General features: G+C 44.7%; 45 protein-coding genes, 1 tRNA gene and 2 pseudogenes (1 of these 48 running past the window's edge). 25 read left to right on the top strand and 23 right to left on the bottom strand.

Features of this window, described 5'->3' with window-relative positions; all coding sequences use genetic code 11:
* Window positions 1-147 precede the first annotated feature (147 nt).
* From QZ918_RS09920 to QZ918_RS09910, 3 genes are all read left to right on the top strand, one after another.
* Window positions 148-384: a hypothetical protein gene (locus tag QZ918_RS09920; protein ID WP_366664977.1), complete on the top strand. Its 237-nt coding sequence runs from the start codon at window positions 148-150 to the stop codon at window positions 382-384.
* Between the two features lie 13 nt (window positions 385-397).
* The gene (locus QZ918_RS09915; RefSeq protein WP_293334092.1) at window positions 398-745 is read left to right on the top strand and encodes a DUF952 domain-containing protein; all 348 of its coding nucleotides are present in this window, start codon (window positions 398-400) and stop codon (window positions 743-745) included.
* Between the two features lie 331 nt (window positions 746-1,076).
* A complete protein-coding gene (locus QZ918_RS09910; protein WP_293334089.1) occupies window positions 1,077-1,649 on the top strand; it encodes a hypothetical protein in 573 nt (190 codons plus the stop codon).
* A 79-nt stretch (window positions 1,650-1,728) separates the two neighbouring features.
* Here QZ918_RS09910 and QZ918_RS09905 read toward each other — a convergent pair whose 3' ends face one another.
* Entirely contained in the window at window positions 1,729-4,389 is a 2,661-nt protein-coding gene (locus QZ918_RS09905; protein ID WP_293334086.1) for a tetratricopeptide repeat protein, read from the bottom strand.
* Window positions 4,390-4,391: 2 nt separating this feature from the next.
* Window positions 4,392-4,814 carry a hypothetical protein gene (locus tag QZ918_RS09900; protein ID WP_293334083.1) on the bottom strand — a complete coding sequence of 141 codons (423 nt, stop codon included), beginning with the start codon at window positions 4,812-4,814 and terminating at the stop codon, window positions 4,392-4,394.
* Window positions 4,815-4,946: 132 nt separating this feature from the next.
* On the opposite strand from QZ918_RS09900, the gene QZ918_RS09895 reads away from it, so the two are divergent.
* The 5 genes from QZ918_RS09895 to QZ918_RS09875 all read left to right on the top strand — a co-directional run bounded on the left by QZ918_RS09895 (window position 4,947) and on the right by QZ918_RS09875 (window position 15,577).
* Window positions 4,947-7,280 carry a glycoside hydrolase family 31 protein gene (locus QZ918_RS09895; RefSeq protein WP_293334080.1) on the top strand — a complete coding sequence of 778 codons (2,334 nt, stop codon included), beginning with the start codon at window positions 4,947-4,949 and terminating at the stop codon, window positions 7,278-7,280.
* Between the two features lie 677 nt (window positions 7,281-7,957).
* Window positions 7,958-9,130 (top strand): Fic family protein, encoded by a 1,173-nt coding sequence (locus QZ918_RS09890; protein WP_293334077.1) that lies wholly within the window; start codon window positions 7,958-7,960, stop codon window positions 9,128-9,130.
* 54 nt (window positions 9,131-9,184) lie between these two features.
* On the top strand, window positions 9,185-9,328 hold the full coding sequence (locus QZ918_RS09885; protein ID WP_293146313.1) for an AAA family ATPase: 144 nt from the start codon (window positions 9,185-9,187) through the stop codon (window positions 9,326-9,328).
* 129 nt (window positions 9,329-9,457) lie between these two features.
* On the top strand, window positions 9,458-13,519 hold the full coding sequence (locus tag QZ918_RS09880; protein ID WP_293334075.1) for a beta-propeller domain-containing protein: 4,062 nt from the start codon (window positions 9,458-9,460) through the stop codon (window positions 13,517-13,519).
* A gap of 192 nt (window positions 13,520-13,711) precedes the next feature.
* Window positions 13,712-15,577 carry an ABC transporter ATP-binding protein gene (locus tag QZ918_RS09875; RefSeq protein ID WP_293334073.1) on the top strand — a complete coding sequence of 622 codons (1,866 nt, stop codon included), beginning with the start codon at window positions 13,712-13,714 and terminating at the stop codon, window positions 15,575-15,577.
* A 283-nt stretch (window positions 15,578-15,860) separates the two neighbouring features.
* Here QZ918_RS09875 and QZ918_RS09870 read toward each other — a convergent pair whose 3' ends face one another.
* Complete coding sequence (locus tag QZ918_RS09870; RefSeq protein ID WP_293334069.1) at window positions 15,861-16,280, bottom strand: hypothetical protein; 420 nt, start codon at window positions 16,278-16,280, stop codon at window positions 15,861-15,863.
* A gap of 292 nt (window positions 16,281-16,572) precedes the next feature.
* Here QZ918_RS09870 and gnd point away from each other — a divergent pair, with 292 nt between their 5' ends.
* Window positions 16,573-18,000 carry a decarboxylating NADP(+)-dependent phosphogluconate dehydrogenase gene (gene gnd / locus QZ918_RS09865; protein ID WP_293334066.1) on the top strand — a complete coding sequence of 476 codons (1,428 nt, stop codon included), beginning with the start codon at window positions 16,573-16,575 and terminating at the stop codon, window positions 17,998-18,000.
* Window positions 18,001-18,049: 49 nt separating this feature from the next.
* On the opposite strand, the gene QZ918_RS09860 is transcribed toward gnd, so the two are convergent.
* Window positions 18,050-18,328 carry a hypothetical protein gene (locus QZ918_RS09860; RefSeq protein WP_293334063.1) on the bottom strand — a complete coding sequence of 93 codons (279 nt, stop codon included), beginning with the start codon at window positions 18,326-18,328 and terminating at the stop codon, window positions 18,050-18,052.
* Between the two features lie 260 nt (window positions 18,329-18,588).
* On the opposite strand from QZ918_RS09860, the gene QZ918_RS09855 reads away from it, so the two are divergent.
* Window positions 18,589-19,059, top strand: coding sequence for a restriction endonuclease (locus tag QZ918_RS09855; RefSeq protein WP_293334060.1), 471 nt, complete (start codon window positions 18,589-18,591; stop codon window positions 19,057-19,059).
* A 3-nt stretch (window positions 19,060-19,062) separates the two neighbouring features.
* Window positions 19,063-19,476 carry an alternative ribosome rescue aminoacyl-tRNA hydrolase ArfB gene (gene arfB / locus QZ918_RS09850; RefSeq protein WP_293334057.1) on the top strand — a complete coding sequence of 138 codons (414 nt, stop codon included), beginning with the start codon at window positions 19,063-19,065 and terminating at the stop codon, window positions 19,474-19,476.
* 149 nt (window positions 19,477-19,625) lie between these two features.
* Here arfB and QZ918_RS09845 read toward each other — a convergent pair whose 3' ends face one another.
* From QZ918_RS09845 to QZ918_RS09835, 3 genes are all read right to left on the bottom strand, one after another.
* On the bottom strand, window positions 19,626-19,895 hold the full coding sequence (locus QZ918_RS09845) for a helix-turn-helix transcriptional regulator (protein WP_293146297.1): 270 nt from the start codon (window positions 19,893-19,895) through the stop codon (window positions 19,626-19,628).
* A 199-nt stretch (window positions 19,896-20,094) separates the two neighbouring features.
* Entirely contained in the window at window positions 20,095-21,285 is a 1,191-nt protein-coding gene (locus QZ918_RS09840) for an RNA-guided endonuclease InsQ/TnpB family protein (RefSeq protein WP_293146295.1), read from the bottom strand.
* 190 nt (window positions 21,286-21,475) lie between these two features.
* Complete coding sequence (locus QZ918_RS09835; RefSeq protein ID WP_293146293.1) at window positions 21,476-21,775, bottom strand: helix-turn-helix domain-containing protein; 300 nt, start codon at window positions 21,773-21,775, stop codon at window positions 21,476-21,478.
* Window positions 21,776-22,123: 348 nt separating this feature from the next.
* Between QZ918_RS09835 and QZ918_RS09830 the strand changes: the two genes are divergently transcribed.
* Genes QZ918_RS09830 through QZ918_RS09820 form a run of 3 tightly spaced genes read left to right on the top strand, consistent with a single transcriptional unit; the run spans window position 22,124 to window position 23,452 of the window.
* Complete coding sequence (locus QZ918_RS09830) at window positions 22,124-23,122, top strand: hypothetical protein (protein WP_293334054.1); 999 nt, start codon at window positions 22,124-22,126, stop codon at window positions 23,120-23,122.
* Window positions 23,064-23,291 carry a hypothetical protein gene (locus QZ918_RS09825; RefSeq protein ID WP_293132913.1) on the top strand — a complete coding sequence of 76 codons (228 nt, stop codon included), beginning with the start codon at window positions 23,064-23,066 and terminating at the stop codon, window positions 23,289-23,291. Before QZ918_RS09830 ends, QZ918_RS09825 begins: the two co-directional genes overlap by 59 nt.
* 23 nt (window positions 23,292-23,314) lie before the next feature.
* On the top strand, window positions 23,315-23,452 hold the full coding sequence (locus QZ918_RS09820) for a hypothetical protein (RefSeq protein ID WP_293334052.1): 138 nt from the start codon (window positions 23,315-23,317) through the stop codon (window positions 23,450-23,452).
* Here the strand turns inward: QZ918_RS09820 and QZ918_RS09815 are convergent.
* From QZ918_RS09815 to QZ918_RS09765, 11 genes are all read right to left on the bottom strand, one after another.
* Window positions 23,421-25,406, bottom strand: coding sequence for an RNA/DNA-binding domain-containing protein (locus tag QZ918_RS09815; protein ID WP_293334050.1), 1,986 nt, complete (start codon window positions 25,404-25,406; stop codon window positions 23,421-23,423). The two genes, QZ918_RS09820 and QZ918_RS09815, sit on opposite strands and share 32 nt — an antisense overlap.
* 5 nt (window positions 25,407-25,411) lie before the next feature.
* Window positions 25,412-26,680, bottom strand: coding sequence for a TRM11 family methyltransferase (locus tag QZ918_RS09810; RefSeq protein WP_293334048.1), 1,269 nt, complete (start codon window positions 26,678-26,680; stop codon window positions 25,412-25,414).
* 138 nt (window positions 26,681-26,818) lie between these two features.
* The gene (locus QZ918_RS09805; RefSeq protein ID WP_293334046.1) at window positions 26,819-28,582 is read right to left on the bottom strand and encodes an ATP-binding protein; all 1,764 of its coding nucleotides are present in this window, start codon (window positions 28,580-28,582) and stop codon (window positions 26,819-26,821) included.
* A complete protein-coding gene (locus tag QZ918_RS09800; RefSeq protein ID WP_293334044.1) occupies window positions 28,579-29,661 on the bottom strand; it encodes a hypothetical protein in 1,083 nt (360 codons plus the stop codon). The genes QZ918_RS09805 and QZ918_RS09800 overlap by 4 nt, the downstream gene beginning before the upstream one ends.
* A gap of 189 nt (window positions 29,662-29,850) precedes the next feature.
* Window positions 29,851-29,924 (bottom strand) — tRNA-Val (locus QZ918_RS09795).
* Window positions 29,925-30,007: 83 nt separating this feature from the next.
* A complete protein-coding gene (locus tag QZ918_RS09790) occupies window positions 30,008-32,086 on the bottom strand; it encodes a WD40 repeat domain-containing serine/threonine-protein kinase (protein ID WP_293334042.1) in 2,079 nt (692 codons plus the stop codon).
* Window positions 32,087-32,286: 200 nt separating this feature from the next.
* The gene (locus QZ918_RS09785; RefSeq protein ID WP_293334041.1) at window positions 32,287-32,733 is read right to left on the bottom strand and encodes an SRPBCC family protein; all 447 of its coding nucleotides are present in this window, start codon (window positions 32,731-32,733) and stop codon (window positions 32,287-32,289) included.
* 345 nt (window positions 32,734-33,078) lie between these two features.
* The gene (zds, locus tag QZ918_RS09780; protein ID WP_293334039.1) at window positions 33,079-34,512 is read right to left on the bottom strand and encodes a 9,9'-di-cis-zeta-carotene desaturase; all 1,434 of its coding nucleotides are present in this window, start codon (window positions 34,510-34,512) and stop codon (window positions 33,079-33,081) included.
* Between the two features lie 61 nt (window positions 34,513-34,573).
* Window positions 34,574-34,759 (bottom strand): hypothetical protein, encoded by a 186-nt coding sequence (locus QZ918_RS09775; protein WP_293334037.1) that lies wholly within the window; start codon window positions 34,757-34,759, stop codon window positions 34,574-34,576.
* Window positions 34,744-34,869, bottom strand: a complete 126-nt coding sequence (locus QZ918_RS09770; protein ID WP_293334035.1) for a hypothetical protein — start codon at window positions 34,867-34,869, stop codon at window positions 34,744-34,746. Before QZ918_RS09770 ends, QZ918_RS09775 begins: the two co-directional genes overlap by 16 nt.
* A 163-nt stretch (window positions 34,870-35,032) precedes the next feature.
* Entirely contained in the window at window positions 35,033-36,673 is a 1,641-nt protein-coding gene (locus QZ918_RS09765) for a DUF6930 domain-containing protein (RefSeq protein ID WP_293146273.1), read from the bottom strand.
* A 358-nt stretch (window positions 36,674-37,031) separates the two neighbouring features.
* Here QZ918_RS09765 and QZ918_RS09760 point away from each other — a divergent pair, with 358 nt between their 5' ends.
* The 4 genes from QZ918_RS09760 to QZ918_RS09745 all read left to right on the top strand — a co-directional run bounded on the left by QZ918_RS09760 (window position 37,032) and on the right by QZ918_RS09745 (window position 38,522).
* Window positions 37,032-37,385 carry a HesB/IscA family protein gene (locus QZ918_RS09760; protein ID WP_293334033.1) on the top strand — a complete coding sequence of 118 codons (354 nt, stop codon included), beginning with the start codon at window positions 37,032-37,034 and terminating at the stop codon, window positions 37,383-37,385.
* 137 nt (window positions 37,386-37,522) lie between these two features.
* Window positions 37,523-37,690, top strand: coding sequence for a hypothetical protein (locus tag QZ918_RS09755; protein WP_293146271.1), 168 nt, complete (start codon window positions 37,523-37,525; stop codon window positions 37,688-37,690).
* A 20-nt stretch (window positions 37,691-37,710) separates the two neighbouring features.
* Window positions 37,711-38,127, top strand: coding sequence for a tetratricopeptide repeat protein (locus QZ918_RS09750; RefSeq protein WP_293146270.1), 417 nt, complete (start codon window positions 37,711-37,713; stop codon window positions 38,125-38,127).
* A 197-nt stretch (window positions 38,128-38,324) separates the two neighbouring features.
* Window positions 38,325-38,522, top strand: coding sequence for a hypothetical protein (locus tag QZ918_RS09745; RefSeq protein ID WP_006632682.1), 198 nt, complete (start codon window positions 38,325-38,327; stop codon window positions 38,520-38,522).
* A 446-nt stretch (window positions 38,523-38,968) separates the two neighbouring features.
* Here QZ918_RS09745 and QZ918_RS09740 read toward each other — a convergent pair whose 3' ends face one another.
* On the bottom strand, window positions 38,969-40,600 hold the full coding sequence (locus QZ918_RS09740) for a DUF3352 domain-containing protein (RefSeq protein ID WP_293334031.1): 1,632 nt from the start codon (window positions 40,598-40,600) through the stop codon (window positions 38,969-38,971).
* Between the two features lie 149 nt (window positions 40,601-40,749).
* Between QZ918_RS09740 and thyD the strand changes: the two genes are divergently transcribed.
* From thyD to QZ918_RS09705, 7 genes and pseudogenes are all read left to right on the top strand, one after another.
* The gene (gene thyD / locus QZ918_RS09735) at window positions 40,750-41,676 is read left to right on the top strand and encodes a thylakoid membrane protein ThyD (RefSeq protein ID WP_293334029.1); all 927 of its coding nucleotides are present in this window, start codon (window positions 40,750-40,752) and stop codon (window positions 41,674-41,676) included.
* Between the two features lie 136 nt (window positions 41,677-41,812).
* Window positions 41,813-42,052: pseudogene (locus QZ918_RS09730) on the top strand (leucine-rich repeat domain-containing protein); the annotation flags it as partial.
* Window positions 42,053-42,109: 57 nt separating this feature from the next.
* Window positions 42,110-42,931, top strand: coding sequence for a leucine-rich repeat domain-containing protein (locus QZ918_RS09725; protein ID WP_293334027.1), 822 nt, complete (start codon window positions 42,110-42,112; stop codon window positions 42,929-42,931).
* Window position 42,932: 1 nt separating this feature from the next.
* Window positions 42,933-42,992, top strand: a pseudogene (locus tag QZ918_RS33090) (hypothetical protein); the annotation flags it as partial.
* An 87-nt stretch (window positions 42,993-43,079) separates the two neighbouring features.
* Window positions 43,080-44,930 carry a leucine-rich repeat domain-containing protein gene (locus QZ918_RS09715; protein WP_293334094.1) on the top strand — a complete coding sequence of 617 codons (1,851 nt, stop codon included), beginning with the start codon at window positions 43,080-43,082 and terminating at the stop codon, window positions 44,928-44,930.
* Between the two features lie 69 nt (window positions 44,931-44,999).
* Window positions 45,000-45,563 carry a Uma2 family endonuclease gene (locus QZ918_RS09710; protein ID WP_293334025.1) on the top strand — a complete coding sequence of 188 codons (564 nt, stop codon included), beginning with the start codon at window positions 45,000-45,002 and terminating at the stop codon, window positions 45,561-45,563.
* 59 nt (window positions 45,564-45,622) lie between these two features.
* A complete protein-coding gene (locus tag QZ918_RS09705) occupies window positions 45,623-47,554 on the top strand; it encodes a serine hydrolase domain-containing protein (protein WP_293334023.1) in 1,932 nt (643 codons plus the stop codon).
* A 170-nt stretch (window positions 47,555-47,724) separates the two neighbouring features.
* Here the strand turns inward: QZ918_RS09705 and QZ918_RS09700 are convergent, their stop codons facing one another.
* The 4 genes from QZ918_RS09700 to ntrB form a co-directional block, all read right to left on the bottom strand.
* Window positions 47,725-47,919, bottom strand: coding sequence for a hypothetical protein (locus tag QZ918_RS09700; protein ID WP_293334021.1), 195 nt, complete (start codon window positions 47,917-47,919; stop codon window positions 47,725-47,727).
* Between the two features lie 321 nt (window positions 47,920-48,240).
* Window positions 48,241-49,086, bottom strand: coding sequence for a nitrate ABC transporter ATP-binding protein (locus QZ918_RS09695; RefSeq protein ID WP_293334019.1), 846 nt, complete (start codon window positions 49,084-49,086; stop codon window positions 48,241-48,243).
* A gap of 331 nt (window positions 49,087-49,417) precedes the next feature.
* Complete coding sequence (locus QZ918_RS09690) at window positions 49,418-51,418, bottom strand: ABC transporter ATP-binding/substrate-binding protein (protein WP_293334017.1); 2,001 nt, start codon at window positions 51,416-51,418, stop codon at window positions 49,418-49,420.
* Window positions 51,419-51,837: 419 nt separating this feature from the next.
* Window positions 51,838-52,477: the 3' portion of a nitrate ABC transporter permease gene (ntrB, locus tag QZ918_RS09685; RefSeq protein ID WP_293334015.1), read on the bottom strand. It continues 206 nt past the right edge of the window; only the last 640 of its 846 coding nucleotides appear in the window; the start codon falls outside the window, past its right edge; the stop codon is at window positions 51,838-51,840.

Raw genomic sequence — 52,477 nt, 5'->3', positions numbered from 1 at the left:
CACGATTTGGCATAATGGAGAAAGATATTTTGGTTTGTAAGGCAACTATCTATGTATATCTTGCCTTACAGATTTTTTTTTGGTCACTTTTTCAGTGCCATTCGACTAAAGTCCTCACTACAAACCTGATCGATACCTGTAAGAATTTTGCTGCAACCAACTTGTATGCAAATTGCCCGAGGTAATGCTTTGCGTCTCAGTTTGAGTGCCGCTTGTTTTCCAGCTTATGACGTGAATCCGGGAACTTGTGCGCCTCCGGGTGCAGCGCGGTTAATTGATGCTAAAATTATGACGCTGACAGTAAGTTGTGGCGGGAGTTGTCCTTCTCAGATTTTACTGCCCATTTTACTGCCAATTTTATTGCCCATTGGCGATCGCACTTAAAACCTATCGAACTATGAGCGTTATCTTTCACATCACCCGCAGCCAACAGTGGGAAGAAGCAAAACAAGTGCAATCCTATCGCGGAGATACGCTAGATACAGAAGGATTTATCCACTGTTCGACTCTACCGCAAGTTCTGAAATCTGCCAATAAATTTTTTGTAGGACAAACAGGATTGCTGCTGCTGTCGATTGACTCGGAAAAAGTAGAATCTGAACTTAAGTATGAATTTGCCGCCGGTGAGGATTACCCGCACATTTACGGGCCGCTAAATGTGGATGCTGTGTTGCAAGTTTTTGAGTTGGCGGCGGGTGCAGATGGCAAGTTCCAATTGCCGGCAGAGTTAACAGCAAAAGATTAGGTACGTTGTTGGGCTTCAGCCCTCTTATATTTATAAGATAGTAAGCGAACTCGCATCAAAAACTCCATTTACAGTCATACCTCATCTTTCTGATAAATGGTATATAGAAGTCCTCAATCATTTGCATACTTTTTGTACGGGATCTTAAAGATCCAGGTTGACCCGATAGATAGGGGGTAGGCACGGGGGCACTACCCCTACAAATCTTAATCAATCATTTAGGATTGCTATAGCATCTAAAGTATTGCCGATAAATCTTCTAATTTGGAAATTATTGAGCTATTAAAACAGCATGGTGCTAAAATTTGAGCGAGGATATTTTTTCAACATAATGCTTTTCAAATTATTGCCGATCGCCCTGCTATTATTCAGCTATGTCATCCCAATCGATGCAATAGCACAATCGGCGAAACCCAGCAGACAGATAGGGCACGCAATTGATTGCGATAGCGACGGACAACAAGACGACCTCCGCATGGACGATGATGGTGATGGCATACCCGATCGCTGTTTGCTGAACCAGATTAAGCCTGCATTGAATCGGGAAAATTACGATCGAGAATTGAAACAACTTCAGGCTCAACCCTGTCAAAAAGCCACAAAAACGGTCAAAAATATTAGCTACATCATGTGTTCTACCAATAGTGGTAAAACCGTTGTCAGTGCATCGGAAGCCATCGTGGAAGTGGGAGATGGAGTGGGATTTTGGCTAAAAGGCGATCGGGTAAGGGCGATCGTCTTTTTTGGAACGGGTCAAGTTGTTTTCTTCAACCGTGGAGTTTTGGAAGCACAGATATCGGATCGAGGGGGAGTTTCAACTGTTTTTACTGCTGATGAACGGCAGCATTTTGAGAGGCTAGAAAAGAACGGAGTAAATAAAATTTTGCAAGTATTTGGGAGGTAGCAGGTGAAGGATGAAAAGGCAACCATTTAGACTGCTAAAGCATGATATAATCAGAAGATAACGTGAAAATATGACAAGTCTATTTGAGATGTTGCTTCAGTTCTTCTATCATTTGCTTGGCATAAGGAACATCGCCAAGCACTTTGAGCAAATCTTCTAAATCTTGAAGCGCATTTCGGATGTAGGCTGGAGAAGCGTTTTGCTCGAGCGCAATTTGATAAAACTCTCTGGCAGTCGAGAGGTTACCTGCGACGAGGTGATAGAGTGCCTGGTTGAAGATGTTTACGTAATTTGCTGGCTTATTGATGTATTCTTGCTGGGCGAGGCGTAGGGCAATGTCTAAGTTAGCTTTGGCAGCATTGGATTGATTGCTGGCGAGGTAGGTGATGGCTCGAAGGTATTGATACCAATCCTCTTTTGAATCCAATTCAATGGCGCGATCTAAATCTTTTAGTGCCCGATCATATCGACCAAGAATAAGGTAAATGTACCCACGATGCCAAATCGCCGAATCATATTTATGGTCAAGTTCAATGGCGCGATCGAAGTCTTGCAGTGCTTCCTCATATCGCTCCATCAATCGGTACGTTAGTCCCCGATTGGCGATCGCCCAAGTATGTTTAGGGTCAATTTCAATAGCGCGATCGAAGTTTTGTAGTGCTTCCTCATATTGCTCCATCAATAAGTAGCTTTCACCACAACGAGTAAGAAATGGAGAGCTAATCAGGCTTGGATGGGTGTCGATCCTGCTTTGGGCAAGAGACTGCCTCAGCAAGTCGTGCATAAAGCGATAACGCCCTCCGACACGCTGGAGCAATAGCCGCTCTGTGGCGTAGTTGAGAAAACGAGCATAGTTCCAAGGAATTGAGCCAGCACTAGATAAACATAAACGCAGTGTAAAATGCTGAAGGCAAGCAGACCCTCCTTGCCAAGCAATCCATATGAACAAAGCTGTACTCGAAGAAGATACCAGAGTGTATTGAAGAGAAAATGGAGAAACGAATGATTTTCCGTCTAAATGCCTTACAAAACCCACCGCCAAAGTCCATAATGTCGCAAATGTTAAGGTGGTTGGAATAACATTCCGTAACGAGTTCCCAATCCCCTGATTTGCTATGGGCATAATTTCAACCTTATTAATATTCGTTCCCACTTCAGAAGTTAGTAAAACAGTTACTAAACCAATTATTAGATAAATTAGTGCCAATTTAAAATCCCATTTTGGATCGACTAATCTGCGAATTATTCCACCAATTATTAATTGAGTAAAGAAGAGTATAAATTCCGAAGATGACAGCTTGCGTAATACTTTTTTTGGTTTAAGACCCGACAGCGAAATTCGGATAGCCCCAACTGATTTTATGCTCTCCCGATCTTTCCAAACCTCCCACCCTTCTATCAAGCTCCAAAATACTCCCCCCCCCAATCCAAACCAAAACAAACTAGGGCTTGACCATATACCCACTGCACTTAATCCAAAGATTAGCCCCAAAAAAATTCCGATAGTTACGCCATACATCCACTTTTGAAGGGATGTTGATAGCCATATCGGTTGCATTTTCTCGATCAGAAACTCGGTTTCTGAACCTTGCAAAAGCTGTAAGGCCAAAATTTCCAGCCACTTCCGGCTTTGCTCAACGCTAGGAATCTTTCCCTTACGGTAGAATCGACTATCTGTATCCTGCGTCAACATCCGTTGCACATAGGCATCCAGCAACAGATTCAACCGCGCATTTGCCGAAGTCGCCCGGTGCCACTCGATTGGGTCGATCTCTCCATAGGCAAGTACCGCCATTGATAGCAGCAAAGGTCTGCGAATCAGCGCCAACAAATTAGCATCCGCTACTAAACTTTCCGAAAGTTCCGATCGGTTTGCTTTCTGCAAAAAAGTCTGGATTTGCTCATCCGTCAAGTCTTGTAGATAAACCGCACCCTGAAGTTTCAGCTTTTCAGGATAGGCCTCATACTGTTCCCGCCGACAACACAACGCTACCTGCCTGGGACGCAAATCCGAGAAGTTTAACCATTCGTTGATTGCCTTCACGCACTCCTGCTGATACTCTGGGCGCACCTCATCCAATCCATCCAACAAAGGCACTAACTGTTTTTCCGCCAGCCATTGCCCAATTTGCTGTGGAGTAAAGCCATATTTCTCTCGCACCTTGGCAGCTAGCCAATCTGCGATCGACCAGACAGGCCCTGGTTCGGGACGATCGTCACGATGATTTTTCTGGGAAAACCCAGCCCGTCTAGACGCAACCATGCCCCACCTGGAAGTTGCTTCAGGCGCTGTCGGCTGCCAATCGGAAAGATCGACCACGACGGGGATGCGTTGCTGCGAGTCAGCTTCGGCCCTTGCCACGAGTTCTAGGGCTAAGTCTAGCAAGCTGGTAGTTTTGCCCGCCCCCGGTTCGCCCAAAATCAGCAACCTACCCGAACATCGGTCAAATACCTGGGCGATTGTTGTCTCTGGTGGTAATAATTGACTCGGCTGGGCGATCGTCACCTTCACCTCCATGCCCCAAGGACGCACCTGTTCCGGCTGCGTCTCCTTCGATAAATTAAGCTTTACGTGATGGTGCAGTTGTGCCTTCAGTCTAGGTTCAACAAGTTGCCTGACAGCTTCCAGCAAATCCCGATCGGCAGGAGGTCTAACAGGAGTGGGATGATTGTTTACCGTGACTTCCTTGACTTTGCCACGGAAATTGAATATGTCACGTTTGGCATCTTGATCTCCCATACTTAAGATCCACCAAACTTATTCGACCCACCTTCAATCTTTTCAACGTTAAAAATGTCCCGTCCAGCTTTCTGGTTATATGTGCGATCGCCCTCAGTATTCTGATTTTGGATGTTGATAATCTGCTGTGCCACCTGCCGCAACTCTCCTGCAAACACAGGATCGTCCGACATGGCATCATCCAAATACACTTCTAGCCTGTTCAGCGCGGCCGGGGAATTCTCGGTTTCCAACGTTGCGATCGCGGCTTCTGCTTTGGCATTTCCCTGAAATCGGGCAGTGATTTTATCCCGCAGTTTCTTTGCTAAGGCGATCGACCCTTCCACAGTCTTCTTTGCTACTTCCCCAGCCCCGGATTTGGCAAACTCCTGAAACGCCAGATTGAGAATTGCCCCCGCTGCGATCGTCGTTACTGGATCGGTCATCTCTATTCCTCAAAGTCACTGTTTTATTATAGTCAGAAAGCCCTGAAAAAATGTCCCCTCACTTCTTCCTTTTGCCAGATGACAACTCTTAACTGCTCAAACCAAAATCGATAATATTTCGAGTCAGACTGTATGCCGCAATACTTCGGAAAACTCCAAACTACCGAACAGCCTTGGTCAATAATTGGCTCAGTACAATCTATAAGTAAGAGCGATCGCACAATTCACTTCAACTGTACCAATTCCTCCCTCACAATCAGCGTACTCGCCCCAAATTTAATCCGAGTGCGAATGTCCCCGACAGGTGAATTTAAAGATCGATCGCACTCCGTGACTCTCCCAGACGAACAGTGGGAAATTGTACCTTTTGAAGTCCGAGAAACAGACGAAAAAATCGAAATAGAAACAGCACAAATCACAGTTTCTGTCAATCGCGATCGCACTTCCATCGAATGCTTTGACAAATCCGGCAAACCCTTTGCTTGCGACTGCGATCGCCCGATGGGATGGCGCACAGGTGCAACCGCCGCCTGGAAGCGCATTGAAACAGACGAGCATTTCTACGGTTTTGGCCAACGCACGGGCTTGCTGGACAAACTCTCCGAAGTCAAGACAAACTGGACAATTGACGCCCTTGACTACAATTCGCAGACAGACGAAATGTACCAGGCGATCGCATTTTACATCGCCCTGAATCCCGATCGCGCTTACGGCATCTTTTTCAACACCACATTTTGGAGTCAATTCGACATCGGCGCCCAAACACCGGGGGTTTTGCGGATGGAAACCAGAGACACGGAACTCGACTACTACATCATTTACGGCCCCGAACCCGCCCAAATTCTCGCCACCTACACGCAGTTGACCGGCCGGATGCCGCTCGCGCCAAAATGGGCGCTGGGATACCACCAGTGCCGCTGGAGCTACGAATCCGAGGACGTTGTGCGGGAGTTGGCGCGGGAATTTCGCGATCGGGCGATTCCCTGCGATGTCATCCACCTCGACATCGACTATATGCGCGGCTACCGGGTGTTTACTTGGAGCCCCAAGCGTTTCCCCGATCCCGCGAAACTGATTGCAGATTTGAAAGCAGCCGGTTTCAAAGTTGTCACGATTATCGATCCCGGCGTCAAGTACGAACCGGAAGCAGATTACGAAATATTCGATCGCGGTGTGGAAAACGACTATTTCGTCCGCACCGCCGACGGAAAGCTTTTCCACGGCTATGTTTGGCCGGACAAAGCCGTGTTTCCAGATTTCATGCGTGCCGACGTGCGCCAGTGGTGGGGAGAATTGCACAAAAGCCTGACTGAGATGGGCGTTGCGGGTATTTGGAACGACATGAACGAACCTGCGATCGCAGAAAGGCCTTTTGGTGATGGCGGCGAACACATTTGGTTTCCGCTGGATGCACCGCAGGGCCCGGATGACGATCGCGCGACTCACGCCGAAACCCACAATTTGTACGGGTTGATGATGGCGAAAGCTTGTGCGGAAGGGTTGCAGAAATTACGATCGCGCGATCGATCTTTTGTGCTGACGCGATCGGGATTTGCGGGAGTGCAGCGTTACTCGTCGGTGTGGATGGGCGACAATCAATCGCTGTGGGATCATTTAGAAATGTCGCTCCCGATGCTGTGCAACATGGGGCTTTCCGGCGTCGCCTTTGTCGGTTGCGACATCGGCGGCTTTGCGGGGAATGCCACCGCTGAATTGTTCGCGCGGTGGATGCAGGTGGGGATGCTGTATCCCTTGATGCGCGGTCATTCGGCGCTGAGTACGGCCCAGCACGAACCGTGGGTTTTCGGCGATCGCACCGAACGAATTTGCCGCGAATACATCAATTTGCGCTATCAGTTGTTGCCGTATATTTACACGCTGTTTTGGGAAGCTGCAACAACGGGAACGCCGATTTTACGACCGTTACTTTATCACTTTGCGGGCGATCGGACAACTTATCACCTTTACGATCAAGTATTGCTCGGCCCGTCGCTGATGGCTGCACCCGTTTACCGCCCGGGAGTCGAACACCGCGCCGTGTATTTGCCGGAGGGTACTTGGTACGATTGGTGGACGGGGGAATGCGATCGCGGCCCGACGCAAATTTTAGCTTATGCGCCTTTGGAAAGAATGCCGCTTTATGTTAGGGGTGGGGGGATAATTGCGATCGGGCCTGTCAGGCAATTTGTTGGGGAAGAACCAGTTGATTCTTTGAAAATGCGAATTTGGCCCGGAATTGGTGAATGGACGCTTTATGAGGACGATGGACACAGTTTTGAACACGAAAAAGGTGTCTGGGCAACGACTAATTATCAGGTGTATTTGGAAGGGGGAAAAATGATAGTTGAAATTGCGGCGCGGGAGGGGGAATTTGCGATTTCAGAACGCGAAGTTACTGTCGAAGTTGTGGGGATTGGCGAACAGCAATTTACAGATGATGGTACAGTGCGGCGTTTGATATTTTAACTAATACGAGTGGGAAGTCCCGCACTCTATCCGTTTACAGGATGAGTGACGGGATGAAAACGAGCAGCAAAGAAATTGAGCGATAGCGAATCCATGATAGGATCGAACTAACCGGGGATGACAAGAGTAGCCGTGGTGGGCGAACTTTCCGTTGTATAAAGGCTAGACACCACCTATCAGTTTCTGACTGGTAGCCCCAATATCCCGCTAAGCCATAAAAGAGCTGATGGATGGGTGAAAAAATCAACAATTCTACTCCTTGGGACACAGGGAGTCTGCCTCGAAGATAAGTAATTATCTTGCTAGTAAGTACCACATAAAGGTGAGTAAAACCTACGGAGGGAGGATAAGACCAGCTTAGAGATGGCTCGCGTCGAGGCTCTCCCGTTGAAAGAGGAAGCCTGCACTCTATTTGTTTACAAAATGAGTACCGGGTATGTCACGCAAGGTTCTCAACTATATCCGTAGGGACACAGCACTGCTGTGTCCTCCTGTCTCAACCATATCCGTAGGGACACAGCACTGCTGTGTCCTCGTATTGCGATCGAGTTGGCCTGTCCTGGCAATCTTATTATACTAAAAAGACTTTTGCTATAATAAGATTCCGCGACCGCCGTCTTATTTCACTGGAATAACATAAGATAACAAGACCTCAACCTTTGTCCCTCCGTCACCCAATGATGCGATCTGGTCGATACGTCCAACAAATTGAAGGATACAGCGCCTTCATTCCAGCGCCCCTCCCTCCCGAACCGCCCATTAAAATGGACGCAGAGCTTCATCGCTTGCTCTCCAATGCCGATCGCGCTTTGGGAAGACTAGACGGTGCTACCTCTATTTTGCCCAACCCTGACCTGTTCGTAGCGATGTACGTCCGTCAGGAAGCCGTTCTTAGTTCGCAAATTGAAGGAACGCAAAGCACCCTAGAGGACGTACTTCAATATGAAATTGATGTCAAGGGTCAAGAACGCTTTAAAGATGTGCAAGAGGTTGTTAACTACGTTAACGCCATGAACTACGGTTTAAAGCGGCTTCAAGAATTTCCACTTTGTCTGCGCTTGCTGCGAGAAATTCATACAGAATTACTCAAAGACGTGCGAGGAAGCGATCGCACACCGGGAGAATTTCGGAAAAGTCAAAATTGGATTGGCCCTCAAGGTTGTAACCTGGGTACTGCGGCCTATGTACCTCCAACAGTTGCAGAAATGCACCAATCTCTCGACAACCTAGAGAGATTTTTGCACGATACCAATTCTTTACCTGTACTGATTCATTGCGGATTAGCTCACGCTCAATTTGAAACAATACACCCATTTTTAGATGGAAATGGACGGATTGGACGATTGCTAATCACTTTTCTGCTTTGTCAGCAAGGAATCCTGCAAAAGCCTTTACTATACCTCAGTCATTATCTAAAATTTCACCGAATAGAATATTACGATCGCCTGATGGCAATTCGCACTCATGGTGATTGGGAAGGATGGTTAAAGTTTTTTCTTCAAGGTATTTTTGAAGTCAGCCAGTCAGCAACAACTACAGCCCGTTCTATTCTAGAAATGCGCGAAAAACACCGCGAAATAATCGGTCAGCAAATTTCCAGTAGCAGTTATGGTTTGCGCTTGCTAGATATACTTTTTCAGCACCCAATCGTCAATATTCGTTTAGTAGAAAACGAATTGCAATGTAGTTACGCAACAGCTAGGAAAATAGTCGATAAATTTGTAGAAATTGCTTTGCTTGATGAAGTCACAGGTTGGCAACGCAACAGACTTTATCGTTACAAACCTTATCTGGATCTTTTTGAAAGTAGCTACTCACTAATCAATCCTGACAATTCAGATTCTCACTAAAACGCTAGTAAAAATTAACTCTATGATTAAGTATTTCTTGATTAGGTTAAAATAATGATTATCTCCCATATAGCTCTGAAAAATTGGCGCAATTTTCAGTCAGTGAATGTTGATTTGCGCGATCGCGTTTTTCTGGTAGGCCCGAATGCCTGTGGCAAGTCAAACTTTCTCGATTCATTCCGCATCTACAATGATTAACTGATAATCTGTTATAATCTCTATGAAATTTTATTACAACCACATTTACGGGAGAACCCTATCACCTAGCTAATTTGTTGCTTGTCGCTGCCAAAAAATCAGAAAGTTAATGATTGGGAGAGAAATAGAATGTCTACAACAATTGAAGAAATTAAGAAGCAGTTATCTAGTCAAAGTGAGCAAGAAAGACTCGCTGCTTTATCAGAGACTCTCAATTATGGTCAACAAGGTTTAGAACTATTGATTGAACAGTCAATCAAAGATCAATCAGACAGACTTAAACAATTTGCCTACAGAGTTTTTCGGGGTGATAACTCTTATTTGAGGGGAAATACACCCGAAAACTTAACAACTTGCCCAACCGATGTTATTACTTGTCTAGCAATAAGTCCAGGCAATACTATTTTAGTAGGAGGGAGTTGGAAAAAAATTTGGGTATGGGATTTGCAAACAGGGGCACTGATTCGTAGTATTGAAGGACATTCGCACTGGGTTTTGTCTGTTGCTATTAGTCCTGATGGCAATACATTAGTTACCGGAAGTGCCGACAAAAATATTAAGGTATGGAATTTAAAAACAGGGCACCTTATTCATACATTAATCGATCTAAGTTGGCATTCTAGTTGGGTTACTGCTGTTACTATCACTCCTGATGGAAAAACTATTGTGAGCGGTAGCACCACCAAAACCATCAAAATATGGGACTTAAATACGGGGAATTTAAAGGAAACTCTACAAGATCCAAAGGAACTATCTTCCGTTTTGAGCTTATGTATTAGCCATGATGGAAAAGTTATCGCTTGTGGAAGCACTAATAATAAAATCACCTTATGGAATTTAGATAGCGGTAAACTCATACGCAGTATTGAAGGACATTCAGGTTGGATTCAATCTTTAATTATTACTTCAGACAACACAACCTTAATTAGTGGAAGTCGTGATGGTGTTGTCAAATTTTGGCAATCAAAATCTGGAGAAGAGTCTTCAAATCAATCAGGTTCAGTTTTGGGTAAAGGTTTAGTAGATGTAGCAGCTACTGTCGCAGGGTTTTCATTAGGAGGACCTATAGCTGTAGGGGCTTGGGTATTAGGTAGATTGATTGTTAATGGAGCAGCTAATCAAGGTTCTTCTGCACTACCTTTTCAAAATTTAGAATGCACCAAGACTTACCCAAATAATCAATCAATTAATTCTCTAGCTTGTAATGTAAATCAAAATATACTTATAGTAGGTATTTCCAGAGAAATTAAAATCTTTGACTTAAGATATAATTATAATAAAATCATCTACACTTTACCAGAGCAGCCTAATTTTATTAGCTCAGTAGCAGTTAGTTCTAATGGAAAAACTCTTGCTGTTGCAGGGAAAGATTGGGTAACATTGTTGAAGCCAGAAACAGGAAAACCACTTCATGCTATTAAGGGATGTTCTTACCCAAAATTAAGCAAAATTGTTATTCATGATATTTCCCAAGCACTCCTTTGTGGTCAAGTTCAATATTTTACTGTCAAAGCTTTAGACCAGAATAATAGAGAAATGAACCTTAACGATAAAGATGTTGAATGGGAAACTACCGGCGGTAAAATCGAACAGGGTTTATTTACAGCAGGTCAACGGGAAGGAAGATTTGAAGTTAAAGCAAAGATAAGCATTTTTGAGGCTTCTGTCACAATTACTATTATTCAGCCTCCTAGAATCACTGAGATTTCTGTTACTCCTTCTAGCATTACTTTAGAGTTTGGTAATACTCAAAAATTTACAGCAAAAGTTTTAGATCAACGCAAAAATCTCATGCAGGAAACTGTATTATGGGAAGTAAGCGGAGGCGGAACGATTGACAAAAATGGCAATTTTGTAGCTGAAAGCAAGCCAGGAAACTTGGAAATTATAGCTTCGGTTAATTCTATTCGTCGAGTTATCCCAATTACGATTATTGCACCTCCGAAGCTAACAGAACTAATTCTTATATCCTCAACATCTCAATTAAAATTTGGGCAGAGTTTTCGGTTTCAAGTTAAAGGAGTAGATCAGTATGGTGACAGCATACAAACTGGGAGAATTACTTGGTCAACAAGTAGCGGCTGTGGAATAATTGACCAAAATGGCTATTTTTTAGCTGTTAACAAGCAAGGAAATTTTGAAGTTATCGCTTCAGTTAGTTCTATTCGTCGAGTTATCCCAATTACGATTATTGCGCCTCCGAGGCTAACAGAACTAATTATTATATCTTCAATACCTCAATTAGAGTTTGGTCAGAGCTTTCAGTTTGAAGTTAAGGGCTTAGATCAGTATGGTAACAACATACAAACAGGGGAAATTATTTGGTCAGCAAGTAGTGGCGGTGGAAAAATTGACCAAAATGGTAATTTTGTAGCTGGAAACAATGCTAAAGGTAAGTTTAGAGTAACTGCTACTGCAACTGAATACAATATCAGTGCTTTTGCTGAGATTAAAGTAGTTTCTATCTTGAGATATTTATCTGTTTTTCCGAATGAAGTAGCACTTAAACCAGAAGAAAATTTTACTTTTGACGCGATCGGATTCGATCCAGAAAATGAACCAATACAGATTAATCAAGTACATTGGAAATGTACCGAAGGGGGAAAAATTAACGGCAATGGAACTTTTATAGGAGGTTATGAAAAGCGAGAAGTTACGGTTACTGCGACAGTTAAAGGAATTAGTCAATCAGTTAAAGTTACGTTGCTCCCAGTTTTAAGACGATTAGAAATTTCTCCTCAAAAAGTAGTAAAACTTAAGCCTGATGAATGCCAAAAATTTATAGCAGTAGGCTTAGACCAATATAGCAATCGAATAGATACTGGAAAAATATCTTGGGAAGCAACAGGTGGAAAAATTGACAAAACTGGTAATTTTACTGCCGATCGTAATGCGAAAGGTACATTTAAGGTAAGAGCTACTGTTACTGAAATATCTGAATCGGGGGTAAGGGCTAAACTCTTAATCTTGGGAATATACATGAGGCTTTTATATCGTGTATTTTCATTTATTAATTTTACCCAAAGTAATTTTATCCTCAAATCGGCTGTCGAGCTTGTAAAAACTAATTTTACGACTGGTGAACAAACAGAAAAAGCCGAAAATATAGAAACAGATTCGACAAATGAAGCAACCGAGATTCTTGGTTTTGATATAGAAGCATGGTTACAGAAAAACATCTTTAAGATTGTCGCTCGGATTCTCGACTTGGCGGGTCAACTATTTATTAATGCAGCTAAAATTAGTGCTTCTGTTGAAGTTGTTGTAGTTCCTGTATTGAGACGATTAGAAATTTATCCTAAAGAAGCACAGCTTAAACCTAATCAGAATTTAACTTTTAGTGCGAAAGGATTTGATCAGCAAGGGGATCTGATGATGCCTGGAAATATCATCTGGCGTGCAACAAGTGGCAAGATAAATTCAGATGGTAAATTTATCGCTGGAAAAAGTATCGGTCAAGTTACAATAACTGGCAATTTTGGAGAGATTTGTAGTTCTGCATTTATAAATATAGTTGAGCATCAGAAATTAACACTGCCACGATTAACACTTCTACCCAATCCTGCACCTACAGAGACAGTTGATAGGGATGATGAACAAGATGATGATAACAATGATTTAGATGACAATGATTTAGATAACAATGATTTAGATGACAATGATTTAGATAATGATGATTTAGATAATGATGATTTAGATAACGATGATTTAGATAACGATGATTTAGATAATGATGATTTAGATAACGATGATTTAGATGATTATACCAATCAAATTCATTTGAAGTGTGTAGCTTTAGAAGATTATTTAGCTGACAATGATTTAGCTGACAATACTAATGATCCTTGGGATTCAATAGATTTAGAGGATAATTTGAATGACGATAATTCTGAGGATAATAGTGTTCATGGGTTTAACAAGAACTCGATTTTTTACAATGGTTATAGTATCAATGAGGATGAAGACATAATCAATGAGGATGAAGACATAATCAATGAATATGAAGATACAAATTATTGTTCTAATCGCTATAAGCTTACTGTGAAAGTTGCTATTTGTGGCAGGAAAAAACGTCATCAAAGTCGTGAAATTACAGACAAGGACGCTGTAATAGAAGCAATTAAAGAAATGTCAGAAGAAATATCACAACTAAATATTGCTGCTTTACCAAGTGAGATGTCCAATTTATAAAAAAAATGAAATTTAAAAAATGTCCTAATAATTGAGAGATGAATAATTTTTTAATCGCTCAATAAAATACTTGAATCAACATAGTAAACTAACTAAGGCATTTAATTTTGTTAAATGCTTGGCAAACAGTTAGTGACTACTGTTACAATATACCGTCCGGGGATGAGTAGACCCGACACCTACCCACAAACTATGCAGCCCATTCAAATTACCACATTCCAAGCTCTGCGGCGCAGTCTCGGCCTCATCATCAAAGCCGCACCGATCGAACTTCGCAATTTGATCGTACTCAACATCGTTCGTGGTGCAGCCCCATCTGGCGTGCTATTTTTAGATAAATTAATCATTGATGAAGTATCTAAGCTGCTGTCGCAAACCCGAACAGCACAGCCCTTAACTTTGATGCTTTCCCACCCAATATTGCTGTGGAGTATTGTCGGAGTCTTAACTCTCAAGTTAGTCAGCGATTCTATCGAAACCATGAGTTCATTTGCAGCAACATCTTTGCGCGATCGCGTGCAAGGCGGAGTTGAAGGAAAAGTTCTCGAAAAGGTCGCCAATTTCGACGATATCGCCCTGTTTGAAAACCCCGAACTATTAAATATATTAGAACTTGCCAAAACCGGAGTTAAACAAGTACAGCAACTAGCATTCACCATCAGCATGACAATCACGGGAATTTGTATCTTCATTCCCTCCATCGGCCTGGCTGCATCAATAGCTTGGTGGGTTCCGGTGGTGATGTTGGTTTCATCACTGCCATCAATTCACATTCAAAGAAAATATCTCAAAATTATTTGGAGAGTTCAAAAAAAGCAAGCTAAAATAACTCGCGAGATGAACTTATCCGCTACGGTATTGACAGGGGAAGAATATGCTAAAGAATTGCGTTTGTTTGGCTTGCAGGAACTTTGGCTGAAACGGTGGCAAGGTCAGTTTGTGCAGTTTTTTAGCGAAATGCAGCAAGTGCGAAAAAAAGGAGCGATTGCTGTACTTTTGTGGTCGATATTTAGTAGAATAGGTGTAGCTTTGCCCTTTGTTTATGTGGTGATGGGAGTTTTGGGCGGGCGCTATACTTTGGGCGATTTGGCACTTTATTCGGGTTTGATTGTTCAAGTAGAGACGAGTTTGCAATTGCTGATTGGGAATTACACTAATTTGTACGATATTTCCCTCGGCGTCAGTCCGATTTTTCAACTTTTGGATCTCCAACCAGAGTTGCAGTCTCCGCTTGTAGATGTGGCTTCTCGCTTGCCTAGTTTACCAGATGGCGGGCAAGATTCGGACCCCACAAAAGATAAAATTGCGATCGAGATTAAGGATTTATCTTTTTGCTATCCCGGTAGCACTAAAAGCAGGATCGCAAATATCGACTTAACAATTAATCCGGGTGAGATGCTTGTGCTTGTTGGTGAAAATGGCGCGGGTAAAACCACCCTTGGCAAACTCCTCGGCAGACTGTACGATCCGACAAGTGGTTCGATCGCCTGGAATGGCAAAGATTTGCGATCGTACTCTCTAGCATACGTGCGATCGCGCATCGCAGTTGTCATGCAAGATTACGCCCGTTTCCCCTCCACAGTCCGTGAAAACGTCGGTTTCGGCGAGTTGCTTTCCCTGTCAGATGACACCGCAATTAACGAAGCCCTGAACGAAGCAGGAATTGCAGCTAAAGTCAACAGTTTAGAACAAGGTTTAGAAACGCCTTTAGGCAAACAACTAGAAGACGGCATCGACTTATCGGGGGGACAGTGGCAAAGAATTGCGATCGCCCGCGCCTTAATGCGGCTTTCTACAGCCGAAGTCCTAATTTTTGACGAACCAACCGCCGCCCTCGACCCCAAGACAGAACACGAAATTTACAGCATCTTCCGGCAAATCGCCGCCGGGAAAACCACAGTAGTCATCAGCCACAGGTTGGGATTGGCCAAAATTGCCGATCGCATCGCCGTGATGGAAAACGGTAAAATAGTCGAAATCGGAACTCACGACGAATTGATAGAATCAAATGGAATTTATTGTTCCATGTTCACCCGTCAAGCTAGCAGCTATATTTAGTTATTGTGAGATTAATTTTATTAGGTACAAACATAATTCCTGTAGGGGCGGGTTCACCAAAAATCTCCAATTCCCACCGAAAATCTACACAAACCCGCCCCCTCTCAACGAGAAATCCCCATACACAATCACCCCCAAACATCGGGTGTGGGCGGGTCGATCGAGATTGTTTGTTACCGACAAATATTGTTGGCGAACCCGCCCCCACGGAAAACTGGTAAGGTGCGCCGCCAGCACCATACTAATGACTGATAACAAATAACAAATAACAAATAACAACTGACTATCTTCCAGTCAACGTATCCGCATAAGGATCGGGCAAAGCTTGCTGCACCTCCAAAACTGGCAAAGGAGCTCCAATCGGGCTACTATTCAAATTTTTTTTTAGCCCATCCCCCTTGCGATCGCGCTCTTGCAAATGAGATAATTCCTCCTGATAAACAGCAACAATCCGCGCCAAACTTCCCGCCAAATCATCCCAATTATCATCCGAACCCAACTTCTCCGAAATTCCCTCAAATAACTCTCCAGCTTGCCTCTTTTGCACGTAAGCCTTCAACAGCTTTCCCGACTTTTGCAAAACCGCTTGATAAATCTCCCCATCCGACCACCACAGCCCCTGTTGGCTCAGCAGCCAAGTCAAAATATACTCGCGAGCGTGTTGCTCCTTCACCCATGCCGCGAGATACTGCAAATCTTCCATAGTAATTACAATCTCCTGATTTTTACCCAAAATTTTGGCTAATTTGTATCTATCGTTACTGCGATCGATTAAATATCTGCCTTATTATCGCGCACCGATCTCTTTAATATCCCTTAAATCTTAAAAAAACCCTACTGATTCGGCAAACAGCAATTTTTAGAATATAAAAATACACTTAAACCGACATAAAGTCTATTGTCCGATACTTTCTGTCCACAGGAAAGCGCTACACCCCGCCTCGCTTTCCTCTCTCGCAAACCTATCATCAAACGGAACCAGCGGATTATTTAGCATGACAAAGCAAAATTTTGGTTTAATCGGTCTAGCAGTGATGGGCGAAAACCTAGCGCTGAACGTCGAAAGCAGAGGCTTCTCCGTAGCTGTGTACAACCGCACAGCAGCCAAAACCGACGAGTTCATGGCAAAACGCGCCCCCGGTAAAAACATAGTAGCTGCGAAGACTCTCACAGAATTCGTCGATGCCCTCGAAACCCCGCGCCGCATCTTAGTTATGGTGCAAGCTGGCAAACCAGTCGATGCAGTCATCGAGCAGCTCAAACCAATGCTGTCAGCGGGTGACATGATTATTGACGGCGGCAACTCTCTCTACGACGACACCGAACGCCGCACCAAAGATTTAGAAGCAGCCGGACTGGGATTTGTCGGTATGGGCATCAGCGGTGGCGAAGAAGGCGCCCTAAACGGTGCTAGCTTGATGCCCGGTGGCACCCACGCTGCATACGGCATCCTAGAGCCAATTCTCACCAAAATAGCGGCTCAAGTAGATGACGGCCCCTGCGTTACATTCATCGGCCCAGGTGGCGCCGGTCACTACGTGAAGATGGTGCACAACGGCATTGAATATGGCGATATGCAGCTCATTGCTGAAGCCTACGATTTGCTAAAAAACGTCGGTGGACTCAGCGGTCAAGAGTTGCAGGAAGTGTTTGCCGAATGGAATACCACGGACGAACTCAACTCGTTTTTGATTGAAATTACGGCTAATATTTTCAAATACATTGACCCGGAAACTAAGCAACCCTTAGTTGAGGTAATTATGGATGCCGCCGGTCAAAAAGGTACTGGTCGCTGGACTGTCATGAGTGCTTTGGAATTGGGCGTGAGCATTCCCACAATTATCGCTGCTGTGAATGCGAGAATCATCTCTTCTTACAAAGCAGAGCGGGTCAAAGCTTCGGAACAACTGACGGGCCCTACCACCAAGTATGAAGGCGATCCTAAGGAGTTTGTGAACAAAGTTCGGGATGCGCTTTATTGCTCGAAGATTTGCTCCTATGCCCAAGGTATGGCGCTGTTGAGCGCAGCCTCGAAGTCCTACGGTTATGACTTGAGTTTGAGCGAAATTTCCCGCATTTGGAAGGGTGGCTGTATCATTCGCGCTGGCTTTTTGGACAAGATTAAAAAAGCTTTCAAGGACGATCCCGCACTGCCGAATTTGCTGTTAGCACCGGAGTTTAAACAGAGCATTCTCGATCGCCAATCAGCTTGGCGCGAAGTGTTGTCTACCGCTAGCCTGCTGGGTATCGCTGTACCGGCCTTCAGCGCGTCCCTGGACTATTTCGACAGCTACCGGCGCGATCGACTCCCGCAAAACCTGACACAAGCTCAGCGCGACTATTTCGGCGCTCACACCTACGAGCGCACCGACAAACCGCGCGGTGAATTCTCCCATACTGAGTGGACTCAGATTCCTGAATAGTCTGTGTAAACTGGTTAATTAATGCTTGTAGGGTGCGTTTCGACTCACCCTACGCATTAATTTGGGGTTGCAAATTGTTTTGACGTTTGTTTTTGAGATAGCTTTTAATATATTCGTCGTTAAAGAGCGATCGGGCGATCGTGAGTGCTTCTTCTCTTTCTGCATCGGTCATGTAATCATCGCCTTTTAAACCTGATGGCGGGTGTCGGGGATCGCCGCCTGCATCCAGGAATCGCTGACGGGCGTTAGCGAAGCCCTCGAAGAGGATCGCCATTAATTCTCCCAATCTCCGGTCTTGTTCTATTCTGATATCATGCGGTTTCGTCATAGTCTTCAACCTCGTCTATACGAACAACTCGCGACTTTGTAGTATAGCAGCCCTTGGTAAAACTCGACTAGGGGTTTCGATGTACCAAAATCCCTTTTCTTCATCATATATTCTCCATCTCAACAAGTCGAGAGTTTCCAGGGCATTGATAATTAAGTATTGAACTCCTGATGATGGCATGGGTCGATCGAGTTTAGTTGAGCCTGTACCGATCAAATCTGGTACAATTATAACTCCTCCTTTAAAATAAATGTAATTTCATGAAATCTTTTATAGTAAGAGCCGCTGGCATTATCGGTGATATTGCAGCATTGGCATTTGATACATTGAAAGAAGAAGAGCAAAGAAAACGTTTATCAGACAGTGGTATTCTGGAAGTGGATACAATGACTGGCAAAGAGTTTGAAAATTTTCTATATGTCCATTTTAGACAGTGTGGCTATAATGTTAATTTAACTCAAGACAGTCAAGATTATGGAGCCGATCTAATTTTGTACAAAGATGGCTTAAAAACTGTTGTTCAAGCGAAAAGAAGCAAGAATCCAGTTGGGATTAAAGCAGTTCAAGAAGTAGCCGGAGCCGTCCGACATTACAAAGGAAATAAAGGCAGAGTAATCACCAACAACAGATTTACAGAAAATGCTTACAAACTTGCTAAATCTAACGACCTAGAGTTATGGGATAGGAAAAAACTAATCGAGTTTATACTCACAGCTAAGAATTGTAAATGAATCATGCTACAAATTTCTAATACTGTGTTCATTCCAGATGGCGAAATCGAGATTAGCGCCATTCGCTCCCAAGGCGCGGGCGGGCAAAATGTCAATAAGGTAGCAACCGCTATTCACCTGCGTTTTGATATCCCAGCTTCTTCATTACCCGATCGCTACAAAGAGCGCTTGTTACAAATCAATGACAACCGCATTACCTCCGAAGGTGTGATTGTCATTAAAGCACAGGAACACCGCAGTCAGGAACAAAACCGCGAGGAAGCGTTGAGACGGCTGCAAGAATTGATCAAAAGTGCGATCGTCATCCCCAAAAGGCGCAAACCCAGCAAAGCGACTCGCAGTTCCCAGCGCAAGCGTCTTGACAGCAAAACCAAGCGGGGTCAGATTAAGGCTCTGAGAGGGAAAATTACGGATTGAGGGAGCAAAGGGCTCCCAGGTACAGGTACGTAGTTGCGCTTCAGCGCTCTTTCCGATATCCCAAAAAGAGCGCTGAAGCGCAACAACGTACCTAAGAATTAACTCCTATGTTGTGCCAGTTGCGATCGACCTTTTTGACTTTTTAGTTGTCAGTCGGGATTTGGTGCGCCCAAGTTGTCAGGTAAATCGTTAAGTGTTTTTCCCAAAGCTTTGCACAGGGCTTTCATTTGAGCAATAGTCAATTCGGGTTCGTCTAATCCTCGTTCCCACTTGCTAATGGCTTGCTGACTTAAGGTTTTTGTGCGGGTTTTGTCGGGAATTTGTTTTGCTAAGGCCGATTGCGACAAACCAACAGCCTCCCGCAAGATTTGCAGTGCTGGTATATTTTTCGACTCTTGAGTTTGTTTATTTCTGGGCATATCATAAAAATTCACAACCAAAGTTGTTGACAAATCAAATATTTACAACTATGGTTGTTTAAGTAGAGACAACAGAAAGGCGGCTCATTTAGCCGGACGGTGAAAACACTTTGGTTTATAGCGAGCTGCCTTATTTGTAGTTTCTACCAATTATGCCTGCTTGACACTCCCGGGCCTAAAGGCACGGGGATTCTTTGATCTACGACATGACTTGCTTAAACAGGATTTCTCCAGTTAAAGTAGAGGACTCATCTCCCAAAGCGTTGCTTGCATTTAATGCAAAGGTTCCGGTATGCCCTACCGTACCCAATCCTCGACTGAGGATATTTCTAGCTGCATTGAAATCTCTATCCATTACACAACTACATTTACAAACGTGTGTTCTGGTAGATAGCGTTTTCTTCACAATTGCACCGCAACTAGAGCATTCTTGGCTAGTATATTGCGGATTTACCGCAACCGTTACTTTCCCAAATACTTTGGCAAAGTATTCAATCCAGATCCGGAACTGATACCAAGAAGCGTCGTTAATCGACTTAGCCAGACAGTGATTTTTTACCATATTTTTAATCCTCAAATCTTCGTAGGCTATCAAGTCGTTTGACTGAACTACGCACCGTGCTAATTTGATTGCATGGTCTTTGCGCTGCCTACTTATTTTGAGGTGGCATTTTCCTAAAATCTGTCTAGCTTTGCCTCGATTCTTTGAACCTTTAACTTTTCGACAAATACGACGTTGACAACGCTTGAGGATTTTTTCGCCTTTGCGGAGGAATCTCGGATTTTCAACCATCACTCCGTTGGAATCGGTATAATATTCCTTCAGTCCTACGTCTAACCCAATGGTATTTCCCGAGGGTTCTATGTTTTCTTTTCGGTCAACATCAACGCAAAACTGAACGTATACGCCCGAAGCCCGTTTCACCAATCTCACCCGTTTTATTTGGTTGAAGGAGTAGAAATGTAAGTCTCGTGTTCCTTTTAGTTTAAGCTTGCCAATTCCTTTTTTGTCGGTGAATTTGATTGACTTTCGATCGAGAGCTAGTTTCCATCCAGTTGACTTATACTCAACTGAGCGACAATCTTTCTGGAATTTTGGATATCCTTTTTGACCAGGAACTCCTTTCTTGCAGTTATCATAAAATCGGGAGATAGCAGACCAGGCTCTTTCTGCACTGGCTTGTCTTGCTTGAGAGTTAAGTTCCGAAGCAAACGGAAATTCATGCGCCAGTACCGCACAGTATTTGTTTAAATCGTACTTATCTATTTTCCGGTTGTCCATCCAATAGCGCAAACAACTATTACGGACAAATTGAGCTGTACGAATTGCTTCATCTACTGCGGCAAACTGACTCTTATTTCCGTAGGCTTTAAACTCAAAAACTAGCATGGCATTTACCTCCTACGTTATGCTAGACTTCCTAGCACAAAACTGACTGTGTTGCAACAAAGATTTACAATTAAAGCCGTCCTAAAAGGACGGGGTTTTAAACCCCCGGTGTCCTGATAACCCTTAGTATTTTCGGGGCTTGGGCGCATAGTCAAGCTCCTTTCCCTAGAGATTGGCTAACCCCTGCGGGTTAGTTGTCGGAGCGTGAGGGCTCACGACTTGGTAAGTCATCGGGAATTTTAGTTACGTCTAATCCTAAAAGCTCAAACATAGTTTTTAGAGAAACTTGGTATAGGTTAGCCAGTGCAGCCACGTTTTCCACAGTTGGCATAGACTTTCCTGATTCCCAGTCAGCTTGCATCCGCTCAGAAACGCCGATATGTTGTTTGACTTGAGGGCGGGTTAGCCCAGCTTGTTCTCTGAGAAGCCTTAATGGAGACTTTTCCTTTTCTTGCGAATTTTCTTCCATAATACACGAAGCTTGTTTCATGAAGTGAACCTCTTGACTTCTGCCGAAAGATGAAGTACACTTCATGTAGATAGGCAAAACAAAGGCGGCCGGGCAAGCCTCCTTTGATCAAAATGCAGGTTTGAATAACCGCCTTATTTGTAGTGTCTATCAATTATGCACCTGCATACCCTTAGTATTTTTGGGGCTTGAGTGCATACCTCAAGCTCCTTTCCCTGAACCTCTCCAGGAGGTGATGAGATGTAAAAGGTCGATCGACCTTACAACAGGGCCCAGCTCAAAATTGTATCAAAGATTCAGACCAAAACATCTACTTTGCGATCGCCCAGCTTCCGTGCTATCGTTCCCTTTCTCGACCCCTTCCCGATCATGACTACATCTACCGACAACTTCTACCTAGGCGATATCGCCTCCAACTTTCACTTTGCAGGCCCGCTGCTAGACTTTGAAGAAGAAATCCAGAATCAATCGCCCTTTCACGATTTAGACTACCTGACAGGCGAAATAAAAAGGGGATTCCTCGACTACGTGCGGCAAGGGATCATGCTGGACTCGATCCGAAAACTGCGCTTGTACAAAGACAAGTTCAAAACTTTCAAAATTTACTGCGAACAAGCCTTAGGCAGACAGTATTTTTATTGCACGCAAATTATCAAATCTGCGGCAATTTGCCTGCGCTTAATAAAAGCCGGATTTGAGATTTTGCCTAGCTGCGTCGCTCAAGTTGTCCCCTTGTTCAAACACGCAGTCACAGATCAATACGGCGACTGCGCTCTACAGGAAAAGTGGCAAGAAGTTGTGGATGTCATTCCCAAAGAAAGGATTACAGCAATAACGATAGCCGAAACAGTTGACAACAATCCTAACCTCAGGTTAAAACAAATTCGGATCAAAACCGACACCTACGCCCTGTTGACCAAAAAAGCAGCCGCTGCGGGAATGTCAATTTCGGAATTTTTGGGGCGACTGGTTGACGAATACAACCCCAGAAATGTAGAGCAGCCGGCGGAACACACTCCCGAACAAGAGGAGATTTTAGACCAATTGGACGCGGAGTTTAAGAAGCCCGCAGCGGAACAGAGTTCAAAGTCTGCTCCAGCCAAAGTTAAATCTAAAGGTTTTGGAGTAAAAAATGAGCCGAAAGGTGGTACAAGGGAGGTGAAGGCGAAAAGTTCGGAAGGTAAAGTAAAAGCGAAAAGCTCTGCAAGTGAAATTAAGCTGAAAAGTAAGCAAACAGAAATTCCAGTCGAGAAACTCTCCAATTTATTTCAGGAAAAAAATAATGAAGTCATCTGCCCAAAACCCAATCATGCGTCAACTGAAGCTGATGGAGGCTCAATTGACCGAGATTCAGTGCCAACTGATTAAAGCCACTGTGTTGAATTGGTGGCAAATCGTTTTGCCAGACGGACAGAAAATTGCGATCGAACACGCGGGCGGCGGGCACTGGATTTTTCGGGCTAACGGGCTTGAAAAATCGCATCCTGAAGTGCGGCTAGCTGTGTTGAGGGCGATCGCCGAAGGCTGTCGCCGATAAGCTACGATCGAGGACACGGCGCTGTGTCGTGTCCCTACTGGGTGATGGGAGTTGTCATGATTTGGGGATGTTGGGGCGATCGACATAAGTTGCGATCGCGATCGAAGTGTCCCAACTGTGGGGCAAAGTTTAAAGTTCCGGCGTTGTGGGCGGATAGCTAGTGTCAACGATGTTTTCTGGGGTTTGGGAAGATGGCGGAGTATCAGAAATCTTGCTGATTCCTGGAGACAATAAGGTTGTGTATGCTTGCTGAGGATGAGTTGGTTCGTCAGGATATTTGAGTTCTAGTAATTTTTCTGACAACATTGGATTAATAAAATGAGTCCTAATTGTTTCAGAACTGCGATTCAATAGTTCAGCTAATCTTTTGACAGTTAAATATCTTTCCGAGCAAAGTTTCAGAATAGTATTTCTCATCAACTCAGGACTTACCCGTTGCTTTTCTCGAATAGGAGCAGCTATTTCTAGTAAAAATAAGTTTTCATCATTATGCACAGAGTTAGGCTCGTTATGCACGGAGCTTGATTCATTATGCACGGAGCTTGATTCATTATGCACGGAGCTAGGCTCATTATGCACGGAGCTAGGCTCGTTATGTTCGGAGCTTGGAAGCAGTGAAAGCAAATCCGATTGACCTTTATTTGGTAGAGCGTACTGCGTTCCACGCCCACGTCCTGATTGCGCCAACCAGCCGTTATTGACCAAGTGCTTTAGGCACTCTCCTATGTCTCTAGGATGTTCCTGTCTGTAACACTGAATGTCACTATTACTAATTTCTCCAAACTGATGCGCTAGTACCAAAATAATCCGATCTAATTCTGTTAGTTGACAGTAGTTATCTCCCACTATTTCTTTTAGTTCTTGCTCAACGTCTTCGGGAATTAAACTAAGCATTGGTAGGGCAACTGATGTCATTTCTAAATCGAATTTTTCTGAGACGAGTGGCCTAAACCATTGTTGTTCTTTCCAGGCTCGTAGAATCTTTCTAAAACCAGAGCCAGCTTTTTCACCTAAACCAAGCATTTGAAACATCGTTTGCAGTTTAGGATTGCGCGGATCGCTGATACCCCCATCATAAAGTTGCAAAAGAGAAATCCTTAATCGACCTGGATTAGTGAATAAAAAACCATTAGGAAACTTAGTTACTATAACAGGACGAGAAGACAAATGATCGGCATGAATCAAAGCATTTACCAGAGCCTCTCGAACAGCTTCATGAACATGGGTTTCTCCTCGTCTCACGGCATCTTTATCTAGTTTAAATGGAATATCTAAATCATTAACTAAACGACTATAGACGCGATAATAAAAATTGAAAAGATTAGGCTCCCACTTGCCATCAAGTGTCAGCCGATATGTCCAGCGAACTTCTGGATCCTTAGACAGTCGTTCTTGATAGTCTAGTTGATAGCGGGGAAGTGCATCTAAAATACTATTTCCTCTCCCAAACATCAGTAAACCAGCTATAGTTAACCCTTCTTTATCAGTATTTCTATCGCGCCTCCATCCGCCTAACTGAATCAATAAATTGCGATCGTCGAATCCAAGCCAAGGATGATCTGGTTCTCTGGAACTAAACCGTTGGCGAAAAGATTTTAAAGTTTCTGGATCGAGGTCGCCCAGGTCAAATTTATCTAAAATTTGGATATCTTGAGGATCGTTGCTGGCATCGCGCAACATTTGACGAACTTCATCATCAGTGCAAGGATAATCCCCGTCATGGTTACGTTTATAGGTTCCCATCATGGGATTTTTATTAATATAAACTGGGCGTTGCGTTCTTGTTGCTCTGGGAACTTTAATAATAACTAAATTACGATCTTCTATCTTCAAAGTTTGTAAGTCAGAATTGCCGCAAATTGAGAAGCTCAGTTTTTGCAGATTATTATGATTATTCCAAAACTCTTTAAGTAAAACGTTAGGATTACGGACACCTGAAATCTCGAACCGATTTCGATTTTCCGTGACACCTAGAACAATATAGCCACCATCTGTATTTGCAAATGCTGATACAGTTTTCCAAACTTCCTTGGGGAAACCACCGTCAGCAGACTTAAATTCAATATCTTGGTCTTCTCCAAGGTTTATGCGATCGAGTAATGTTTCTAAATCCATTTCCTTTATCCCCTCCGAAATGTCAAAATCTCTGTGATGTCAGTCAGCATAATTCGATTAGCTTTAGCTTGATTATTCATTCGTGCCATCTGTGGGGTTTGATTTTGCTGAATTCTTCGACTTGAATAAGCTTTATCGTAAAGCGTATAGCCAGCAGACTCCCACAAAGAGCGGATTATATCTGTAACCATTACAATTAAACCATTGGTTACATCCCGATAATTCGGAGAAATAACAGTGCAAAGAGTTCCGGTTTTTTGTGCGACGGCACAATTTTTAGCAATTCTAGCGATTGCTATCTGCCAATCTTCTAAAGCCATGTTAGCTAAATCTTCAGCCTTGTTAGAATACTGTTGGGCAACCATCCCATAATAAGGAATGTCCATAACAATGTAATCGGGATTCTCAACCGGGAAGCTTTTTGTTAAATCATGTTGAATAATTAAATCTTTGTACTTCCCGCGTGGAGTCAGATCAAACATTTTTAATTTAAAATCATAAACGTGCTGACCCATCCATTCTTGACGAGCTTCATACACTCGCAAAATCTGACCAGAGCCAGCCATCGGTGAAATTACTAAATCCCCTGGCTTGACGTAGTACCAGAAGCAGTTAGCATAAATTTCTCCAGGAATGTAACCTCTGTATTCGCCCCATGCTTCATCGATCCGACCATATTGAACCGTGCTAAAGTTCCAGTTGTCAGAAGGCTTGATAATAGGGCTAAATAGTGGTTCGCTATCTTTTTTATGTTCATTCCGAATAGCCCGTAGTATTCCAGTTGTGGATAAAGCTGCCTGCCTTTTAATGACTGCTTCAGTCCTCAAATCAGTTACAACAGCCTCAAATAGTTTTTGTGGAGTCCTTGCAAGTTCCTGGAATTTTGACAAATCATTTTTGGTAAAATTAAGATTTGATCGGATACTTTTAGAATCTTCGGAATCTAAATCAACCTTAACTAAGTTTTGATTCTGCTTTTTTATATGTCCTTCTCTGCTTTCAGTTTTTTGCCTTAGTATTTCTCCTAATCGGCGTTCAATCCGAATCCGTAATTCAGTAGCGTCAAGCTGCACATCCTTACTTAATCTGAATTTTTTAGAAAGAGCTTCCAGGGCATTGACTTTTTGCCAAACCTCCTGAATTTCTTCTAGAGTTTTAGCTTTCCTTAATAAGTTGGTCGCCGTTTTCAAAAATTGGACAACAACAGTTTCTTGATTGCCACTAACAAAAGTGGGGATGATAGCGAATTCGTGTTCAAATGAAGGCTCTTTCATTGATTGATTTCCTGCTGACTACCAACTAGCATAGTTAGGACGATAGAAGATGAAGCCAGAACTGCTGGCTGTTGATTTGGTATCTATTGCATGGGCTAAATTTTATCCTTCAAAGAGTTTTAGATGATGTCCTTGCAATCAGAATGGCATTTCTTCTTCCTGTGGCAATAGTTCTTGGTGTGGCTGCTGCTGTTGTTCTTGCTGCTGCAATAACTCCTCAGTAGTAAGCTGAAAAGGCGATAAACGCATTCTGGCATTAACTACTGCTGAAGCACCAAATAGATCGACAAGTGCTTCACCAGGCCCAAAATTCTTGGTCATCGAAATTTGGGCATCTGCGGCTTTCTCCAATGCTCTCTGTGCTTCACTGGCTCGGTTATGCCGATGAATAATGCGAGTGTTTAAATTATTCAAGATATCATCAGGTATCTGAGCCGCGCTCTGAACAGCAATAGTAAAAGCAATTTGTCGGCTTCTGCCTTTACGAACTCCTTCACTAAGAACATTCCCTATTGCAGAGGCAAACTGTTTACTACCATTGAAGAGATCTTGAGCTTCATCAATATGATGCAGAACTGGGAAAGCAATCTGGCGTTGCTCTTTGAGATCGTAAACTCGTTTAAGCATATAGTTTAGAAATAACCCATAGTCACGTCCTCCACCTGCCTGTCCTACACGGATAACTAATGCTCTTCCAGGTTGTAATAGATTAGTAGGATCAAACCATTGTGGTTGCTGAGGGGTTTGATCTTGACCAAATACAGCCGCACTCGCACTGGGTCTTCTAGCTCTAGTAGCGTTAGCATTGGCCGTGGGACGGATTGGTAGTCCACCGTCAACCCAAGCAGGACGACGATTCCGGCGAAGCATTTTCGCCACCATCGCTCTATAAGTTTGTGCTTGTCTTCCTCCCAGTCGCTCTCTAGCGTGTTCAGGTGGCTGCCAGGGAGCATTTGGGCTTTGAGGATTATAGCTAGTTACCCATTGGAAAAAGTCCCCTAGTGTCCAAATTACTGGCTCGTTACCATTCTGATCGGCGTGTCGCTCGTCGTCAAATTCTTCTAATAAAGTCTCGAATTCTTCACGAGAGTTAGTTTCATTAGGAGGATAGTACATTACTGCTGCCAGAACTGCTGGATCGAACTCTGAGGCTGGAATAGCAATTGGAGTACCTTGAAAGGCAGTTGATTCCTCTCCCAAGTAGTAAAAATCAGCATTAACTCCTTCAATCCAGGTTGTGTCTTGGTCTGTTTGACCATTTCGATTTAAAATGTCTATGGCATCTTGATTGAGTCTATTAATATGCTGATAATCAGGTTTGTGATCGTAAATGATAACCCCAAAGTCCATTTGTAATGCTGCGCGGATGTAATTGGCGCAAGAATTAGTTTTTCCGCTCCCAGTTGAACCAGCAATCAAGCTTTGATAAAAAAGAGTTCTGGGATTGACATAAACGCCAATATTTGTATCGATAATTTGTCCAATTCGATAGCGTTCATCCGCAGGAGGCAAGCTTAGGTATCTGATGATTTCATTTTCTGTTGCTTGTCTGGCAATAGATCCAATTTGAGGTCGCCTACGAACGCTATTTGGTGGATCTTGTGTAATGTCTTTAATCAGATTTATCTGATAAAAATAAACCTCTCGAACTACAACTTCACGGGTGTAGTTATTCTGCTCTAGCTGCTCAAAAGCATTGATTGTCGCATTGTCTTGTGGGCCAAGTGCCGAGCGATTTAAGTTGGCTTGTGGCCCAACAACTTGTCCAAAATAGTTCCTTTGGCTGGCGCGATCTTCAACGATCACAAAATCGTTGGCTGATAATTCTGGCTGATTAAAAGTGTAGCCACAGATTAAACTTAAGTCGGAATTGATTGTGTCAGGAATTTGAATTAGTGTCATCGGTAGTTACCTTCATTTGTAATATCTACTCCCATACGGTAGTTATTGCGCTGGATTTCGCCGATAAAGGAGTGTTTAATTGCCTGGGAGTTGTTGCTTCCTCTGAGATGCCAATCAACTGTTTCCAGCAAAAGTGGGATTTCGTGGTTAATTGTTGGACTAGCATCTTGTCGCAATAGGCTAACTGCGTATGATAAATCAGCTAGAGCGCATTCAAAGGCAAACGCTTTCTCAGCAGGACGATAAACAACCCGGACATACTGCCCTGGTAATGCACCAATCCATTGGTTAATGCTTCTGTTATCTCCAAACCGTCGTTGATATTGCTCTTGGATAGGACACAGCACAAATCCTTCCCCTCGCTCTAAACTCATTGCTGTCCACTTACTAATTGCCCATGAACTTCCCAAATCTTTGATCACACCAATAAATCTTTTCCCTGTTTGCATCATCCTAGAATAAAGTTCTCTTCCCGAATGCTGAGTAATTAAGTTTTGAGTAAAAACAGGCCCATCTAGCAATACAGTTTCTTGCTCGCAGGAAATTGCCACCTCTCGTTCTTGGTATTCCCGAAATGTGGTAGACCAAGATCCTTTAGTATCGCGAACCTCATCTAACTCATCGCATAAACCAAACAAATCTGTATCATTCGCTGCAATTTCATCAGGTGTTGTATAACGAGTGTTTGTAGTAGTTAAAACAACTTCTGGGGCATGGCGGTTCCGACTTGTAATACATCCAACTCCAACGGCATAAAAGGAAGTATTCATTAAGTCAGTAACAGGTAAAACATCTGTAGAGTCAATTGCTGCAATTGCTCCACTACCTAAATCTGCTGCTACTTCTTGATCGGAATCATTACCGTATGTCTGGAAGTCAAATAAAAATTGAGTTGGACTCTTCGCTTTTTCCATAAATTGGCGTATCCGACGCTGCACTGCCTCATCAGATTGGTGAAGATTCTGGGCAATTGTTTGGTCGGCCGAAAAATCAAGGAAGAAGGTTTCTGAGACTGGGCGTTGATTGGTGAGCGCAGAATCGAATATCCCCTCATCAGGCTTTGTATTTCTCTTGGCCATCAAGCATTATCTCCCATACAGATTAAGCATATTCGTTCCGCTCATTGAGTCTATCATTCAACTGCTCATAAATCATATTTAACTACATCGGAAGTACAGGCTGACCTTTATCGAGGGAGTCGATCGCCCTTACCACACAATCCAACACAAAAAACAACAAAACCCGCTTTGTGGGCGGGTTTAATAAGATGGACACAACTGGACTCGAACCAGTGACCCCTACGATGTCAACGTAGTGCTCTAACCAACTGAGCTATGCGTCCTCACGAATTACTAACTTAGCACAACCTTCGATCGCCTGTCAAGCATAAATATAAAATTTTTCCAGCCACCCACAGCCACCGCCCTAATTCCCAACCCGCCAAATCTTCACAGTTCGATCGCCGGAACCGCTAGCCAAACACCCCCCATCAGCACTAAACGCCACCGACAAAACCTCCCCGCCGTGCCCGGTCAGAAGTTCCAGCAAACCCCCCGCAGCCGTATCCCACAAATAAATCGAACCATCCCGACTCCCCGTCGCCAAAACTCCACCATCCCGGCTTAATGCCACACACAAAACATCCCCAGAATTGTCCCTCATACTTCGCAGCAGCGTACCTCGCCCCTGTGCATCTATCCGCCACAGCTTGGCCGTACCGTCCCGACTCCCACTAACCAAAATCGATCCTTCTCCTGCTGCCCCCCTTAGCAAGGGGGGGCTGGGGGGGGTCTGACCGGCAAGGGAGTTCGCAGCAAAGGCGATCGCCCGCACCCAATCCCCGTGTTCTGCTAAAGTACAAATCGATCGACCGTTGCGCCAATCCCACAACTGCAAACTCTTATCCCGACTCCCCGTCGCCAAAAACTCCCCACCAGGACTAAAAGCCACAGCCTCCACCCCACCAGCGTGACCGCTTAAAGCCGACATCGGCCTACCCTTATTCAAATTCCACAACTGCACAGTCTTGTCCCGACTCCCACTAGCCAAAACCTGACCGTCAGGACTAAAAGCCACAGCATAAACCCGATCCTCGTGGCCGCGCAAAGCATACCACCACTTACCCTTATTCAAATCCCAAATTTGAATTGTTTTATCCCGGCCGCCGCTAGCCAAAGTCGCGCCATCAGGACTAAAAGCCACAGAAGTCACCCAGTCAGAATGACCAGTGAGAGTGTACCACCGCTTACCCGTCTCCAACTTCCACATCTCAATCGTCTTATCCTCACTCCCGCTAGCTAAAGTCCCGCCATCGGGACTGAAAGCTACTGAGGTGACAGCATGGGAATGCCCTACCAGAGTATGAATGCACCTCCAAGTAGGCGCGCGTGCGGGAACAACCCGCTGCATCGGCGGCACAGGTATAATGGTGCCCGCAACCGTTGCTGGCACGGCATTCTGCACCGCAGGCATCCTCTGAGGCGCGGGAATTGCAGGCGTTGCTAGGGGCGGTGCCCCCGTGCCCGCCCTCTGCGGCGGCGGTGCCCCTGTACCCGCCCCCGACTGCGGCGGCGGTGCCCCTGTACCCGCCCCCGACTGCTGCGGCTGCAAATCTTGGAGAACTTCAGCTACAGATTTGTAACGGCGGCTGAGACTCGGTTCGATCATTCTGTCGAGGATTCGAGTTAGTTTCCGATCGATTTTAACCTTCAAAAAATCTTGCCAAACCCAAACATCTTGATTGATATCGAACAAATCAAAGGGAGATATTTGAGTCAGCAAATAAATGCAAGTTACTCCCAAACTATACAAATCGCTAGCATAAACCGCTTGACCTCGAATTTGTTCCGGCGCCACGAATTCAGGCGAACCGATGACTGTTCCTGTTTCTCTCAAACCCTCCACAAGTTTGGCAGCACCAAAATCAACTAAAACTAATTCCCCAGTTAAGTTTGGGTAAGTATAAATAATCGGAGTTTGAGAAACGCGGCGGCGGATAATATTTGGTGGTTTGATGTCTCGGTGAATTACATTGCGATCGTGCACAAACTGCAATACTGGCAATAAATCCTTCAGCAGCCCGAGAATCTGACTTTCGCTGAAAGGGCCATTCCGCGTCAATTCGTGCTGTAAATTCTCCCCTTCTATAAATTCTTGTACCAAATACTGATAGCGTTCCTGCTGAAAGTGCGCCAGCAACTCGGGAATTTGCGGGTGTTTCCCCAATTCGTCCAGCCGCACGGCTTCTCGGTTGAATAATTCTGCTGCTTTTTCGGCGCTGCTGGTTCCTTGGGATAGCGGGAAAAACTGCTTGATTGCACAACGCGGTTTTGAGGGTTTGTCTTCGTCTACGGCTAAAAAAGTACGGCCAAAACCGCCTCTACCGAGGGGTTTGATGGCGCGGTAACGCTCTCTGAGCAACAGTTTTGTGCCACAATTCAGGCAGAATTGAGTTCGATCGGCATTTTGCGGGTTTTGACAGGCGGGGTTTAGGCAATAACTCATAACTGAACCGGGAAGCAATCAGCAGCATATTTATATGATACTGAGGCAAAAGGGCGATCGACCTTCGCGTTACAATTTAAAATTATCAGGACTGAAGTCCTTACTACAAACGGATCGACCTTCGCATTACAATTTAAAATTATCAGGACTGAAGTCCTCACTACAAACCAGTTTGTAGTGAGGACTTCAGTCCGCAGCATTTAAGATCTAGCTTTAACATTCAGAGCATACTCTTTAAACCTTTCCAAGTCAGCCTGAATAGTCGATTCAACAACTCGCCCTACAAATGAATTGTCCATCAATGTTGCCAACCAGCCGGGAACTCCATAAGCCACTGTTAGTTTGACAATGCTGCTGTTTTTGCGATCGTAAAACCGCACCGCACCGCGATTGGGCAAACCGTCTACTGATTCCCACTGAATAATCTGATTTGGCACTAATTTGAGAATCCGAGAAAGCCAGCTAAATTCTAACCCCCCCGTTGCAAGTTTCCAGCGCGATAATTCTGGTTCTTCTTCTAGAATGTTAACTGAGTCTATCCACTTCATCCAGCGCGGCATTTGCTCTAAGTCAGACCAAAGTTCCCACGCTAATTCGATAGGAATTGCCACTTCTACTTGTACGCTATGTTCTAACCAATCAGTCATAGGATTTTAGATTTGGGAATTTAGATTGAAGAATTCTTTCCAATACGGTTTACTTAAGATGGTCATTGCGAGGAACGAAGCAATCTCCCGATCTATTTTTCATAGCGGTATACCCAGGGGGGTATACCAGTAAATGGTATTGGAATTGTTTCTTCTCATTTCCAGGCTCGGCCTCGCTTGTCAAAAGCGAACATTCATCAGAGGTAGAGCCTCTTTTAAAGCATTCCCAGCCAGAGCCTGGAAAGGAGAGAGAATCATTAGCTTTTAGCTTTTAGCATTTTACATTTTTCACTGGAGCGACTAATACCAAATGCTAACTGTCAACTGTCAACTGTTAACTGTCAACTAACTATAAGCTTCCAGAATTACCTTCGCCGCTTGATGGCCGGAAAGAGTCGCACCTTCCATGCTGTCGATATAGTCTTGCTGAGTGTAACTTCCTGCTAGAAAGAAATTGCCGATCGGCGTTTTTTGAGCGGGGCGGTAAACATCCATGCCCGGTGCTTCGCGGTAGAGAGATTGAGCTAGCTTAACCACACTGTACCAAGTCATGTTTAATTCCCGTGCTGAGGGGAATAAATCCTGAACTTGCTTGAGTACGTGTTGGGCGATCGCCTCATTGCTTTGTTTGATAAACGGATCGCCCGGTGTCAACACTAACTGTAACAGAGAACCTTGTCCTTCCTTATAATAATCCTTGGGACTTGTCAGCGCCAAATCGGCAAAACACGAAAAATCTGCATCTGCTGAATATAGCAAATTATCAATTCCGACAGCGTGGCTCAACTGTTTTCTCTTGGCTTCATCTTCCAATTCCGTTACCCAACCGTCGAACCGCAATTGTACTGTCGCAACGGGCACAGCATCTAACTTATAAATATTGTCAAATTCCGACCACTTCCGCCAAGCTGGGGGCAATATTTTCTGAATTCCCGGCACATCTAAGGCAAAAACATAAGCATCAGCGGTAATAATTTCTTCGGTTTCGCCACTAGCTACGGCTAAGCCTGTGACGCGAGTTTCTCCACTTTCTTGAAACTGAATTTCTCGCACTCGGCGCCGCGTGTGAATTTTTGTACCTTTGCTTTCCAAATAGTCCACAATTGGCTTGTGCAAATATTCGCTGGGAGAACCGGCCAGCATTCGCATCCTTGATGCTTCTGTTTTCGTAGCAAACAATTGAAAAATTGTCAACATACACCGGGCAGAAATATTTTCGGTGTCGATAAAACCCAGGGCGTAGGCGATCGGATTCCACATTCTTTTGAGCGAGTTTTGGTTGCCGCCGTGGCTGCGGAACCAGTCAGCAAAACTAACTTTATCTAAATTGCGGATGGTTTTCATCGCTCCATCAAAGTCTATCAAGCCTCGGACGATCGGGCTAGTTCCCAGGGCGAGCGAATTTTGGATTTTGTCCTGTGCTGATAGCTGAGATGTAGTGAAAAATGCCTTCAATCCGTGCAAAGGAGCACCCACCGGAAAGCGAAAATCTAAACTACCAGTTTCGCCACCTCGATTGATAAAAGTGTGGACGTGTTCTTTAATCAGCAAATCGTCAAATGCCCCCACTTTTTTCATCAGGGCAAATAAGTTATAATAGCAGCCGAAGAAGACGTGCAAACCCATTTCAACGTGATTCCCGTCGGGATCTACCCAACTGCCGACTTTACCGCCGACAAAGGGGCGGGACTCAAAAATTTCTACTTCGTGGCCGGCATCCACTAAATCCACTGCTGTGGTCATTCCAGCCAGTCCCGCACCTGCGATCGCAACCCGCATTTTACCTATCCTTATCCAGTATTTTTACAAATTGTAACAAGTTTTAGAGTTTCCGAAACATTCAAAGTGCGTAAATGCCGATCGCCACTTGCACCCCTCTCTGAATTCTTGCCAAAAAATCCGCACTAATTTCACCGTAAGGGCCTTGTTCCAGATAAGTTTGGCGCCAAGCAGACACATTTTCACAAACAGCTAAAGAATTAGCTTGCAATCCTCCTTCACCAGCCGGAATTAAGATGCGAGACATAGTGCCTGTTCTATCGCCTCCGTCCAATTATCAGTCAACTGGTCTATTTTTTCAGCGAATTCGGCATCAAGGGCGACTAACACTTCTCGCTTTTGAGTAGAATTTGACACGTTCGTTCTCCTTCCTAATTCAAATTAAAAAAATGACTGCTAACTGTTGACTGGTGACTAATATCATTGGTTGTTAGTTATTGGTTATTAGCAGCATCACACGAGTAACAAATAACAAATAACAAATAACAAATAACAAATAACTAACAACTAATAACTGACTTTAAAACATCGGCATCAACTGAAGTGGCCCAATTCCTAGGTCTTTAGGAGAAACCCAGCGCACCTCAAACAAAGCGACCATATCCTTAAACTGAGGCTGACCGCGAGAAGCACCCATCAACCCTTTAGCAATCACCAAACCGCACCAACCGTTAGTTGATTTACAGCGACGCTCCCACTTTTTGCGAGCTTCCTGATGCACCGGGTCGTTTTCATTAAACTCGCCAAACAAATACAATTCCCCATTTTTTGTTTGCAAAATACCCAAGTCGTATTGCTCGTCTTGAAAAGGATCTTCGCCCGGATTAAAACAAATTGCCTTCACCCCTCCAGCTTCTTTCAAATCCTGAATCATAGTTTTAGCCTTGGGATTGGAAGTTTGAATCATCACTACAGGCAAACCATCCCCAGCGGTATTAATATCGACTTCTGCACCTTCGTGAAACTGGACACTTCCGCGTAGAAAATCTACCGTTTCCCAAGGTACGGCACCCAGACTCAAGAATGAATTTTGCGGCACCAAATCGTCCCGCAGCCGTGGCATTTCAAATTCATCATCGTCATCGTCATCGTCATCACCGAGCATCTGTAATAATTCGTCAGACACCTCAGGCATCGTCGAAACTTTAACCGATACCTGTTGAATTTCTCCATCAGACTGCGGAACAGGGATGCGGTAGCGACTGTTGAGAGCGGGAAATGTGTCTGCTGCCAATTTCCGGCGGCCGTTGTGGAAAAAGCGGTGGAATGCTTCGAGAGCAACTAACATCGTCAGGGCTTCTTCTTCGTAAAGAATCGATCGCAATCCTTCTAAAGGATGCAGGTTGCCAAAATTCGGTTCAATTTCCGATGGAGGCAAATCGGCTAAATCAATTTCGTCATCGTCATCCTCATCCAGCTCGCCGGCGCTTTCAAAGGTGAGAAACAAACAATCTTGCCCTAAAAAAGCCTGTTCTAAATCTTCAAAAGAGTCATCGTTGACAACTCGCTCTCGAAACCGCTTCAAGGATTCTAGAGAACGGTACAGCAAAACTCCGTAATCCATTCTCCCTTGGCCCAATACGGACACGTAGAGGCTGGCGACATCCCACTGATTGATTTCAATAGATATAATTTGATGTTCGCTCAAAGTCCGCCACGGAGCATCGTGCCAAATTTGAGCTGCTTTTTCCATTAGCACTTCGGCGTACTCAGGCGGTAATTCGGGAGGCCGATTCACAGCGACCTCTTCCATACCCCGAAAGATTTCATCAATTAAGGGCAATTCCGGTACGTAGTCAATGGAAATGCCTAAATCTTGAAGCACACCCCGCAGATAAAATTGAATTTCTCGGTTTTTGACAACGATTTTTTGGGGGCGGACTGCGGGAGCCGGACTTTGGGGATGTTCCATTGCCCTTAGTAAAGCTCGGACGATCGCCTCTGGGCCGGCATCTGGGCCTACCATGTCCATTGCTCTGACGATGCCTTCAGAGCCGTCCACCCAGAGAATACACTCGCCACCGGCTTCTGGATCGTCGTCGTCCTCTAGCATCATGTGCGAGTCAGCATTTGATAACGGTCGGCGGTCGCCCTCCCACACGCTGGGAATTTGAGGTAAGTTTTGTAGCCGACGAAGAGTAGAGCGATTCAGCGCTGCCATAGAGTAAGCCCGTTGGGTGAAGCATTGTTGCGGTGCCCGTCAAGGTCAACCGCTGCTTCTCAATCATAAACCCTATAGGGGGAGAGGACATCAAGCTTGTGAACACAGTTGGCAGTTGACAGTTGACAGTTGACAGTTGGCAGTCGATCTGTTGTATGGGCAGTGCCCCCGTGAGAGATCTCTTAGTTTACCTGGAACATTTGACAGCACAGCAGTTGACTGACTAATGACTGATTGCGTTTGCGAGCGAGGACGCTCGCACTGATGACTGATGACTGATGACTTCCTTACTTCCCTGTACAATGGAGAGATAAGATTAAACTCTTAACATTCGACAGTCTCAGGAGTTCGACAAATTATGACTCAAGCGATTTCCCAACAGCGGGGCATTCAAATGACGGACTCTGCTGTTCGTCAAGTTTTAGCTCTTCGAGAAAAACAAGGTAAAGACCTCTGCTTGCGCGTAGGGGTGCGGCAGGGCGGCTGTTCTGGTATGTCTTACGTGATGGATTTCGCAGACCCCAGCACTGTGAAATCTGACGATGAAGTGTTTGACTACGACGGTTTTCAGGTAGTGTGCGATCGCAAGAGCATTCTTTATCTCTACGGTTTGGTGCTCGACTTCAGCGATTCGATGATCGGCGGGGGCTTTAAGTTTACCAACCCCAACGCTACTCAAACTTGCGGTTGCGGCAGTTCTTTTTCTGCTTAAAATTGACAGTTGACAGTTGACCGTTGACAGTTGACAGTTGTAGGGGCGGTGGATGGTGCGGGCCCGCCCTCTTCGTTGACAGTTGACGGTTGACAGTTTGAGGGCGACCTCTACCCTTAAGTCCGAGGAATTGAGTAATGAATAGTCCGATCTTAATTCCTTCCTCGAAGGGTTCCGGCTTTCAACCAATTCTTTCTGGTAATTGGTCTCCAGCTAATTGCTTCGCGATCGTGAGCGATCGACAATCAGCTTCCGATCCGTTTCCTTTGTCCCGCACCCATGCTTTCGAGCAATCTAAAATCTAAAATCCAAAATCCAAAATCGAATGACCCCTGAAGAAATGTTTAAAGACGGTTTCGATCGCTACCAAGCTGGCGAAGCCCCTGCTAATTTGATCCCCGTGTTCAAAGAATTGTGCGAGAAATCTCCCAAAAATGGCAATGCCTGGGCTAGCCTCGCGTGGCTCTACCTCTTGGAAAATAAACCCGGATCGGCTCAAAAAGCAGCTAAAACCGCCGTTAAATTGAACCCTCACGACCCCCAAGCTCGCATCAACCTAGCTGTCGCGATTCTGGATCTCAAAGAAAAAGGGGTGCGCCCCCACGTAGAAGTTGCTCAGCAACTCCTGATGGCTTCCGAAGAGTTGTTAGAGGAAGTTACAAAAAATTTTGAAGAAGGATTAAGCCGCAAACCGGACTGGAAGAGTCTCGCCCGCGTGAAACAGTGGCTTCTGGAACCGTAAACCCGCAAACAAGTCGATTTAGTGGTGGGGATCAAGGAAATCGGGTTTGTGGTTTATTACGATCTCGTAATAAATCAATAAATAACTTTATGGAAAACTCAGGAAGTCAGTGCTAGTATTTGAAAACTTAGACGATCGACAAACCGGCACAGCGGTTTTCAGACTTGACTAACATAAATACTAGGAGTTGTAAGAACATGAGCACTGACAGCCACGTTAACATCAAACCAGCAACCCGCAACCACAAAGGTTTCTTTATTCAGCCTGCTTCTTACAAATTGATGAGCATCGATAAATCCGGCTGGGCGTTGATTTGCATGGACAAAGCAGTTTGTCATTATGTAGATCCTGATGACTTACAATTGCCGAATAAGTCGGGAATGTCTGAAGGTTAATCCAGAAGTTTTGAGAGACATTAAAATGCTTTATTTGAGTAGCTGCCCTCCCTGGAGAGGCAGCAACTTTTTTTTGATCGGTCATTAGTCATCATATGGTATGCGATCGATTGATCGCAATCAGATTCGTTTGTAGTGCGGACTTCAGTCCGCGGTGTTGCTTAATCGGGGTATGAAAATGGATAACTTGAAAATTTAGAAGATTGACTGGCTGGCTTGTTTTATTTTTTCACATTGAGTCGTTCATACCGTAAATCAACAACGCCCAGTCCGCCACTTAAGAGCGGACTGAAGTCCGCACTACGAACTTTCATTGTTATTATAATCGACGGCACATGATATCAGTTATTAGTCATCATTCATCCGGAAGATATTGAGCAAGGAGCAATGTATGGGATTTAACGGATAGAAAAATTCCCAATTCCCGGTTCCCAATTCCCGATCGCCTAATTGCTAGATTTGAAGGCAAAAAGCAGATCGAGCTGAGCAGTTGTCGGTTCTGTCGAAGTTGTGGCTACGCTGACTCCTCGGAGAGAATTGAGCAATTCAGTGACGGGCGGCGAAACTAAATTGGGCTGTACTGCGAGCAAATAACGGTTCGCCCATGACATGGTTTTGTCCATATCTATATAAAAGTAACCTTGGTTCGCCTGGGGTACAGCAGTGGCGATCGCCTGAAAACTCCGACTGCTGCTTAACGGTTGCGGTGGCGCTGTGGTGATGACATCGACTAAAGGGCCGCCGAAAGCGACAAATACAGAATTTTCATTCAGCCAACCGTGCCCGAATAAAGTGCCTTGCTGCGGTATTTGCCACTCTGTTACCTGTTTTCCCTGCACTTGTCTGGGGGCGACGCTGACTGTAGGATTGCTTTTGGCGATCGCATCGAGTTTTTTGAGGGTTGCTTCCGCTGCGGGGCGATCGCTCGTTTCAAAAATCATCGCTGCCCCCATTCCCAACTGAGACAAAATACCTTGCTCCGAACCGATCGCCCCGATCGCAAATTCCCCATTCATCCAGCCAAAAACCTCACGATCTGCATCCAAATCCAACCGCTTAAAACTACTCCTCACCTGCTGAATGCCCCTGTCAACTTCCGGGCTGTCTTTTGCCTCTGCCGTCGCCTGCAACCAAATGCGATCGAGTCCCTTACCGCCTACTAAAGCAATGGTTTCGCCGGGAAATCTGGGCAACAATTTCGATCCGACTAGCGGCTTTTGCTGTCCGAATTTAGGATCTAACCGAGCGATAGTTTTCACCCTCAATCCCGAACTGTCGGCCCCTATTCCCGCTACCAAAGACTTGACTTGTTTAAACTGTGAAAGCACTGTCGAAGGCAATTGAAAATTATCTGGTAAATTAGCTTTCAATTGCTGTATCGCGGCAGGATAGTCCGCAATATAAACAGTTGCGATCGGATTGGGCACCCCAGCACTCTCAGCAAAATACTTGCTTGTACTCTTCTGGGTAGCAAGAGAGGGTGAGCCTTTAAAAGTATCGATCGCCAATTCCACAGGCTTTCTCAAAGGAGCCATCACTAATTGATCGTTCAACAAAGCCACACTGTAGCGCTTGCCGGTTGGCTCTGCAATTTCATAAATTTTAACTCCTTTGTACTCAGTTTCTTGAGTTTTGGCACCTTCCTGAGATTTTAATTTATTAGCAAAATTCCAAGCACTAATTTTATTTTTGACACTGACTACAACGAGCAGTTTAGGAGGCTCTGTTTTAGCGGTAGCATCTGGGGGTAACAAAGCCACCATTACGCCTCCCAGCCAGGGCTTTAAGTCCTTCTCAAAGTCGATTTGAGTGCCTGCCAAGCTTTGTTCTTGAAAGGCCTTCAAACCCCCACCGATCAACTTTTGAGCGCCGGGGGTGCCGAATTGCTGCAACTGTGACAGCGCTTGGGGATTGGGGGAGATGAAGGCGGCCATCATTGCTTCGTCGGGTACAACTTTGGCGCTGTCTTGGGGGTTGGATACTTGTTGGCTCAAACCGTGGAAGTAAAGGTACACCGCGGCGCTACCTGCTGCGATGATGGCGGCAGCAATTAGAAGCTTTGGTTTTTTTGCAGGCATTGTTTTCGATCCTCGCGTCCTTTATCAGTTTAATGAAAATCCACTGAGCTTGTGGGGAGGCGATCGAACAAGCTATTTATTTTTATAGAATTTAAAACGGGTTTGGGCGATCGTGTAAACTGCTGTTGACATCAAGTGCGGAAAGAAAGATGAAAGTAGCGATCGCGGGAGCAACGGGATTTGTCGGTACCCGGCTGGTGGAGAAGCTGCAAGCAGCCGGACATCAAGTGGTAGTTTTGAGTAGGGATGCGGCGAAAGCTGGGCGAGTTTTCCCGGCTTCGGCTTATCGGAATTTGGAAGTTGTCGCCTACACTCCGGCGGAGTCTGGTGATTGGCAAAAGTCGATCGCGGGCTGCAATGCTGTGGTTAATTTAGCTGGGGTGCCGATTGCGGAGGAAAGGTGGACGGAAGCCCGCCAGCAAGCGATTCTCGACAGTCGGAGATTGACGACGGCAAAATTAGTAGAGGCGATCGTCAATGCTAATCCTAAACCATCGGTGTTTGTAAGCGCATCGGCGATCGGCTATTACGGAACCAGCGAAACCGCTGAGTTTGACGAAAACAGCCCTGCGGGAAACGATTTTTTAGCAGCAGTTTGCAAAGATTGGGAAGCTGCGGCCCAACCAGCCAAAAATGCGGGTACCAGGCTAGCAATTTTGCGATTGGGAATAGTTTTGGGAATGGGAGGCGCCCTGGCAAAAATGCTGCCACCTTTTAAACTATTTGCTGGCGGCCCAATTGGCACAGGAAAACAGTGGTTTTCTTGGATTCACCGCGAGGATGTGGTTGATTTAATTTTGTATTCTTTGCAAAATTCGCAAGTTCAAGGTGTTTTGAATGCGACAGCACCGAATCCTGTGCGGATGAATGAACTGTGTCAAACTTTAGGGGAAGTTTTAAGTCGGCCTTCTTGGTTGCCGGTGCCAAGTTTTGCTTTGGAAATGCTGTTGGGAGACGGTGCTAAAGTTGTTTTGGAAGGGCAAAAAGTTTTGCCGAAACAAACTTTGGCTAGCGGTTTTCAATATCAGTATCCGACGCTGAAGTTAGCTCTAGCAGAAATTTTGGCGGGTAATTAAATCCTGCGTTTTTAGATATCCCTCGTTCCCGGGCTATACCTGGGAACGAATATTCAAAGGCTCTGCTTCGTTTCTTAAAATAAAGCATCCCACTCAACAATCAATCACATCAAATATCAACAATCCATGTCGATGCCTCGGGTGCGATCGCATTTGCTGCGAACTCCAAGCAGTAGAATTAGATTCTTGGCAAGAATACACGCTGTTAAAAATCGATAACGCCGATGTCGAGCCGATTTATTTGTTAAAAATGACTTGTCCGATCACCGGATACATTCACGGATTGCGAGTGCCGCCAAATGTAGTATCAGCACAAGAAGCAATTCATTGGGTAAATTGGGAGATAGATCCAGAGGAATTTAGCGTGCAAACTTGAAATTTTTCCAACTTAGTTTATAATTCGCGTCATATCATCATAGTTTACCGCAATTTTATGTCAGAACAACAAGAAGGGCGATCGATGAATTTCAGCAGCCTTGCCGATTGGTTCAAGCACAAAGATACACTTTCAGAAGCTGCAAAACATACAGTTGATGCACTGTTAAAATATGCTGGCACTTCTAACATAGATGAAGCGATCGCGATACTGTCAAGCAGGGATGAACTGTCACTGGAAGCCTGTCGAATATCGGATATCGCACCCCTGCAATCTCTGACTAATTTGACTTCTCTAAAACTTGCAGAAAATCAAATATCAGATATCTCAGCCTTAGCATCTCTTGCTAATGTGACTTCTCTGGAACTCTGGGAAAATAAAATATCAGACATTACGCCCTTACGAGCGCTTACTAATTTGTCTCATTTGGAGCTAGGCAAAAATCAAATATCAGATATCTCAGCCTTAGTATCTCTTACTAATGTGACTTCTCTGGAACTCTGGAAAAATAAAATATCAGATATTACGCCCCTACGATCGCTGACTAATTTATCTCACTTGGATTTGTTCGACAATCAAATATCGGACATTACAAGCCTGCGCTCGCTGACTAATTTGACTTCTCTGACACTTTGCGAAAATCAAATATCAGACATTACGCCCCTGCAATCTCTGACTAATTTGAATAAGCTAGATCTCTACCAAAATAAAATATCAGATATTGCACCTCTGCGGTCGCTGATTAATTTGTCTCATTTGGAGCTAGGCAATAATCAAATATCGGACATTACAAGCCTGCGCTCGCTGACTAATTTGACTTTTCTGGAACTCTGGAGAAATCAAATATCAGACATCACCCCCCCTGTGCTCGCTTACTAACTTGACTTCTCTGAAACTCTGGGAAAATCAGATATCAGACATCACGTCCCTAAGCTCGCTAACTAATTTATCTCGCTTGGATTTGTCCTACAATAAAATATCAGATATCGCGCCCCTAAGCTCGCTAACTAATTTATCTCGCTTCGATTTGTCCGATAGTCAAATATCAGATATCGAACCCATGCGATCGCTGACTAATTTATCTTACTTGGATTTGTCCGACAATCAAATATCGGACATCACGAGCCTACGATTGCTGACTAATTTATCTCACTTGGAACTAGAAAACAATCAAATATCGGACATCACGAGCCTGCAATTGCTGACTAATTTATCTCATTTGAAGCTAGAAAATAATCAAATATCAGACATCACAAGCCTGCGATCGCTTACTAATTTATCTCATTTGGAGCTAGACAATAATCAAATATCGGATATCACGAGCCTGCGATCGCTTACTAATTTATCTCATTTGGAACTCGATTACAATCAAATATCAGACATCACAATACTGCAATGTCTGGCTAATTTGACTTTTCTGTCTCTTTGTGAAATTCAAATATCAGATATTGGACTTCTTCGATCGCTGACTAATTTGACAGAGCTTTATCTGTCCTACAATAAAATATCAGACATCACGCCCCTGCAATCTCTAACTCTGTTAACCGGGCTGTATATATATGCAAATCAAATATCAGATATCACTCCACTGCAATCTCTGACTCATTTAACTAATCTGGGCTTGGGGGACAATCAAATATCAGATATTACTCCACTGCAATCTCTGACTCGTTTAACTAATCTGAATCTGAGAAACTCTCAAATATCGGATATTACACCCCTTCAATATCTAACTAAATTGAAATGTCTGTCTCTCAAGGGCAATCAAATATCAAACCTTACACCTCTGCTATCTCTGACTCGTTTAGTTCATCGCCTGAAATTAAGCTTTACACCCGAACAAAATGCTCTCATCCAAGCCAGCCGTCATAAGTGGGAAATTCTCGCCAACTCGACTAAACCGATCGATCGCGCGCAAGCCGCATCCGCCGTTAAAACTGCTTGCAGTTCCCTCAATTTAGCAGCGCCAGAAATCGTGTTTTGCAAGAGCATCAAAGCAGAGTTAGAACAACTGCAAATGTCAGAGAAATCGCCAGACGATGTTATTGGTTGGTTCCGGCTACTTAACAAACAGCTAAGAAAGGCGCTGCGCCCTTTAGGTTTAAGGAAAGAATTGCAGCAGCATTTAGCAGACTCACTTCTCGAATGGGAGTCACAGCTATTCCAACACGCGCAAGAAAATATCTCCAACTCTGGGAATTATTCAGGGTTGATACTTACTAGAAAATACTTGGTTCAAAATCTTACTGTTATTGATTTCTATATTGGTTACTTAGGTGTTGTTTTTCAGCCAGATTTCCTGAAAGTTGTTGAAACACTGAAGCAGATTTTAGCAGAATGCGGCTGGATTTTGATGTATGAAAATGTTTGCTATGTATGCGATCGCCCCATCAAACTTTCCCTTGATACCGAATACCGCCTTCATGCAGAAGGAGAAAGCGCGATCGAATTTTCCGATGGTTACAAACTGTATTCATATCGTGGCATCACCTTACCTGAAAAATACGGGCAAATTCACCCTGACAACTGGCAAGCACAATGGCTTTTAGAGGAAAAAAATGCTGAACTCAGGCGAGTGTTAATTCAGGGAATTGGTTATGCTAGAATAGCCCGTGAATTGCAAGCTACAGAATTAGATTGTTGGAAAGAGTACGCGCTACTGAGAATTAATGCCGATATTGACGGCTTCAATCCTGAAGACTTTGAGGGCGATGATGACGCTCCCAAAAAAGAAGATATTTATCTGTTAAAAATGACTTGTCCTAGCACGGGACACATTCACGCTTTGCGAGTGCCTCCTGATGTAGTATCAGCACAAGAGGCAATTCGTTGGGTAAACTGGGACATTGACTCAGAGGATTTTTTAGTGCAAACTTGAATGCAAGCAGCAGAAACACAAGAACCTTAGATTATTTGTTCGTTAAGATGATTTCAGGAGATACGATCTATGGTAGTTCCAACAAAGTCAACGATTTCTCTGGCAGAGTTTTTGCAATTGCCAGAAACTAAACCCGCCAGCGAGTACATCGACGGTCAAATTTATCAAAAACCTATGCCACAAGGAAAACATAGCAAACTTCAAGATGAACTACTGTCAGCAATTAATCAGCTAGGAAAGCCGACGAAACTAGCTCATGCTTTTCCAGAATTGCGGTGTACGTTTGGAGGGCGATCGATCGTTCCCGATATTGCTGTTTTTGAGTGGTCTAGGATTCCTCTTGATGAAGATGGAGAAATTGCCAACCGTATCGAAATTCCACCGGATTGGATAATTGAAATTCTGTCACCAGACCAATCTCCAAATCCAGTTATTAAAAAAATTCTTTTTTCCATCCGGCAGGGTACTAAATTGGGTTGGTTTGCCGATCCGAGAGATAGATCTGTAATCACTTTTCAGCCGAATCAAATGCCTGAATTTATATCTGGTACGGATCTCTTACCTGTTCTTAGCGTATTGGAAGATTGGCAGCTATCCGCAACCGAATTATTCAGTTTGCTGAAAATAAATTGACGAATTTTATCTGACTCGATAAACTGATGTCTGACGAGCGCGCCAGATATGCAATCACAATGATACAGATAATTTGCAAAAAAATTGCAACTATTTGCTCCGTATTAATAGCAGTAACTTTAATTTGCCTTTCCCAGACATCGCCTTGTTTCGCAGTAGAAATATCCACACCGCAACTCGGCCCAACTAACCCCCAAGAACTAGAACTTTTTATCGATGATTATTTTGCTAAGGAGATGAGCAAACAACACGTTCCCGGTGCGGTGTTCGCTCTGGTAAAAGATGGCAAAATATTTTTTAGCAAAGGCTACGGATATGCTGATTTAGAAAATAAAATACCTGTAGATCCAGACAAAACGCTGTTTCGCGTCGGTTCTATCTCCAAGCTATTTACAGCTACAGCAGTGATGCAATTAGCGGAACAAGGCAAACTCAATTTAAATGATGATGTTAACAAGTATTTAAAGCGCTTTCAAATTCCTAATACTTATCCGAAACCGATCGCATTTACGAACCTGCTGACTCACACCGACGGCTTCGATGCGGGATGGGGTATCGGTGCATTCGCCCGCAAGGCATCGCAGATGATACCGTTAGGTGATTTTATCGCAAAACGTCTGCCGCCGCGCATTCTGCCGCCCGGTGAAGTATTTCTCTACAGCGACGTGGGAATGAACTTAGCCGGCTATTTAGTCGAAGAAATTTCTGGGATGCCCTTCGCTGAATACGTTGACAAAAACATCTTGCAGCCCCTGAATATGCGCCGCACGAGCTTTGTGCAACCGCTACCGCCTCAGTTAGCATCGGATTTTGCTGTAGGCTACAAATATAAGGATGGCACTTATCGGCGAAGACCTTTTGCATACAGCAATACTGTTCCCGGTAACGCACTGATGGCTACAGCTACAGACATAGCACATTTTGCGATCGCCCATTTGCAAAAAGGCCGTTACGAAAATGCCCGCATCTTAAAGGAAGCTACAGCAACAGAAATGCACCGCCGCCAATTTGCACAGTATCCAGGTATGGTAGGTTCCACCTACGGATTCTTTCAACGAGTGCTCAACAAACAGCGGACAATTTCCCACGGAGGCCGCCATGCCGGATATACTAGCGAATTGTATTTACTGCCCGATCGCAATTTAGGATTTTTCATTTCTTGTAACAACAATCCCACACGTTTAGCCGATAAATTAGTTGACAAATTTTTAGATCGCTACTATCCCCCAGACAAGAAAATAAAACCCATTCCCCCAGGCATCAAGAGTTCTCAAGCACACTTGCAAAATCTCAGCGGTAACTATCGCTACGTTCACTATCCGCACCACACGATTGAAAAGCTAGCCGCAATTTTCGGAGAAGCGGCGGAACTTCGGACTTTTGCCGGTCAAGATGGAACGTTATCGCTTTGGGTGCCAGAATTTAAGTCAGTTGAAATTCAGCCGCTGTTATTTCGCTTTCTTTACTCGAACAATCTTATGGGATTTCGGCAGGAAGATGGACGGCGAATCACTCATATGTTTCTCGGTCATTCAGTTTATGATTCTCTGGAAAAGTTAACTTGGTTTGAAACTAACGATTTTCAGTTGAAGTTAGCGATTTTCTGCACGCTAATATTCGGCTTTACTTGCATTATTGCCGTCGCTCGCAACCTACAAAAACCCACTTTTCCTCGATCGAAAATAGCTAGTTTAGCCATGTTTTTAGCTGTTTTAATCAGTGCCTTAAATTTAGTATTTTTAATTGGCACGGGTCTGGTTTTGTCTCAAGCTGATTTTTGGGAGTTATTCTTTGGACTGCCGGGAATATTTAGGTTGTTGCTGTTGATTCCACCGATTAGCACTTCTCTGACACCGGGATTGATTGTGTTCGCATTTCTTACTTGGAAAGATCGCGCGTCTCTAATTTGGAAAGTTTATTACTCTTTAATTGCCCTGGCTGGCTGCGGATTTGTATCAATTTTCATCAACTGGAATCTTTATTACCATTGATTGTAATTCATATGGTATCCGGTCGATTGACCGCAATAAGTAAAGTTCGTAGTGCGGACTTCAGTCCGCTTTCATGCTGCGGACTGAAGTCCGCACTACAAACAACTGGAATAAGTAAAGTTCGTAGTGCGGACTTCAGTCCGCTTTGATGCTGCGGACTGAAGTCCGCACTACGAACAACTGGAATGTTTATTACGATCGATTGTAGGCCCGCAACTACCTAAAATTCTATTCGGCCGCCCGTGGCTGACGCGCATGAAGCTGGCGATCGATGAAAGAAAGGGAATTTTAACTTTAGAATAGGTGGGAGAGTGAGATTTGCTCACTTTTACGATCGCTTTAATCCATAAAACACTAATCAACATTAGCCCTGTGCCAGTTAAAATGGTGGAATGCACAAACGATCAATTTAGGAAAAACTGTTAATAAGATAAGAAAGAAGCCCGCCTTCAGTCAAAGGTGGGCTAAATTCATGCCAGCTTACCGACAGCTAGGCAATTGGGTCTCTTAGCGGATTGACGTAAAAGTTGAGAAAAAGATCCTAATCTTCCGGAAAAACTTATCCCCAACTATTAAGCCTCAGTTTACCCAAGCAGATCGGGAAAATTTCGCACGCAGCGATGTTTCCCTGCAATTGGGGAAATGCTGGGGCTTTGTTTTGCCAGCAATCCCCAATCTCAAAGGGTTTAAGCGTCGTGATCGTGAGCAAAACGGCGGAAGAGGAAGTCTAGGGCGTAGTTCCGCAAGTTGTAATATTCGGGATCTTCCATCATTTGTACCCGATCGCGCGGACGTGGGAAAGGAATCTCCAAAACTTCGCCAATCGTTGCTGACGGGCCGTTGGTCATCATCACCAGTCGATCGGCTAAAAACAGCGCTTCGTCAATGTCGTGAGTAATCATCAACACTGTACAGCGGTGATCGTTCCAGATTTTCAGCAACTCTTCCTGCAATTCTTCCTTGGTAATTGCGTCGAGAGCACCAAAGGGTTCGTCCAAAATTAGCACCTTGGGACGAATTGCTAAGGCGCGGGCGATGGAAACCCGCTGTTTCATACCCCCGGAAATTTGCGGAGGTCTTTTCTCAGCAGCTTCTGTTAGTCCCACCATTGCTAAATGATCTTTGACGATCGCATTTTTTTCGGCTTTCGACTTCTCTGGAAATACAGCATTAACGGCAATGTAAACATTTTCAAACACAGTCCGCCAAGGCAATAAAGCGTAACCTTGAAACACTACCATGCGATCGGGGCCTGGCTTTTCGATCCGCTGCCCGTTAATCGACACGGTGCCATCGCTGGGATGGCTAAAACCGGACACCATATTTAACAGTGTTGACTTACCGCAGCCGGAGTGTCCGATCAGAGTAATAAACTCTCCCTCAGCTACGGTCAAGTTAACGTTTTCTAATGCTCTGTAACCGTTTGGATATACTTTATAAACATTGTCCATCACCAAAAACGGCTGGCGGCGATCGTTTGGTTGCTGGAGCTGGGTTTTGGTGTTCGTCTGGTTCGTAGTGCTTTTGAGCATGATTTTGGAAGTTGTGAGTGGGTGATTGGCGAGCGCAAATAATCGAATCTTGAATCGTGAGTTGCGAGTTGAGACTAATAAAACCGTTCAGTTTTTCTAGTTTGTATCGAAGTCTAGATCCCCCTAAATCCCCCTTAGGTCGGGGGACTTTGAAGCCTCTTATTTCTCCATTTTCAGGAAGACTTCGAACACTCTTGTCCCCCATTTTTAAAGGAAGTAGGGGTTGACTTTGACCCCTCTTGTCCCCCCCTTATTAAGGGGGGTTAGGGGGGATCTCCGGGTTTAAAAACACGCCCTAGAAGGAATCGAGTTGCTCATAGTCAGACAGATCCTAAGCAGCTCTGCGACCCGAATCCAGAATCACTTCAGCCATCGTGTAATCGCGTTTAATCGCTAGATTGTTGAGATAGCCGATCGGATCTTCAGCATTAAACACCGAGCCATCAAACAAGCGGAGAGAACCCCGAGTGTAAGTAATATCAGACATTCCCAGCTCGCGCGCCGCTGTACTGAAGGGGCCGACTCTCACCACCCGTTCCAGAATTTCTACCCAGTTGCGGGGGAAGACTGTATCGCCCCAACGCGCCATCTGTACCATGTGCCACAACTGTTCGGTACGGCTTGGGCGGTTCACCCCGTCGCCGGCAAACAAGTGGTGAGCGTATTCCCGCATTGGAGTCTCCAAATCGCAAGCACTAGATTTGGGATCGCCAATTTGGATGTAACTCTTGTCAGTGGCGACGTACTCCCGTCCCGCCACAATTTCGGAAACTTCTTGAGCGTGGGCAGGATCGCTGCAATAGTGGCAAGCTTCTAGCAAAGCTTTCACCAGAGCAATGTGAGTGTTGGGGTAAGCATTTGCCCAGTCTTCCCTAACTCCCAGAATTTTTGCCGGGTGTCCAGGCCACAGTTCCAAATCCGTAGCCACGGTAAAGCCGACTCCTTCCATCGCCGCGCGCAAGTTCCAAGGTTCGCCGACGCAGAAACCGTCGATCGTTCCGCCTTGCAAGTCCACGATCATCTGGGCTGGAGGGATGTTTTTTAGTGAAACATCACGATCTGGGTCAATTCCGCCGGAAGCCAGCCAGTACCGCAGCAACAGGTTGTGCATCGATGAAGGGTGAACGATGCCCATGCGGTGGGTTTGGGCGGGAGTTCTGTGCAGCATTTCTTTGAAATCTGCCAGAGTGTAAATCCCTTGGTCGTAGAAACGACGGGCCAGGGTAATTCCGTTGCCGTTGCGGCTCATGGTGAGGGCTGTAACGGTTGGTACGGGCTTCTCTTGGTGCCCTCCCAAGCTCAACCACGCTGCCATCCCAGAGGGCATTTGGGCTGCGTCTAGGTATCCGGCGGCGATGCCATCTACGATACCGCGCCAGCTTGTTTCGCGCACGAGATGCACTTCATCGAGGCCGTGTTTGGCGAATAAGCCTTTTTCTTTGGCGACGGCTAGGGGAGCACAGGCTGCCAGGGGGATAAAGCCGAGTTCGAGGTTGACTTTTTCTAGGCCGTGGCGGGCGATCGCCGGTACTTTCCGCGCGCGCAGTTTTTTCACCCGTTTCTGCTGGTTGAGGAAGTAAATCATTTCGCTCCGCAGCGCGTAGTAGCTGGGGTGCGAGACTACTTCCATGCGTACCCGGGGGCGGGGGATGTCTACTTCGAGGATGCCGCCAATTTTCGATTCTGGGCCGTTGGTGAGCATGACGATGCGATCGCTCAGCAGCACCGCTTCATCTACGTCGTGCGTTACCATCAGGGCGCTGATTTCATACTCTTGGCAAATTTCCATCAACTTTTCTTGCAAGTTGCCGCGAGTCAAAGCGTCTAGGGCGCCGAAGGGTTCGTCTAAGAGTAACAGTTTGGGACGCAGGGCTAGGGCACGGGCGATCGCCACGCGCTGTTTTTGTCCGCCGGAGAGGAGTGCGGGTTGCTTCTCGGCGTGGGGCGTCAAGCCCACCATGTCAATGTGTTTTTGGATGATGTCGAGGCGCTCGGCTTTACCTAAGCCGCTCATTACTGAGTCTACGGCCAGGGTAATGTTTTCTCTGACAGTCCGCCAAGGTAGCAGCGAATAGTTTTGAAACACCACCATGCGATCGGGGCCCGGCTGAGTGATTCTTTGTCCGTCGATCGTCACCAATCCTTCTGTGGGCAGATCCAAACCTGCCACCATATTTAGTAGCGTAGATTTACCGCAGCCTGAGTGTCCGACTAAGGAGATAAATTCTCCTTTTTTAATTTCTAAATCAATGCCTTTGAGGGCTACGTATGTGCCGCCGTCTGTTAAATTAAATGTTTTTCCGACTTGTTCTACCGCAATCAAAACTGACATGGTTTTCTTGCCTTTTTTGTAGGTTTGTCCTTGATTTTTCGATTATTGTTGACTGTTGACCGTTAGCTTTTATATTATGCCGATCGCCCAACTGCAATAATAATATTGGTTCGTACTGAGGACTTCAGTCCTCTTCTCTTAAAAAGCTGAGGACTGAAGCTCTGCTACTCGTTTAACTGGTTCCCACGCACAGCCTGGGAACCAGTTAACTCTTATCCACTCTCAACTGTTGTCAGCGATCGATTGTTCTGAACTATTAACTGTCAAGGATCGTCTCAATTTTTGCAAAAAATATTTTTTCTTTGAGTGCTGTCCCCACTCGCGATATACACCTCGCTCTTCGAGGACAGCACTATAAAATGCAAACAAACTGAGACGATCCCAACTGTCAACTGTCAACTGTCAACTGTCAACTGTTTTTACTTGCCCTGAGAGGGAGCAATTTTTTGCTGCAACCATGCCATCAGGCGATCGAGCATCAAACCAACAGCCCCAATGTAGAACACCGCTAATAGAATTTCACTGATGTAGTTTTGCTGGTAAGCATTCCAAATAAAGAAGCCAATACCTGTAATCCCAGACATCACGATTTCCGCAGCAATAATTGCCAGCCAAGCCAAACCGATCGCAATTCTCAATCCTGTGAAGATATAAGGAAGCGCCGACGGAAACAAGATATTGATGTAATATTCCTTCCGAGAAAGTTGCAGCACTTTGGCTACGTTATTATAATCGTCTGGAATTTGGCGGACACCTTCAGCGGTGTTGATCAAAATCGGCCAAACAGAGGTAATGAAAATCACGAACAAAGCAGCAGGTTCGTTTTGTTGCAATGCAGCCAGGGCAATGGGTACCCAAGCCAGAGGCGCCACCATCCGCAAAAACTGGAAAATCGGGTCTAAAGCCTTGTTCAGGAAGGGATTTGTACCTACCACAACTCCCATGCTAATGCCCACAGTGGCCGCGAGAGTGTAGCCTTTTGCTACCCGTTCCAAACTAGCCAGAGTCTGCCAAAATAAGCCAACTCCATAGGTTTTGGAGTTCATGAAAGGATACATC

Source organism: Microcoleus sp. CAWBG58 (assembly GCF_020883045.1).
Classification (GTDB): domain Bacteria; phylum Cyanobacteriota; class Cyanobacteriia; order Cyanobacteriales; family Microcoleaceae; genus Microcoleus.
The sequence above is the reverse complement of the archived record's forward strand: the minus strand, read 5'-3'. Positions and strand labels throughout refer to the sequence as shown.

What these genes read in the sequence shown, in the direction of transcription:
- QZ918_RS09915 (WP_293334092.1), top strand. Translation starts at nt 398, where the DNA reads ATGAGCGTTATCTTTCACATCACCCGCAGCCAACAGTGGGAAGAAGCA.
- QZ918_RS09910 (WP_293334089.1), top strand. Translation starts at nt 1,077, where the DNA reads ATGCTTTTCAAATTATTGCCGATCGCCCTGCTATTATTCAGCTATGTC.
- QZ918_RS09905 (WP_293334086.1), bottom strand. Translation starts at nt 4,389, where the DNA reads ATGGGAGATCAAGATGCCAAACGTGACATATTCAATTTCCGTGGCAAA.
- QZ918_RS09900 (WP_293334083.1), bottom strand. Translation starts at nt 4,814, where the DNA reads ATGACCGATCCAGTAACGACGATCGCAGCGGGGGCAATTCTCAATCTG.
- QZ918_RS09895 (WP_293334080.1), top strand. Translation starts at nt 4,947, where the DNA reads ATGCCGCAATACTTCGGAAAACTCCAAACTACCGAACAGCCTTGGTCA.
- QZ918_RS09890 (WP_293334077.1), top strand. Translation starts at nt 7,958, where the DNA reads ATGATGCGATCTGGTCGATACGTCCAACAAATTGAAGGATACAGCGCC.
- QZ918_RS09885 (WP_293146313.1), top strand. Translation starts at nt 9,185, where the DNA reads ATGATTATCTCCCATATAGCTCTGAAAAATTGGCGCAATTTTCAGTCA.
- QZ918_RS09880 (WP_293334075.1), top strand. Translation starts at nt 9,458, where the DNA reads ATGTCTACAACAATTGAAGAAATTAAGAAGCAGTTATCTAGTCAAAGT.
- QZ918_RS09875 (WP_293334073.1), top strand. Translation starts at nt 13,712, where the DNA reads ATGCAGCCCATTCAAATTACCACATTCCAAGCTCTGCGGCGCAGTCTC.
- QZ918_RS09870 (WP_293334069.1), bottom strand. Translation starts at nt 16,280, where the DNA reads ATGGAAGATTTGCAGTATCTCGCGGCATGGGTGAAGGAGCAACACGCT.
- gnd (WP_293334066.1), top strand. Translation starts at nt 16,573, where the DNA reads ATGACAAAGCAAAATTTTGGTTTAATCGGTCTAGCAGTGATGGGCGAA.
- QZ918_RS09860 (WP_293334063.1), bottom strand. Translation starts at nt 18,328, where the DNA reads ATGACGAAACCGCATGATATCAGAATAGAACAAGACCGGAGATTGGGA.
- QZ918_RS09855 (WP_293334060.1), top strand. Translation starts at nt 18,589, where the DNA reads ATGAAATCTTTTATAGTAAGAGCCGCTGGCATTATCGGTGATATTGCA.
- arfB (WP_293334057.1), top strand. Translation starts at nt 19,063, where the DNA reads ATGCTACAAATTTCTAATACTGTGTTCATTCCAGATGGCGAAATCGAG.
- QZ918_RS09845 (WP_293146297.1), bottom strand. Translation starts at nt 19,895, where the DNA reads ATGCCCAGAAATAAACAAACTCAAGAGTCGAAAAATATACCAGCACTG.
- QZ918_RS09840 (WP_293146295.1), bottom strand. Translation starts at nt 21,285, where the DNA reads ATGCTAGTTTTTGAGTTTAAAGCCTACGGAAATAAGAGTCAGTTTGCC.
- QZ918_RS09835 (WP_293146293.1), bottom strand. Translation starts at nt 21,775, where the DNA reads ATGAAACAAGCTTCGTGTATTATGGAAGAAAATTCGCAAGAAAAGGAA.
- QZ918_RS09830 (WP_293334054.1), top strand. Translation starts at nt 22,124, where the DNA reads ATGACTACATCTACCGACAACTTCTACCTAGGCGATATCGCCTCCAAC.
- QZ918_RS09825 (WP_293132913.1), top strand. Translation starts at nt 23,064, where the DNA reads ATGCGTCAACTGAAGCTGATGGAGGCTCAATTGACCGAGATTCAGTGC.
- QZ918_RS09815 (WP_293334050.1), bottom strand. Translation starts at nt 25,406, where the DNA reads ATGGATTTAGAAACATTACTCGATCGCATAAACCTTGGAGAAGACCAA.
- QZ918_RS09810 (WP_293334048.1), bottom strand. Translation starts at nt 26,680, where the DNA reads ATGAAAGAGCCTTCATTTGAACACGAATTCGCTATCATCCCCACTTTT.
- QZ918_RS09805 (WP_293334046.1), bottom strand. Translation starts at nt 28,582, where the DNA reads ATGACACTAATTCAAATTCCTGACACAATCAATTCCGACTTAAGTTTA.
- QZ918_RS09800 (WP_293334044.1), bottom strand. Translation starts at nt 29,661, where the DNA reads ATGGCCAAGAGAAATACAAAGCCTGATGAGGGGATATTCGATTCTGCG.
- QZ918_RS09790 (WP_293334042.1), bottom strand. Translation starts at nt 32,086, where the DNA reads ATGAGTTATTGCCTAAACCCCGCCTGTCAAAACCCGCAAAATGCCGAT.
- QZ918_RS09785 (WP_293334041.1), bottom strand. Translation starts at nt 32,733, where the DNA reads ATGACTGATTGGTTAGAACATAGCGTACAAGTAGAAGTGGCAATTCCT.
- zds (WP_293334039.1), bottom strand. Translation starts at nt 34,512, where the DNA reads ATGCGGGTTGCGATCGCAGGTGCGGGACTGGCTGGAATGACCACAGCA.
- QZ918_RS09775 (WP_293334037.1), bottom strand. Translation starts at nt 34,759, where the DNA reads ATGTCTCGCATCTTAATTCCGGCTGGTGAAGGAGGATTGCAAGCTAAT.
- QZ918_RS09765 (WP_293146273.1), bottom strand. Translation starts at nt 36,673, where the DNA reads ATGGCAGCGCTGAATCGCTCTACTCTTCGTCGGCTACAAAACTTACCT.
- QZ918_RS09760 (WP_293334033.1), top strand. Translation starts at nt 37,032, where the DNA reads ATGACTCAAGCGATTTCCCAACAGCGGGGCATTCAAATGACGGACTCT.
- QZ918_RS09755 (WP_293146271.1), top strand. Translation starts at nt 37,523, where the DNA reads ATGAATAGTCCGATCTTAATTCCTTCCTCGAAGGGTTCCGGCTTTCAA.
- QZ918_RS09750 (WP_293146270.1), top strand. Translation starts at nt 37,711, where the DNA reads ATGACCCCTGAAGAAATGTTTAAAGACGGTTTCGATCGCTACCAAGCT.
- QZ918_RS09745 (WP_006632682.1), top strand. Translation starts at nt 38,325, where the DNA reads ATGAGCACTGACAGCCACGTTAACATCAAACCAGCAACCCGCAACCAC.
- QZ918_RS09740 (WP_293334031.1), bottom strand. Translation starts at nt 40,600, where the DNA reads ATGCCTGCAAAAAAACCAAAGCTTCTAATTGCTGCCGCCATCATCGCA.
- thyD (WP_293334029.1), top strand. Translation starts at nt 40,750, where the DNA reads ATGAAAGTAGCGATCGCGGGAGCAACGGGATTTGTCGGTACCCGGCTG.
- QZ918_RS09725 (WP_293334027.1), top strand. Translation starts at nt 42,110, where the DNA reads ATGTCAGAACAACAAGAAGGGCGATCGATGAATTTCAGCAGCCTTGCC.
- QZ918_RS09710 (WP_293334025.1), top strand. Translation starts at nt 45,000, where the DNA reads ATGGTAGTTCCAACAAAGTCAACGATTTCTCTGGCAGAGTTTTTGCAA.
- QZ918_RS09705 (WP_293334023.1), top strand. Translation starts at nt 45,623, where the DNA reads ATGATACAGATAATTTGCAAAAAAATTGCAACTATTTGCTCCGTATTA.
- QZ918_RS09700 (WP_293334021.1), bottom strand. Translation starts at nt 47,919, where the DNA reads ATGTTGATTAGTGTTTTATGGATTAAAGCGATCGTAAAAGTGAGCAAA.
- QZ918_RS09695 (WP_293334019.1), bottom strand. Translation starts at nt 49,086, where the DNA reads ATGCTCAAAAGCACTACGAACCAGACGAACACCAAAACCCAGCTCCAG.
- QZ918_RS09690 (WP_293334017.1), bottom strand. Translation starts at nt 51,418, where the DNA reads ATGTCAGTTTTGATTGCGGTAGAACAAGTCGGAAAAACATTTAATTTA.